The organism is Streptomyces sp. NPDC005866 (assembly GCF_040629895.1).
Taxonomy (GTDB): Bacteria; Actinomycetota; Actinomycetes; order Streptomycetales; family Streptomycetaceae; genus Streptomyces.
This window is the reverse complement of the sequence record NZ_JBEXWP010000001.1, coordinates 451,931-504,703: the sequence shown is the minus strand read 5'-3', so window position 1 is coordinate 504,703 and position 52,773 is coordinate 451,931. Positions and strand designations below refer to the sequence as shown.

At 70.2% G+C, this 52,773-nt stretch carries 54 protein-coding genes; 35 read left to right on the top strand and 19 right to left on the bottom strand.

The features are described 5' to 3' along the window. The 3 genes from ABZ396_RS02390 to rfbD all read left to right on the top strand — a co-directional run. On the top strand, positions 1 to 925 hold a 925-nt coding region (locus ABZ396_RS02390; protein WP_359183631.1), incomplete at its 5' end, for a hypothetical protein. Positions 926 to 1,184: 259 nt separating this feature from the next. Beyond that, positions 1,185 to 2,159 (top strand): dTDP-glucose 4,6-dehydratase, encoded by a 975-nt coding sequence (gene rfbB / locus ABZ396_RS02385; protein WP_358926774.1) that lies wholly within the window; start codon positions 1,185 to 1,187, stop codon positions 2,157 to 2,159. Beyond that, entirely contained in the window at positions 2,156 to 3,073 is a 918-nt protein-coding gene (gene rfbD, locus ABZ396_RS02380; protein ID WP_358926773.1) for a dTDP-4-dehydrorhamnose reductase, read from the top strand. The genes rfbB and rfbD overlap by 4 nt, the downstream gene beginning before the upstream one ends. A 121-nt stretch (positions 3,074 to 3,194) precedes the next feature. Here the strand turns inward: rfbD and ABZ396_RS02375 are convergent, their stop codons facing one another. After that, positions 3,195 to 4,469 carry a glycosyltransferase gene (locus ABZ396_RS02375; protein WP_358926772.1) on the bottom strand — a complete coding sequence of 425 codons (1,275 nt, stop codon included), beginning with the start codon at positions 4,467 to 4,469 and terminating at the stop codon, positions 3,195 to 3,197. Then, positions 4,466 to 5,014 (bottom strand): tetratricopeptide repeat protein, encoded by a 549-nt coding sequence (locus ABZ396_RS02370; RefSeq protein WP_358926771.1) that lies wholly within the window; start codon positions 5,012 to 5,014, stop codon positions 4,466 to 4,468. The genes ABZ396_RS02375 and ABZ396_RS02370 overlap by 4 nt, the downstream gene beginning before the upstream one ends. A gap of 409 nt (positions 5,015 to 5,423) precedes the next feature. Here ABZ396_RS02370 and ABZ396_RS02365 point away from each other — a divergent pair, with 409 nt between their 5' ends. Further along, positions 5,424 to 5,795: a hypothetical protein gene (locus tag ABZ396_RS02365; RefSeq protein ID WP_358926770.1), complete on the top strand. Its 372-nt coding sequence runs from the start codon at positions 5,424 to 5,426 to the stop codon at positions 5,793 to 5,795. Here the strand turns inward: ABZ396_RS02365 and ABZ396_RS02360 are convergent, their stop codons facing one another. The 6 genes from ABZ396_RS02360 to ABZ396_RS02335 all read right to left on the bottom strand — a co-directional run bounded on the left by ABZ396_RS02360 (position 5,796) and on the right by ABZ396_RS02335 (position 12,397). Further along, positions 5,796 to 6,407 carry a hypothetical protein gene (locus ABZ396_RS02360; protein ID WP_358926769.1) on the bottom strand — a complete coding sequence of 204 codons (612 nt, stop codon included), beginning with the start codon at positions 6,405 to 6,407 and terminating at the stop codon, positions 5,796 to 5,798. Continuing rightward, a complete protein-coding gene (locus tag ABZ396_RS02355) occupies positions 6,394 to 7,932 on the bottom strand; it encodes a substrate-binding domain-containing protein (RefSeq protein ID WP_358926768.1) in 1,539 nt (512 codons plus the stop codon). Before ABZ396_RS02355 ends, ABZ396_RS02360 begins: the two co-directional genes overlap by 14 nt. After that, on the bottom strand, positions 7,929 to 9,125 hold the full coding sequence (locus ABZ396_RS02350) for a toxic anion resistance protein (RefSeq protein ID WP_358926782.1): 1,197 nt from the start codon (positions 9,123 to 9,125) through the stop codon (positions 7,929 to 7,931). The genes ABZ396_RS02355 and ABZ396_RS02350 overlap by 4 nt, the downstream gene beginning before the upstream one ends. 33 nt (positions 9,126 to 9,158) lie before the next feature. After that, complete coding sequence (locus tag ABZ396_RS02345; protein WP_358926767.1) at positions 9,159 to 10,235, bottom strand: hypothetical protein; 1,077 nt, start codon at positions 10,233 to 10,235, stop codon at positions 9,159 to 9,161. A gap of 429 nt (positions 10,236 to 10,664) precedes the next feature. Continuing rightward, on the bottom strand, positions 10,665 to 11,072 hold the full coding sequence (locus tag ABZ396_RS02340) for a hypothetical protein (protein ID WP_352219649.1): 408 nt from the start codon (positions 11,070 to 11,072) through the stop codon (positions 10,665 to 10,667). A gap of 113 nt (positions 11,073 to 11,185) precedes the next feature. Continuing rightward, positions 11,186 to 12,397: a pyridoxal phosphate-dependent aminotransferase gene (locus ABZ396_RS02335; protein WP_358919660.1), complete on the bottom strand. Its 1,212-nt coding sequence runs from the start codon at positions 12,395 to 12,397 to the stop codon at positions 11,186 to 11,188. A 208-nt stretch (positions 12,398 to 12,605) separates the two neighbouring features. Between ABZ396_RS02335 and ABZ396_RS02330 the strand changes: the two genes are divergently transcribed. Next, a complete protein-coding gene (locus tag ABZ396_RS02330; protein ID WP_358919656.1) occupies positions 12,606 to 13,433 on the top strand; it encodes a serine protease in 828 nt (275 codons plus the stop codon). Positions 13,434 to 13,457: 24 nt separating this feature from the next. On the opposite strand, the gene ABZ396_RS02325 is transcribed toward ABZ396_RS02330, so the two are convergent. Further along, positions 13,458 to 15,065 (bottom strand): D-aminoacylase, encoded by a 1,608-nt coding sequence (locus ABZ396_RS02325; protein WP_358919654.1) that lies wholly within the window; start codon positions 15,063 to 15,065, stop codon positions 13,458 to 13,460. A 10-nt stretch (positions 15,066 to 15,075) separates the two neighbouring features. After that, entirely contained in the window at positions 15,076 to 16,353 is a 1,278-nt protein-coding gene (locus ABZ396_RS02320) for an amino acid deaminase (RefSeq protein WP_358919652.1), read from the bottom strand. Between the two features lie 136 nt (positions 16,354 to 16,489). Here ABZ396_RS02320 and ABZ396_RS02315 point away from each other — a divergent pair, with 136 nt between their 5' ends. The 6 genes from ABZ396_RS02315 to ABZ396_RS02290 all read left to right on the top strand — a co-directional run bounded on the left by ABZ396_RS02315 (position 16,490) and on the right by ABZ396_RS02290 (position 21,565). Beyond that, a complete protein-coding gene (locus tag ABZ396_RS02315; protein ID WP_358919650.1) occupies positions 16,490 to 17,611 on the top strand; it encodes a sugar kinase in 1,122 nt (373 codons plus the stop codon). Then, the gene (locus tag ABZ396_RS02310; protein ID WP_358919648.1) at positions 17,608 to 18,369 is read left to right on the top strand and encodes an IclR family transcriptional regulator; all 762 of its coding nucleotides are present in this window, start codon (positions 17,608 to 17,610) and stop codon (positions 18,367 to 18,369) included. The genes ABZ396_RS02315 and ABZ396_RS02310 overlap by 4 nt, the downstream gene beginning before the upstream one ends. After that, a complete protein-coding gene (locus tag ABZ396_RS02305) occupies positions 18,369 to 18,782 on the top strand; it encodes a RidA family protein (protein ID WP_358919646.1) in 414 nt (137 codons plus the stop codon). The genes ABZ396_RS02310 and ABZ396_RS02305 overlap by 1 nt, the downstream gene beginning before the upstream one ends. Before the next feature lie 135 nt (positions 18,783 to 18,917). Continuing rightward, on the top strand, positions 18,918 to 20,396 hold the full coding sequence (locus ABZ396_RS02300) for a gluconate:H+ symporter (RefSeq protein WP_358919644.1): 1,479 nt from the start codon (positions 18,918 to 18,920) through the stop codon (positions 20,394 to 20,396). 98 nt (positions 20,397 to 20,494) lie between these two features. Further along, complete coding sequence (locus tag ABZ396_RS02295; protein ID WP_358919642.1) at positions 20,495 to 21,085, top strand: hypothetical protein; 591 nt, start codon at positions 20,495 to 20,497, stop codon at positions 21,083 to 21,085. 210 nt (positions 21,086 to 21,295) lie between these two features. Beyond that, entirely contained in the window at positions 21,296 to 21,565 is a 270-nt protein-coding gene (locus ABZ396_RS02290; RefSeq protein WP_358919640.1) for an ATP-binding protein, read from the top strand. Positions 21,566 to 21,628: 63 nt separating this feature from the next. Here ABZ396_RS02290 and ABZ396_RS02285 read toward each other — a convergent pair whose 3' ends face one another. Then, positions 21,629 to 23,356 carry a glycosyl hydrolase family 18 protein gene (locus ABZ396_RS02285; RefSeq protein WP_358919638.1) on the bottom strand — a complete coding sequence of 576 codons (1,728 nt, stop codon included), beginning with the start codon at positions 23,354 to 23,356 and terminating at the stop codon, positions 21,629 to 21,631. A gap of 202 nt (positions 23,357 to 23,558) precedes the next feature. Between ABZ396_RS02285 and ABZ396_RS02280 the strand changes: the two genes are divergently transcribed. From ABZ396_RS02280 to ABZ396_RS02215, 14 genes are all read left to right on the top strand, one after another. Further along, positions 23,559 to 24,488 carry a hypothetical protein gene (locus tag ABZ396_RS02280; protein ID WP_358919636.1) on the top strand — a complete coding sequence of 310 codons (930 nt, stop codon included), beginning with the start codon at positions 23,559 to 23,561 and terminating at the stop codon, positions 24,486 to 24,488. A gap of 55 nt (positions 24,489 to 24,543) precedes the next feature. Continuing rightward, complete coding sequence (cpaB, locus tag ABZ396_RS02275; protein WP_358919634.1) at positions 24,544 to 25,245, top strand: Flp pilus assembly protein CpaB; 702 nt, start codon at positions 24,544 to 24,546, stop codon at positions 25,243 to 25,245. A gap of 12 nt (positions 25,246 to 25,257) precedes the next feature. Further along, complete coding sequence (locus tag ABZ396_RS02270; RefSeq protein WP_358919632.1) at positions 25,258 to 26,517, top strand: AAA family ATPase; 1,260 nt, start codon at positions 25,258 to 25,260, stop codon at positions 26,515 to 26,517. 113 nt (positions 26,518 to 26,630) lie between these two features. After that, positions 26,631 to 26,960: a pilus assembly protein gene (locus tag ABZ396_RS02265; protein WP_358919630.1), complete on the top strand. Its 330-nt coding sequence runs from the start codon at positions 26,631 to 26,633 to the stop codon at positions 26,958 to 26,960. A gap of 1 nt (position 26,961) precedes the next feature. Continuing rightward, positions 26,962 to 27,309: a TadE/TadG family type IV pilus assembly protein gene (locus ABZ396_RS02260; protein WP_358919628.1), complete on the top strand. Its 348-nt coding sequence runs from the start codon at positions 26,962 to 26,964 to the stop codon at positions 27,307 to 27,309. Positions 27,310 to 27,321: 12 nt separating this feature from the next. Then, positions 27,322 to 28,659 (top strand): CpaF family protein, encoded by a 1,338-nt coding sequence (locus tag ABZ396_RS02255; protein WP_358919626.1) that lies wholly within the window; start codon positions 27,322 to 27,324, stop codon positions 28,657 to 28,659. 3 nt (positions 28,660 to 28,662) lie between these two features. Continuing rightward, the gene (locus ABZ396_RS02250; RefSeq protein ID WP_358919624.1) at positions 28,663 to 29,607 is read left to right on the top strand and encodes a type II secretion system F family protein; all 945 of its coding nucleotides are present in this window, start codon (positions 28,663 to 28,665) and stop codon (positions 29,605 to 29,607) included. Positions 29,608 to 29,618: 11 nt separating this feature from the next. Further along, positions 29,619 to 30,506, top strand: a complete 888-nt coding sequence (locus ABZ396_RS02245) for a DUF5936 domain-containing protein (RefSeq protein WP_358919622.1) — start codon at positions 29,619 to 29,621, stop codon at positions 30,504 to 30,506. 22 nt (positions 30,507 to 30,528) lie between these two features. Then, positions 30,529 to 31,740, top strand: coding sequence for an ATP-binding protein (locus tag ABZ396_RS02240; protein ID WP_358919620.1), 1,212 nt, complete (start codon positions 30,529 to 30,531; stop codon positions 31,738 to 31,740). Positions 31,741 to 31,763: 23 nt separating this feature from the next. Then, a complete protein-coding gene (locus tag ABZ396_RS02235; RefSeq protein ID WP_358919618.1) occupies positions 31,764 to 32,513 on the top strand; it encodes a response regulator transcription factor in 750 nt (249 codons plus the stop codon). A 108-nt stretch (positions 32,514 to 32,621) separates the two neighbouring features. Continuing rightward, a complete protein-coding gene (locus ABZ396_RS02230) occupies positions 32,622 to 32,807 on the top strand; it encodes a hypothetical protein (protein WP_358919616.1) in 186 nt (61 codons plus the stop codon). Continuing rightward, positions 32,807 to 33,388, top strand: a complete 582-nt coding sequence (locus ABZ396_RS02225; RefSeq protein WP_358919614.1) for a pilus assembly protein TadG-related protein — start codon at positions 32,807 to 32,809, stop codon at positions 33,386 to 33,388. Before ABZ396_RS02230 ends, ABZ396_RS02225 begins: the two co-directional genes overlap by 1 nt. Positions 33,389 to 33,424: 36 nt before the next feature. Then, positions 33,425 to 34,009, top strand: a complete 585-nt coding sequence (locus ABZ396_RS02220; RefSeq protein WP_358919612.1) for a hypothetical protein — start codon at positions 33,425 to 33,427, stop codon at positions 34,007 to 34,009. 7 nt (positions 34,010 to 34,016) lie between these two features. Then, positions 34,017 to 34,643: an OmpA family protein gene (locus tag ABZ396_RS02215; protein WP_358919611.1), complete on the top strand. Its 627-nt coding sequence runs from the start codon at positions 34,017 to 34,019 to the stop codon at positions 34,641 to 34,643. A 44-nt stretch (positions 34,644 to 34,687) separates the two neighbouring features. Here ABZ396_RS02215 and ABZ396_RS02210 read toward each other — a convergent pair whose 3' ends face one another. Next, positions 34,688 to 35,116, bottom strand: coding sequence for a VOC family protein (locus ABZ396_RS02210; RefSeq protein ID WP_358919609.1), 429 nt, complete (start codon positions 35,114 to 35,116; stop codon positions 34,688 to 34,690). Between the two features lie 71 nt (positions 35,117 to 35,187). After that, on the bottom strand, positions 35,188 to 35,559 hold the full coding sequence (locus ABZ396_RS02205; RefSeq protein ID WP_358919607.1) for a DUF192 domain-containing protein: 372 nt from the start codon (positions 35,557 to 35,559) through the stop codon (positions 35,188 to 35,190). 109 nt (positions 35,560 to 35,668) lie between these two features. Between ABZ396_RS02205 and ABZ396_RS02200 the strand changes: the two genes are divergently transcribed. Both ABZ396_RS02200 and ABZ396_RS02195 read left to right on the top strand, forming a co-directional pair. After that, the gene (locus ABZ396_RS02200; RefSeq protein ID WP_358919605.1) at positions 35,669 to 36,547 is read left to right on the top strand and encodes an LLM class flavin-dependent oxidoreductase; all 879 of its coding nucleotides are present in this window, start codon (positions 35,669 to 35,671) and stop codon (positions 36,545 to 36,547) included. A 46-nt stretch (positions 36,548 to 36,593) separates the two neighbouring features. Further along, the gene (locus ABZ396_RS02195) at positions 36,594 to 37,085 is read left to right on the top strand and encodes a GNAT family N-acetyltransferase (RefSeq protein ID WP_358919603.1); all 492 of its coding nucleotides are present in this window, start codon (positions 36,594 to 36,596) and stop codon (positions 37,083 to 37,085) included. A 60-nt stretch (positions 37,086 to 37,145) separates the two neighbouring features. Here the strand turns inward: ABZ396_RS02195 and ABZ396_RS02190 are convergent, their stop codons facing one another. Next, a complete protein-coding gene (locus ABZ396_RS02190; RefSeq protein WP_358919601.1) occupies positions 37,146 to 37,664 on the bottom strand; it encodes a DinB family protein in 519 nt (172 codons plus the stop codon). A gap of 52 nt (positions 37,665 to 37,716) precedes the next feature. Between ABZ396_RS02190 and ABZ396_RS02185 the strand changes: the two genes are divergently transcribed. The 5 genes from ABZ396_RS02185 to ABZ396_RS02165 all read left to right on the top strand — a co-directional run bounded on the left by ABZ396_RS02185 (position 37,717) and on the right by ABZ396_RS02165 (position 44,536). Further along, positions 37,717 to 38,544 (top strand): methyltransferase domain-containing protein, encoded by an 828-nt coding sequence (locus ABZ396_RS02185; protein WP_358919599.1) that lies wholly within the window; start codon positions 37,717 to 37,719, stop codon positions 38,542 to 38,544. An 862-nt stretch (positions 38,545 to 39,406) separates the two neighbouring features. After that, complete coding sequence (locus ABZ396_RS02180) at positions 39,407 to 40,180, top strand: isoprenyl transferase (RefSeq protein WP_358919597.1); 774 nt, start codon at positions 39,407 to 39,409, stop codon at positions 40,178 to 40,180. Between the two features lie 409 nt (positions 40,181 to 40,589). Beyond that, on the top strand, positions 40,590 to 41,915 hold the full coding sequence (locus tag ABZ396_RS02175) for a PhoH family protein (RefSeq protein WP_358919595.1): 1,326 nt from the start codon (positions 40,590 to 40,592) through the stop codon (positions 41,913 to 41,915). A gap of 428 nt (positions 41,916 to 42,343) precedes the next feature. Continuing rightward, entirely contained in the window at positions 42,344 to 43,030 is a 687-nt protein-coding gene (locus ABZ396_RS02170) for a transglycosylase SLT domain-containing protein (protein ID WP_358919593.1), read from the top strand. A gap of 138 nt (positions 43,031 to 43,168) precedes the next feature. Continuing rightward, on the top strand, positions 43,169 to 44,536 hold the full coding sequence (locus tag ABZ396_RS02165; RefSeq protein WP_358919591.1) for an AI-2E family transporter: 1,368 nt from the start codon (positions 43,169 to 43,171) through the stop codon (positions 44,534 to 44,536). Between the two features lie 255 nt (positions 44,537 to 44,791). Here ABZ396_RS02165 and ABZ396_RS02160 read toward each other — a convergent pair whose 3' ends face one another. Further along, a complete protein-coding gene (locus ABZ396_RS02160) occupies positions 44,792 to 45,328 on the bottom strand; it encodes an alkyl hydroperoxide reductase (RefSeq protein ID WP_358919666.1) in 537 nt (178 codons plus the stop codon). A gap of 1 nt (position 45,329) precedes the next feature. Further along, complete coding sequence (locus tag ABZ396_RS02155; protein WP_358919589.1) at positions 45,330 to 45,881, bottom strand: peroxiredoxin; 552 nt, start codon at positions 45,879 to 45,881, stop codon at positions 45,330 to 45,332. A 154-nt stretch (positions 45,882 to 46,035) separates the two neighbouring features. On the opposite strand from ABZ396_RS02155, the gene ABZ396_RS02150 reads away from it, so the two are divergent. Next, positions 46,036 to 46,998 (top strand): LysR substrate-binding domain-containing protein, encoded by a 963-nt coding sequence (locus ABZ396_RS02150; protein WP_358919587.1) that lies wholly within the window; start codon positions 46,036 to 46,038, stop codon positions 46,996 to 46,998. A gap of 4 nt (positions 46,999 to 47,002) precedes the next feature. On the opposite strand, the gene ABZ396_RS02145 is transcribed toward ABZ396_RS02150, so the two are convergent. The 3 genes from ABZ396_RS02145 to ABZ396_RS02135 are packed head-to-tail and all read right to left on the bottom strand — an operon-like array spanning position 47,003 to position 50,552. Continuing rightward, the gene (locus tag ABZ396_RS02145; protein WP_358919585.1) at positions 47,003 to 49,345 is read right to left on the bottom strand and encodes an FtsX-like permease family protein; all 2,343 of its coding nucleotides are present in this window, start codon (positions 49,343 to 49,345) and stop codon (positions 47,003 to 47,005) included. Continuing rightward, positions 49,342 to 50,031 (bottom strand): ABC transporter ATP-binding protein, encoded by a 690-nt coding sequence (locus tag ABZ396_RS02140; RefSeq protein ID WP_358919583.1) that lies wholly within the window; start codon positions 50,029 to 50,031, stop codon positions 49,342 to 49,344. Before ABZ396_RS02140 ends, ABZ396_RS02145 begins: the two co-directional genes overlap by 4 nt. After that, positions 50,028 to 50,552, bottom strand: a complete 525-nt coding sequence (locus ABZ396_RS02135; RefSeq protein ID WP_358919581.1) for a PadR family transcriptional regulator — start codon at positions 50,550 to 50,552, stop codon at positions 50,028 to 50,030. Before ABZ396_RS02135 ends, ABZ396_RS02140 begins: the two co-directional genes overlap by 4 nt. 187 nt (positions 50,553 to 50,739) lie before the next feature. On the opposite strand from ABZ396_RS02135, the gene ABZ396_RS02130 reads away from it, so the two are divergent. Together ABZ396_RS02130 and ABZ396_RS02125 are read left to right on the top strand one after the other, a co-directional pair. Beyond that, a complete protein-coding gene (locus ABZ396_RS02130) occupies positions 50,740 to 51,678 on the top strand; it encodes an NAD(P)-dependent oxidoreductase (protein WP_358919579.1) in 939 nt (312 codons plus the stop codon). Beyond that, positions 51,675 to 52,592: an RNA polymerase sigma-70 factor gene (locus tag ABZ396_RS02125; RefSeq protein WP_358919578.1), complete on the top strand. Its 918-nt coding sequence runs from the start codon at positions 51,675 to 51,677 to the stop codon at positions 52,590 to 52,592. The genes ABZ396_RS02130 and ABZ396_RS02125 overlap by 4 nt, the downstream gene beginning before the upstream one ends. Positions 52,593 to 52,773: the final 181 nt, after the last annotated feature.

Here is a 52,773-nt window from a genome sequence, read left to right as displayed (position 1 = left end):
CCAGGGCAACCAGGGCACGCAGGGCTTCCAGGGCTTCCAGGGCGATGTCGGTGTGCAGGGGTCGCAGGGCTTCCAGGGCAATCAGGGCACGCAGGGCTTCCAGGGCACCCAGGGCTTCCAGGGCTTCCAGGGCTTCCAGGGCGATGTCGGTGTGCAGGGGTCGCAGGGCTTCCAGGGCACGCAGGGCACTCAGGGCTTCCAGGGCTTCCAGGGCGATGTCGGTGTGCAGGGGTCGCAGGGCTTCCAGGGCACGCAGGGCACTCAGGGCTTCCAGGGCGATGTCGGTGTGCAGGGGTCGCAGGGCTTCCAGGGCACGCAGGGCTTCCAGGGCTTCCAGGGCGATGTCGGTGTGCAGGGGTCGCAGGGCTTCCAGGGCTTCCAGGGCGATGTCGGTGTGCAGGGCTCCCAGGGCACTCAGGGCTTCCAGGGCACTCAGGGCTTCCAGGGCTTCCAGGGCACCCAGGGCTTCCAAGGCACCCAGGGCTTCCAAGGCACCCAGGGCTTCCAGGGCACCCAGGGCACCCAGGGCTTCCAAGGCACCCAGGGCTTCCAGGGCACCCAGGGCACCCAGGGCTTCCAAGGCACGCAGGGCTTCCAGGGCACCCAGGGAACCCAGGGCACCCAGGGCTTCCAAGGCACTCAGGGCTTCCAGGGCACTCAGGGCTTCCAGGGCACCCAGGGCACCCAGGGCTTCCAAGGCACTCAGGGAGCGGTCGCCACCACCGTCGTGACCGGAACCGCGGGACCGCAGTCGGATGCCGTCTGTCCCGCCGGCCAGTCGGCACTCGGCGGCGGGTACACCGATGCCTCCGCCACCTCCGCCGCGAGCCAGAGTGCCCCGACCGGAGGCTCCCCGGCCACGGGGTGGCAGGCCACTTCCAACGACGGCACTGCGCTCACGGCCTTCGTGATCTGCAGCCCGTAACAAGTAGTGGGTGGGCGCGGCGGTACCGGTGCAGTGCCGGCCGCCGCCCCACCTCGGAACGAGCGACGGTGCCCCGAGGCCTCGGCGGCCTCGGGGCACCGCCCGCGTTCTGCCCGCGTTTGATGCGTCGCGGCACACCCCCACGGAATGCGACGACATCGGCTCGAATCGGTCCAGCCTGCCGAAAACACGCAGCGGCCTTGAGTAGCGTGAGTGACACCCCGGTTCGAACGCCGGGCGGCAAGAAAATCGGAGAGCCATGCGTATCCTTGTGACCGGCGGCGCCGGATTTATCGGTTCGGAATATGTTCGGCGGCAGCTGAAATCCGACCCGACAGCGCGGATCACCGTTCTCGACAAACTCACGTATTCGGGGGTGGAGGCCAATCTGGCGCCGGTGGCGGAACACCCGGGTTACACCTTCGTTCGGGGCGACATCTGTGCCCCGGACGTGGTCGACCAGGTGATGGCGGGCCAGGACACGGTCGTCCATTTCGCCGCCGAGTCGCATGTGGACCGGTCGATCGACGGGGCCGGTCCGTTCGTCCGTACGAACGTGATGGGCACCCAGGTACTCCTGGACGCGGCCCACCGACACCGCGTCGGCCGCTTCGTCCACGTGTCCACCGACGAGGTGTACGGCTCGATCGGCGAAGGCTCGTGGAGCGAGGAGTGGCCGCTCGCGCCTAACTCCCCGTACTCCGCCTCGAAGGCCGGCTCCGACCTGCTGGCGCTCGCCTACCACCGCACCCACGGTCTGGACGTCGTGGTCACCCGGTGCACGAACAACTACGGGCCGTACCAGTTCCCCGAGAAGGTCATCCCCCTCTTCATCACCAACCTGCTCGACGGGAGGACGGTCCCCCTGTACGGCGACGGGCGCAACATGCGCGACTGGCTGCATGTCTCCGACCACTGCCGGGGCATCGACCTGGTCCTGCACGGCGGCAGGGCCGGGGAGGTCTACCACATCGGCGGCGGAACCGAGTTGAGCAACCACAAGCTCACCGGCCTGTTGCTGGACGCGGTCGGCGCCGACTGGGACCGGGTCGAGCACGTGGCCGACCGCAAGGGCCACGACCTGCGCTACTCGCTGGACGACAGCAAGATCCGCGAACAGCTCGGGTATTCCCCGCAGATGGACTTCGCCGAGGGCCTGGCCGCCACGGTCTCGTGGTACCGAGGACACCGCTCCTGGTGGGAGCCGCTCAAGGAGAGGGCCGAGCTGCGATGAGCACCGGATGGCTGGTGACCGGTGCGCGCGGGCTCCTCGGGCAGGACGTGCTGGCCGAACTCGCCGCCGATCCGGACGCCGTGGTGACGGGACTGAGCCGGGAGCAGATGGACCTCACCGACCCGATCGCCGTGCGCGCGGCCGTCCCGGGTCACCGCGTGGTCGTCAACTGCGCCGCCTGGACGGACGTCGATGGCGCCGAGCGGTCCGAGGCGGCGGCCACGGCCGTGAACGGCACAGGCGTCCGCCACCTGGCAGAGGTCTGCGCGGACAGCGGCGTGCTCTTGCTGCACGTCTCCACCGACTACGTGTTCCCGGGCGACAGCCGCCGGCCCTACCCCGAGGACGCGCCGACCGGGCCCGTCAACGCGTACGGGCGCAGCAAACTGGCGGGGGAGCGGGCCGTCGCCGAACTGCTGCCGCGCACCGGCTACATCGTGCGCACCGCCTGGCTCTACGGCGCGCACGGCCGCAACTTCGTGGCCACCATGCTCGAACTCGCCGCCCGGCGCGAGACCCTGGACGTGGTGGCCGACCAGCATGGCCAGCCGACCTGGTCCCGCGCGCTCGCCCGGCAACTGGCCGCCCTCGGCCGTGCGGCCCTGGCCGGGACGGCGCCGGCGGGCATGTACCACGGCACGGCGGCCGGACACACCACGTGGTACGGCCTGGCGCGGGAGACCTTCCGCATCGTCGGCCTCGACCCGGAGCGGATCCGCCCGGTCGGCTCGGAGAAGTTCCCGCGCCCGGCCGCCCGCCCGTCGTTCGGCGTCCTCGGGCACGGCAACTGGGCCCGAGGCGGCCTAGCACCGCTCCCGCGGTGGGACGACCAGCTGACCACGGCCCTCGCCGCGCCCTCCTTCGCCGCTCTGGCCGTCGCAGCGCGCACGAAAAGCACGCGTCTGTCGGCCTGACCGGCGAGAGCACGACGAACCCCGAACACCCGAACAACCGAGAACGCTGCCTCGAACACCAAGGTGCCCTACGGAACCTGACGGTCGTCCGTAGGGCACCTCTCCCGCGCACCGGCTCTGGCTAGACCAGCAGCGGTCCTCCGCACCGCTCGGCGCCCTCCTTCATCGCGATGAGGTTGGCGACGACGTAGGAGATGTTGTTCTGGGAGTGCCACTCGGTCGGGAAGTAGGTGACCAACCGGGACGACTGGAACTTGGCCTGGATCTCGGGCACGAAGGCACGGTACTGGTTGTCCGTGTAGTACCAGAACGAGTTCTCGTTGTAGAACGCGACGTGGGTCGGGTCCTGGTACGCGCCGCGGCCGTCGGAGCTGGGCGTCATGGTGAGGAGCATGCCGCCGGGGGCCAGCAGCCGGTACAGCTCGTTGATCAGCGGCACCTTCGAGGGTACGTGCTCAAGGAAGTCCACCGCCCGCATCAGGCCGACGGAGTCGTCGGGCAGGTCCAGCTTCTCGGGCAGGGTCGCGACGATGTCGACGCCGTCTCCCGCGTACTGGTCCACACCCATATAGCCGGGCGGCTTCCGGTGGGCCGCGCCGAGGTCCAGCGCGAGGAGCCCGCGCCGGTGCGTCCAGGCGAGGGCGTTGGCCTCGATGTACTTGTCGTACAGGGCGACCGTCTCACGCTGGATGTGCGCGTTGATCTGCGGGTCGCGCTGGGTGTTCGCGGGGTGCATCCGCTGGAGGTACAGACAGCGGGGGATGTGGTGGAAATCGCCGAGGTGGAACAGACGGCACATCAGGTCCTGGTCGTCCAGCACCGTGCGCGTAGCGTCGTACCCGCCGGCTTCCTCGTAGCTCTCCTTGCGGAACGCCCGCACGTGGTTCGGCGCGTACCAGATGTAGGAGACGTTGTGCGGCGTCGGATCCATGGAGACGGCCTGGAGCAGCTTGCGGCCGTCGACACGAACATCCTCGTACCTCCAGCCGTGCGCCTCGTTGAAGCGGGTGTCGTCCCGCTTGCCGTCCTCGGTGATCTGCGCGGTGTTGCTGTAGATGAAGACGGCCTCGGGATGCGCGTCGAACGCCTTGGCCAACTCCGCCAGACACGCCTTCGCGAGGAGGTCGTCGTGGTCGAGTTCGACGAGGATCTCGCCGCGTGCCAGTTCGCAAGCTCTGCGCTTCGCCGCCCCGACACCGTGGATGTTGTCCGCGATCTCGACACGGACCCGGTCGTCCTCCCGCTCCGGCCGCCACCGTGCGCCGTTGTTGAGCAGCACGATCCACTCCCAGTCCCCACAGGTCTGTGCCTGCAGGGCCTTGAGGCACTCATCGAGGAAACGGGGCCGGTGGCTGGGGGTGAAGACGGAGAACCTGGGTGTTGCGGTCGAAGTCATCCGGTGGCACCTTCCTTGCTCGATGTCGGTGTGGGGCTTACGTCGTCCCGGAACGGCTCCGGCACCTCGGAGTGCAGCGAGGGATCGATCGCGACGGCACGGCGGAATTCGTCCTCGGCGTCGTCGTCACGGTGCTTCTGCGCGAGAAGCAAGCCCAGTTGGAGATGTGCCGTGGCGGCCTTGGGCGTGGCGGCGATGGCACGCTTCAGGAGTCCGACGGCCCGGTCGGTTTCGCTCGACTTCAGCAGCACCGCCTGGTTGTACAGGGCCGAGGCGTACTTCGGGTCGATCTTCAGCGCCTTGTCGTAGGCCTCACGGGCGTCGGCGGCCCTGCCCTGCTGCTGTGCGACGACCCCGAGGTCGTACCAGGCGACCTTGTTGTGCGGATCAAGTTGCAGCACGCGCCTGTAGGTTACGGTCGCTCCGGCGAAATCGTGGTACTGCGCCTGCATATTGGCGGCTTGCAGGAGCGAGTTCGCCTCTTGGGCCTTGCCGATCGCCGACGCGTTCTTGGATACCGAGGACGCGGCCGAGTGGGGATCCATTGCCCAGACGGTCACCCCGGTGACAAGCGCTGCCGTTCCGGCGATTCCTGCCCACAATGTCCTACGTTTCACTTTGTCACATTTCGCGGATGGTGAGGGACGGTTGGATGGGGCTGATCTCACCCTCATCTCCGCCGACGTTACGAGTCCGCCCTGATGAGCTGCCATGCGGCAGGCGCTTGGGGTTCGCAGACCACCCGAATGCACGTATCAAGAATGCGTTTCGGTGAAACCGATATCGCGAATCTCGTGTTCTAGTAGGGTAATTGGGCGGACGGTTCGGTCCTTCACTTCATCCTCTGATAGGCCACCATCACGGCGCTCGCGTCGATGAGAACGGCTGCTTGGACGGCGCCCGACGAATTCGCGGGACACTCGGGAACATCCTGCAACGAACCCGTGAAATGAGGTGAGCGGGGCACAGACCCAACTGCCCCGGCTCGCCGCGATGTACGTCCCCGGACCCTCCCTCGCCGAGGCGGTCCGCACCGACGGTCATCGACTTCGGGAACTCGGACAAGGAGCGCTCCCGGTGCGGATCTGCGCGCTCCGCCCCCTGCACGCGTACGGCTCCCATTTGACGTCCTGCCCGTGGTGCACGCGGGTGGTGACCACGGGTCACGACGTGTTCAACGGGCCCGCGCCGCTCCCGCTGCCGGACCCGCCGCCGCGCGAGGGGGAGCGGCCGGACGGACGCCTGAGCCCGGCACTGAAGGGCGCCCTGCTGGTCGCGCTGGCGGTGGCCCTTGCGGTCGTCGCGAAGCAACTGGGCAGCGGTTGATCACTGCGAGCGACCGCGGTCCTCCAGATAGCGCGTGTGCGACTCCTGGCGCCGGGCCTCGACCTCCCGCAGGGCCACCGCGAGCCGGTCCGCCTCCTCGTACAGCAGGGTGAGCTGGCGCTCCAGGTGGCGTTCCGGCGGTTCGGTGCCGGGCGTCAGCCGGGTCCACCACCGGGTCCGTACGAAGGTGTCGACGGCCTCGGGGATGTCCTGCCGTACGGCACGGGACAGCGCGTGCACGCCCTCCGGGTCCTGTACGAGCACCTCGGCGACCCAGCCGGGATCGAGCAGCGCGGTCAGGAGCTCGCTCAGTTCGGTGAGCCGGCCCGCGGCCGCCGGGGGCAGTTCCACACCGCCCAGATACTCCCGCAGTCGGCCGAAGTCACCCCGCAGCTCCTCCAGTTGGGCCGAGGGGTCGGGGAAGTCCGGCAGCGGCGGCCGTTCGGGCGGGGCGACCAAGGCGCCCGCTCCGTACAGCCCCGCGACGACGATCGGCCAGTACGGGCCCGCGACCCCCGCGAAGGTGAGGGCCAGACCGACGAGCCCGCAGGCGCTGCCGGTGAGGTTCTTGCGGGACTCCAGATACCTCAGGGGGTTCCTATTGGTAGCCACGGATCTCCTCGAAGGCGCCGTCCAGGGAGCCCTGCTGGGCGTCGAAGAGACGGCCGCCGGTCAGGGCGGCGATGTGCTGGAGTTCGGCGCGGGAGGAGTCCCCGAAGAGGATGGGGAAGACGGGGGTGTTCTGCTCGATGGGGTCGAGGCCGCGGTAGAAGTCGTCGAACTCGCGGGATTTCGCGCCGGTGGTGTTCTCCCCGTCGGTCATCAGCACGATCGAGGTGAAGGTGCCGGTGTCGGTGCCGAGGTGGTCGTACGCCTTCTCCAGGGCGGTGTAGATCGCCGTGTTGCCGTCGGCGTGCAGTGCGTCGGTGTCCTTCCGGATGGCGGCCATGCCGGCTTTGGGGTTCACGGGGTCGACGACGTGGGTGCTGACGCTCTTCACGTCCGAGCCGAAGGGCATCAGGGTGACCTGCTCGCGGTTGCGGAAGTCGCCGGTGAGCTGGGCGAGGGCCGTCTTCAGGCGGGCGAGGCGGTCGCCCGCCATCGAGCCCGAGGTGTCCAGGACGTAGACCGTGCGGGAGGGGCGGCGCAGGTCGTTCTCGTAGGCGCGGATGAGTCCGTCGGCCACGGACTGGCTGCCCGGGAAGGGGAGTTCGCGGCGGCGAGAGGTGTCCAGACCAGCGGCCGGGGCGGCGGAGGCGACGACCGGGCGGCGGTGGGTGGTGTCCGTGATGAGTTTCTGCACGGCCGTCGTGCGCAGGTCCTCGGTCACCCTGCGGACGTCCTCGCGGGTGTCGGCGGAGGTGGCGGAGAGCGAGGAGAGCGGGTAGTCGGCGGTGATGACGCCGTCGCTGGGGCGGATGACGGTCAGGCCGGGGATGCCCTTGAGGACGGACTCGTAGTTGAGCAGGGCGCCGACGTTACCGCGGCGCTTGTAGGCCGAGGCCAGCCAGCCGGAGGAGCCCGACGTCAGGGTCTGGCCCTTGAAGAACTTCTTCAACCGGGGGGTCGCCTTGGTCACGTCGCCGTCCGTGAGCGCCGACTGGGCGCCGGAGAGCGCGGAGGCCACCGAGACCAGGGTGGAGAAACCGGAGTTGGAGCGGGCCGGGTCGGTCATGCCGTACGTCAACTTGCCTGCTTCCACGGCCTGCTCGATCCGGGACCAGGTGACGTCGGCCGGTTTCCAGCCGAGGGCCTGGACGGTGGCCGGCTTGACGCCGATCGCGACCGGGCTGGACATGATCGAGGTCTCGGAGACGACCTTCTTCGCCGCCTCCGGGCGCAGCCGCAGATAGTCGTCGGAGGACAGCCACAGGGCGTCGTACCTCCCGTCCGCCTTGCCCTTTGCGAGCAGGTCGACGGCGTCCAGGGTGCCCATGTAGGTGGGGCGGACGGTGACGCCGGTGTCCTTGCGGACGCGGTCGAGGACGGCGGTCATGTCGCTGAGTTCGGAGGAGGCGAGGACGCGGAGGGTGTCGGGCCTGGGGGCAGTGGAGCCGGCGTCCGTGTTTGCGGAGGAGGTGCAGGCGGTCAGGAGGGCCGCCGTGGCGAGCAGGGTCACCAGCGGGCGTCTGTTCATGCGAGCCCGCCCTCCAGCGCGCCCTTCGAGCGGCTGCGCTCCAGGTAGGCGCTCGCCTGCTGGAGTTCGTCCGTGAGCGACTGCACGGTGTTCGCCATCACCTCGGTCGCCTGCACCTTGTAGGTGTCGATGGCGTCCAGGGTGCGGTAGATCTGCTGGAAGGCGGCACGCAGGGTCTCGGCGCCGACAGCCGGGTCGGCGGCGATGCGCTGGATCTCCCCGCTCTGGCTCGCGAGCATCTCGGCGTTGCCCCGGATGAGGTCCTCGGTCGTCCCGCGCAGGGCGTTGACCTGCTCGATGACCTTCTTCTGGTTGTCGAGCGCGGAGGCCAGCATCACCGAGATTCGCAGGGCCGAGACGGTGGTGGTTGCGGCGCGTTCGACGCCCTTGATCAGCTCGTCGTTGTTGCGTCGTACGACGTCCATCGCGAGGTAGCCCTGCGCGGCCACCGCGAGCTGGGTGAGCAGGTCCTGGTGCTTCTGCCGGACCGGGAAGAGCACGTCCGCACGCAGCGCGTCGGCCTCCTGGGGGTCCGTGCGCCGCCCGATGTGCTGCTCGACGGCGGTGTCCAGGGCCTGGCTGAGGACGACGTACTCCTGGAGCTTGCCCATGGTCTCCCAGAGCCGGACCCGCTCGGTCTGCAAGGCGGCGTTGTCGCGGCGGAGTTCGTCCTGGCCGCCGCGCAGCGAGCCCACGATCTTGTTCAACGTGCCCTGCGCGGAGGCGTACTTGGCGACGTGGTCGCGGAGCTTGTTGCCGCCGGGCAGCCGGGAGAGGAACTTGCGGCCCTTGCTCGCGGGCAGGTCGCGCGGGTCCAGGTCCTCGACCACCCGGCGCAGTTCGACGAGCGAGCCGGCGACCTTGGCCTGGGCGTCACCGCCCTTGTCGGGCAGGCTGCGGACGGCACGTTCCAACATGCGGTTGGACTGTGACGCGGCGGTGCGCATCTCACCGGCGCCGAGGGCGGTGATCTCGCCGACCTTGCTCGCGAACTCGGGGGAACGCGCGTCCAGGGCGGCGAGGTCCCGGACGTACACGGCGGCCTTGTGCGCCATGTCCGTACGGACGCTGTCGTCGACGGGCACGAGTCCGCCCGCCTTCTCCCGCGGCACGGGCGCGACCGCCTCGGGCGGGGTCAGCGTGAAGAGGTCCTCACCGCTGAGCGTGGGCGGGTGCTCGCCGCCGCTCGGCATCATCTTGTCGAAGTTGCTCACAGGATCCCCCCGTCAGCCGCGCGCCCGGCGGGCCATCTCGTGCAGCACCGCGGAGGTGGGCACGGGCGCCTGCCGGACGCCGGTCAGTGTCTGGTTGAGGTACGCGGCCCGGTCGGCGGTGGCCGTGACGAACTCGGCGGAGTCGCCCTGGGGCCGGAAGCCGTGCTTGACGGCGAGCTTGCGCAGCGTCGGATCGGTGCTGAGGAGTTCGCCGAGCCCCCGGCCGGCGTCGTCCATCGGCACGATCGTGTGGTCGCTGTTGACCGTGGTGTCCGGGTAGAGGACCACCAGGTCGTCGACGCCGTGCTGGTCGGCGAGCAGCGAGACGACCTGCGACTCGTACAGGCACACCAGCGGATTGCCGGCACCGCTGATGAAGTCCCGGAAGACCGAGTCGCTGCTGGGCTGTTGAGCGCCCTGGACGCTGACCAGCTTGTGCAGCAGCGGGGCGGTCTTCGCCACGTCGGCGTCGCTCGCCACGACCCGGCCGCCGTTGGCGACGTACGAGGCGGCGGCGAGATAGAGGGCGCCGGAGTTGGAGGTCTCCGGATCGGTGCTGGTGATGTACAGCGTCCCGGTCAACTCCCCGTGCGCCTTCGCCCCCTTGAGCTGCTGCCAGGTCCGGTCGTGCCGGGCGGCGTCCAGATAGGCGGCCGTCTTCAGGGTGCCCTTGCCCTTGCCGTCGAGCACGGCGAGCCCGTTGGCGGCCAGTACCTCGGCCGCGCTGCGGTGGGCCACCACCACGAGGGGCGAGTAGAAGGGCCGGGGGAGAGGCTGGCGGGCGTGGTACTTCCCGGCCAGTTGGTCGGCGGGCGCCGAGCTGGACGGGAAGGCGAAGTCGTAGCCCTTCAGGTCCAGGCCGTCCATGGCCCAGGAGCCCGACGCCTCCGTCTTCACGGTGTAGCCCTTGGCGGCGAGGGCTTTCACCACATCGGGATCGGCGAAGAAGTCCGACTTCTCCGAACCGATCACACCGTGCACGGTCTTCGTTGCCGTGCCTTTGTCGTCCCCTTGCCGGCCTGCGACGACGGCAGCCACCACGCCACCGATCAGCAGCACCGCCAGGACGATTCCCGCGATACGTCTCACGCCGGGGAGCGTGCTCGCGGAACTCCACGTTCCTGGGCGACCGGGGTGAACGGGGCGTGAATCGGACGTCCCGGAATACAACGGGGGCCGAGGGCCGACCAGAGGTACGGCGGCCTTGACACCACCGAACAGCACGGCGGGGGCCGACCGCCGTTGCGCCGGGGTCTCTTGCCGGCGTCGGCCTCAGGTCCTGGCGCCGGCCGCACCCCTGTCTCCGCCGCGACGGCGCTCGGCCTGCGCGGCGCGGTACGGCGGTGCCGGACGGCGGTCGGAGCCGCACCGCCGGCCCGCCGTCGAGGCTGAGCGCCGTCGCGGCGGACCGAGGGGGCCTGCGCTGAGGCGGGGAGGCTTTGACAGCTGGGGAGTTGTGGCAACCCGGTCCGCGCGTCGTTGGATGGGCGCGCGGACCGGGGCCGTTCGGGGGGCGGGTCAGCCGGTCGTCGTGAGTTCCGTTGCCGCCGCGTGGGCGTCCATGCGTTCCGCCGCGAGGATCGCCGCCGCGGTGTCCGCCCGGGATGCCGCGACGACCAGCGCGCGGCCGGCGAGCGCGTGGGCGCGCTCGTGCAGGGTCGCCGGCTCCTGGACCGCGGCCGGCGACGCGCGGACCGGCGTACGTCCGCCCCGCAGCCGGGTCACCTGCTCCGCCAGCCGGGTCGCGGCGGCGTCGAGGTCGGTGGACGGCGTGAGGCCGCGCAGCTCGTCGGTGACGGCGAGCAGGGCCGCGAGATGTCCCGCGAGCTGGATGTCCAGCTCTTCCTCGCGCGTCCGGTGAGGGAAGTCCGAGGGGGCGCCGGCCATCGTGCTGTGGATCGACTTGGTGCGGATCGGTTCGTACATGGGAGATGGCCTCCTGTGCTGTCAGGAAACCATCCTAGCTTAGATCTCGTCTAAAGTTGACCCGGTTCACGGATCGTGGCCCGGCGGCTACGAGGGGGCGCGGGCCACCGTGCCTATGCCTGCCCGTAGCCGTCCAGGAACCGTCCGATCCGCGTGATCGCGTCCCGCAGATCGCCCACCGACGGCAGGGTCACCACCCGGAAGTGATCCGGTTCCGGCCAGTTGAAGCCGGTGCCCTGGACGACCATGATCTTCTCCTGCCGCAGCAGGTCCAGGACCATCTGCCGGTCGTCCTTGATCTTGAAGACCTGGGGGTCGAGGCGCGGGAAGAGATAGAGGGCGCCCCTGGGGCGGACGCAGGTGACGCCCGGGATCTGGGTGAGCAGCTCGTACGCCGTGTCCACCTGCTCCTTCAGGCGCCCGCCCGGCAGTACCAGGTCGTTGATCGACTGGCGTCCGCTGAGCGCGGCCACGACCCCGTGCTGACCGGGCATGTTCGCGCACAGCCGCATGTTCGCGAGGATCGTCAGGCCCTCGATGTAGGAGTCGGCGTGCGCGCGGGGGCCGGAGACGGACATCCAGCCGACCCGGTAGCCGGCCACCCGGTAGGCCTTCGACATGCCGTTGAAGGTGAGGGTGAGCAGGTCCGGGGCGATGGCGGCCGTGGGGGTGTGCGTGGCGTCGTCATAGAGGATCTTGTCGTAGATCTCGTCGGAGCAGACGAGGAGGTTGTGGCGGCGGGCGATGTCGGTCAGCCCGCGCAGCATCGCCTCGTCGTACACCGCGCCCGTCGGGTTGTTCGGGTTGATGACGACGATCGCCTTGGTGCGGTCGGTGACCTTGCGCTCGATGTCGGCGAGGTCGGGCATCCAGTCCGACTGCTCGTCGCACCGGTAGTGCACGGCCGTACCGCCCGACAGCGACACGGCAGCCGTCCACAGCGGGTAGTCCGGGGCCGGTACGAGGACCTCGTCGCCGTCGTCCAGCAGGCCCTGCATCGCCATCACGATCAGCTCGGAGACGCCGTTGCCGATGAAGACGTGCTCGACGTCGGTCTCGATGCCGATGGTCTGGTTGTGCATGACGACCGCGCGCCGGGCGGCCAGCAGACCCTTCGCGTCGCCGTAGCCGTGCGCCGTGGAGACATTCCGGAGGATGTCCTCCAGGATCTCCGGCGGGCAGTCGAAGCCGAAGGCGGCCGGGTTGCCGGTGTTGAGCTTGAGGATGCGGTGCCCCGCCGCCTCGAGCCGCATCGCCTCCTCGAGAACCGGGCCCCGGATCTCGTAACAGACGTTGGCGAGCTTGGTCGACTGGATCACCTGCATGTCGGTGAGCTTACGGCGCGGTAACGCACGCCGGGCGGTGTTTTCCGCCACGTGAGACGGCGCGTTCCGGTCGGTGTCCCCGCTGTCGTACACAACCCGCACACGAGTTCTTGCCGTGGGTAGCCCTTGTCGTGAAGATGTCCATGACAAAGACGCATGAGCGGCCGGAAGATCTCCGGTCGCTCTCGTCTGCAGAGGGGACCCCCACATGAACAAGCCTCTCCTTGCCGCGCTCGCCTCCCTGGCCATCACCGGGATCGGCACGGCACCGGCGGTCGCGGCACCCCAGCAGGCCGCGGCGGTGACCGTCAACTTCGCCGGCACCGTCTCGCTCAGCAACTGCTCCGGTTCCGTCATCCGCTTCCCGAACTCCGCGGACAGCGACCCGGCGCTGGTCCTCACCAACGGCCACTGCCTGGAGACCGGCTTCCCGGCGCCCGGCCAGGTCATCACCGGCCAGTCCTCCAGCCGCACCTTCGGCCTGCTGAACTCCGCCGGCACCAAGGTCGCCACGCTCCGCGCCAACCAGGTCGTCTACTCGACGATGACCGACACGGACGTCACCATCTACCGCACCACCACGACGTACGCGGCGATCAGGAACTCCTACGGCATCAGCCCACTGACCGTCAGCAACACGCACCCCGTCGCCGGCACCGCCATCAAGGTCGTCTCCGGCTACTGGAAGACGATCTACAGCTGCAACGTCGACGGGTTCGTGTACCGGCTGAAGGAGGGCGACTGGACCTGGAAGGACTCGGTCCGCTACACCTCCGCGTGCAACACGATCGGAGGGACCTCGGGCTCGCCGGTGGTCGACACCACCACCGGGCAGGTCGTCGCCGTCAACAACACGGGTAACGAGGACGGGGCCCGGTGCACCGTCAACAACCCGTGCGAGGTGGACGCGAGCGGGAACGTCACGGTTCGGCAGGGCATCAACTACGCGGAGGAGACGTACATCATTCCGGCCTGCTTCACGACGGGGAACGTGCTGAATCTGAGCGCCAGCGGGTGCACCCTGCCCAAGCCGTAGCGACGGGCGCTTCCGAGGGGGCGCCTAAAACGTGCGGCGGACGGCACGCCCGGCCAACACGTCCGTCCTTCGGCCGTCCTCGATCACGAACCGGCCGTTGACCAGGACGTGGGGGATGCCCGTCGGTGGTGTGCGGGGCTCCGCGAACGTGGAGCCCGCCGCCACCGTCTCCGGGTCGAAGAGGACGAGGTCGGCCCGGTAGCCCTCGCGGATCAGACCGCGGTCGGGCAGGCGCAGCCGGGCCGCGGGGCGGCTGGTGAGGTGCGCGACGCACTCCTCCAGGGAGAGGACCCCCAACTCCCGTACGTAGTGGCCGAGATAGTGGGGGAACGTGCCGTACGCCCGCGGATGCGGCTTCGTGCCCTGCAGGATGCCGTCCGAGCCGCCGGTGTGGACGCGGTGGCGCATGATCGCCCGGACGTTCTCCTCGTGGCCGACGTGCTGCAGGATCGAGGGGGCGAGCCGGTCCGCCAGCAGCAGCCGGCGGGCCGTCGTCCACGGGGTCTCGCCGCGCAGCCGCGCCGATTCCTCGACCGTACGGCCGACGAAGTCCGCCAGCGCCGCGTCGGCCACGCCGGAGATCTCGATCGTCTCCCACTCGATGGGGACGCCATGGCAGCCGTCGGAGCCGAGGGACTCCAGGTGGTGGCGGATGCGTTCGGCCGTCTCGTCGTCCGCCAGCCGGGCCAGGAGCGCGTCCGGGCCGCCCTCGTTCGCCCAGCTCGGCAGCATCGCCGCGAGAGTCGTGCTGCCGGGGGTGTAGGGGTAGGTGTCGAGCGTGATGTCGGCGCCGGCCGCGAGGGCCTCGTCGAGAAGGGCGAGGAGCTCCGGGGCGCGGCCCTTGTTCACGCCGAAGTTCATGGTGGCGTGGGCCAGGTGCAGAGGGCAGTCCGCCTCGCGGGCCAGGGCCACCATCTCCTCGTACGCCTCCAGGGCGCCGGCCCCGTACGAGCGGTGGTGCGGGCAGTAGTAGCCGCCGTACGACGCCACCACCCGGCACAGCTCGGTCAGTTCGGCGTCCTCGGCGTACATGCCGGGGGTGTAGGTCAGGCCGGACGACATGCCCATCGCACCCTGTTCCATGCCCTCCGCCACCAGCCGGCGCATCCGGTCCAGCTCGGCCGGGGTGGCCTCGCGGTCCTCCCAGCCGACGGCCAGCGCGCGCACCGTGCCCTGGGGGATCAGGTAGGCCGCGTTGACCGCGATGCCGCGGTCCAGGCGGTCCAGGTACTCGCCCACCGAGCGCCAGTCGAAGTCGATGTCGTCGCCGTGCCCGTTCCAGCCGGCGACGGCCCGGCGGACCTCGGCGAGGGTGCGGTCGTCGACGGGGGCGTACGACAGCCCGTCCTGGCCCAGGACTTCCAGGGTGACGCCCTGCGCGGCCTTGGCACTGTGGTCCGGGTCGCGGAGCAGGGCCAGGTCACTGTGGGCGTGCATGTCGATGAAGCCGGGGGAGAGGACCAGGCCCTCGGCGTCCAGTTCCCGTGCCGCGCGCGGGCGCTGGCAGCCCGCCGCCGCGGCCTCCTTGACGACGGCGACGATCCTGCCGTCGTCGATGACCACGTCCGCGCGGTAGGAGGGCGCGCCGCCGCCGTCGACGACGTCCGCGTCCCGGATGACCAGATCCTCCACAGGGTGCTCCCTAGAAGTAGGTGCGGACGTAATCGACGACCGTGCCGTCCGCCTCGGCGACGGGGATCAGCTGCCACTTGTCGAAGGACGTGCACGGGTGGGAGAGGCCCAGGCCCACCCAGTCCCCGACCCGGACGTCCGCCTCGGGCGCGGTGGCGAGCCAGGTGTGCTGGTCGGACAGGCCGGTGACCGACACCCCGGTCGCCGGACGTTCCGTGCCCTCCCGGCGGATCACCTGGGCGAACGGGAGGTGCAGGTCGTAGGCCGCGTCCCGCTTGCCCGCGTTGGCGAAGGCCTGCCCGGGGGAGGGGCGGGAGACGATCTGTGCCCAGAGACGGAAGGCCGGCTCCAGGCCGCCCTCCTCGGGGACGCGGTTGAAGGGGGTGATCTCCCGGTAGTGGCCGTCGTCGTGCGAGACGTAGGCGCCGGACCGCAGCAACTTCAGTACCGGCACGGACAGTTCGGGGATCCCGGCGAAGACGTCCGCCACCGCGTCGAACCAGGCGCTGCCGCCCGCGCTGACGACGACCTCGTCCGTGCCGGCGAACCGTCCCGCCTTGTCGAAGTCGGCGGCGAGCGCGACGAGCCGGCGCAGATAGGCGTGCACCCGGCCGGGGTCCGCCTGCGGGACCTCGCCCTCGTACCCGGCGACCCCGACCAGCCGCAGGGTCCCCGCCCCGGCCACCGCGTCCGCGACCGCCGCGCACTCCGCCTCGGTGCGGACACCGGTACGGGCGCCCTCCCCGGCGGCCAGCTCCACGACGACGTCGACAGGACGCGAGGTCCCCTTCAGCGCCGCGTCCATCAGCTCGACGCCGCGCACGGAGTCGACGTAACAGATGAACCGGAACTCCGCGTCGCGCGCCAGTTCGGCGGCGATCCAGCGCAGCGCCGGGGCGTCCACGAGCTCGTTCGCGAGGAAGATCCGCCGGGTGCCGAAGGCCCGTGCCACCCGCACCTGGTGCGGCACGGCCAGCGTGATGCCCCACGCCCCGTGTTCGATCTGGCGGCGGAAGAGCTGCGGGGCCATGGAGGTCTTGCCGTGCGGGGCGAAGGCGAGGCCGTGCCGTTCGGTGTACGTCTCCATCAGCGCGAGATTGTGCTCCAGACGCTCGGCGGAGAGGGCCAGCACCGGGGTGGCGAAGCCGTCCGAGAAGAGGTTGCGGCGCTGGGCGGCCAGCTCGCCGACGGTGAGGCCCTCGGCGTCGGGCGGGAGGCCCTTGAAACGGTGGTCGACGCGCTCCTGGGCGAGACGGGCGAGCGCGTCGGTGCCGGTGTCGAAGGACACGGAGCCTCCCTGATCAGGTTGGTTGCATTCTTTGCAACGTCCATTGCGTATATCGCTTACCGCTGTCTAACATCCACGCCAACGCCGGGTCAATGGAGCCCGCAGCGACCCGAGACGACGAGGAGCCACGACCATCGTGAAGGCCACGGACGCCGTTGACGCCGTGGACGTCGTCGCGCTCGGCGAGTCCATGGTCACGTTCCTGCCCACCCGGCCGGGGCGCCTCGCGGACGTACCGTCCTTCGACCGCGCGATCGGCGGCGCGGAGTCCAACGTGGCATGCGCACTGGCGGCTGCGGGACATTCGGTGCGCTGGGTGAGCCGGGTCGGCGCGGATGGCTTCGGCGACCATCTGGTGGAGACGATCGGGGAGCACGGCGTCGACGTCGCGTCCGTCGGGCGCGATCCGTCGCGTCCGACGGGGGTGTACTTCCGTACGGCGGGGGACCGGGCGACCGATGCCCACGAGGTCGCGTACTACCGGGCGGGGTCGGCGGCTTCCGCCATGTCGGTGGCGAACGTCGACCTGGGGGCGGTGCGCGCGGCCCGGATCCTGCACCTGTCCGGGATCACGGCGGCCTTGTCCGAGGACTGCCTGGACCTGATGAGAGAGCTGACGGCTCCCGGCGGGGAACGGCCGCTGGTGTCGTTCGACGTCAACTACCGGCCGGGTCTGTGGACCGGGCCCACGGACGCGGGGGTCCTGCTCGACCTCGCCCGGCGCGCGGACCTGGTGTTCGTGGGTGAGGACGAGGCGGAGGAGGCGTGGCGGGTGACGGGCGGGCCGGAGGCGATCCGTGCGTTGCTGCCGGAGCCGGGCGTGCTGGTGGTGAAGCAGGGCGCGGCGGGGGCCACGGTGTTCGTGCCGGGTGCGGGCGCGTCGTGGCCGGTCCCGCCCCGCGGCGCAGCCGCAGATCAGTACAGCCCCGCGCCCCTCACTGGGCTCCCCGCCCCCACCCCGCCCACCTTCGAACCCGCCCCCACCGTCGGCGTCGTGGCGACCGTCGGCGCCGGTGACGCCTTCGCCGCCGGATTCCTCTCCGGAACCCTGCGCGGACTGCCCGTCCGCAGCCGGCTGAGGCTCGGCCACCTCTACGCGGCCGCCGCCCTCACCACCCCCGCCGACCTCGCCCCGCCGCCCGCCCGCGACACCACCGACCGCCTGACCGCCCTCGACGCCACCGCGTGGGAGAGACTTCGACTCGGCCCCGGCTGGACGCAAGCCGACGCGGCCGAAGAGGAGGTACCCACCCCATGAGCCAGACCGTCGACCGAGCGCTCAGCATCCTGCCCCTGCTCGCGGAGGGCCCCGCCGACCTCGGCCAGGTCGCCGACCGCCTCGGCGTGCACAAGTCCACCGCGCTGCGCCTCCTCCGCACACTCCACGAACACGGCCTGGTCTACCGCCAGTCCGACCAGCGCTACCGCCTCGGCGCCCGGCTCTTCGCCCTCGCCCAGGAAGCGATGGAGAACCTCGACATCCGCGAGATCGCCCATCCCCACCTGGCCCGGCTCAACGAGGCCTGCGGGCACACCGTGCACCTCGCCGTGTTGGAGGAGGGCGAGGTCCTCTACATCGACAAGGTCGAGAGCCGCTACCCGGTGCGCATGTACTCACGGATCGGCAAGCCGGTCGCCATCACCGTCGCCGCCGTCGCCAAGCTGCTCCTCGCCGACCTGCCCGAGCCCGAGCGGCGCGCCCTCACCGACAAGCTCGACTACCCCATGTACACGGCCCGTTCGACACCGAACGCGGAGGCCTTCCGCAGGGAACTGGCCAAGGTGCGCGAACAGGGCTGGGCCACCGACCTCGGCGGCCACGAGGAGTCCATCAACTGCGTCGCGGCCCCCATCCGCGGCGCCGACGGCCGGGTCGTCGCCGCGATGTCGGTCTCCGCGCCCAACGTCGTCGTCACCGCCGACGAACTCCTCACCCTGCTCCCGCGGGTGCGCCGTACGGCGGACGCGATCAGCGGCGAGTACTCCGGCAGAACACCGATCAAGGAAACCAGCTGATGACCGAGAAGACCGCCCTCACCCCCAAGACCCACACCACCCCGCCCGCCAAGTTCTCCCACGGCGTGAGGAAGGGCAACATCCTCCAGGTCGCCGGCCAGGTCGGCTTCCTGCCCGCCGAGGAGGGCAAGCCCCCGACCCCGGCCGGCCCCACACTGCGCGAGCAGACCATCCAGACCCTGGACAACGTCAAGGCGATCCTGGAGGAGGGCGGCGCCTCCTGGGACGACGTGATGATGATCCGCGTCTACCTCACGGACGTGGACCACTTCGCCGAGATGAACGGCATCTACAACACCTACTTCGAGGAGCAGGGGCTGACCGCCCCGCCCGCCGCCCGCACGACCGTCTACGTCGGTCTGCCCGCCGGCCTCCTCATCGAGATCGACGCCCTCGCCGTCCTCGACGACTGACGGCCCCTCAACTCCCGCACACCGCACACCGCACACAGCACAGCGCACACCGGTCACGGCATGGCACCCCATCGGGCGCCATGCCGCGATCCCCCCTGCCCGAAAGCACGATGTACTCACGAAGAGGCCCGCCCCATGTCCCTACCGCTCGCCGCCTCCACCACCCCAGCCACCCCACCCCACACCGGAGGCCTGCTCCTCCTCCTCGACGGCACCGCCGGACTTCTCACCGTCGCCGCCATCGGCATCGCCCTGCTGCTGTTCCTCATCATCAAGGCGAGACTCCAGCCCTTCGTCGCGCTGCTCGCCGTCTCCATAGCCGTCGGCCTGCTGGCCGGTCTCTCCGTCACCGAGCTCTTCGGCACCGTCCAGCGCTCGGACGCCGTCTCCACCGTCGAGTCCGGCATGGGCGGCATCCTCGGCCATGTCGCGATCATCATCGGCCTCGGCACCATGCTCGGCGCGATCCTCGAAGTCAGCGGCGGGGCGGAAGTACTCGCCTCCCGGCTCCTCAACCTCTTCGGAGAGAAGCGGGCCCCGCTCGCCATGGGCCTCACCGGCCTGATCTTCGGCATCCCGGTCTTCTTCGACGTCGGCATCTTCGTCCTGGCCCCGCTCGTCTACGCGGCGGCCAAGCGCGGCGGCAAGTCGATCCTCCTCTACTGCCTCCCGCTGCTCGCCGGCCTCTCCATGACCCACGCGTTCCTGCCGCCGCACCCCGGTCCGGTGGCCGCCGCCGCCCTGCTCCACGTCCAGCTCGGCTGGGTCATCCTCATGGGCATCGTCTGCGGCATCCCGGCGGTGCTGGCCGCGTGGGCGTTCTCGGCGTGGATCGGCAAGCGGATCTTCGTCGCCGTGCCGCAGGACATGGTCGAGGCGGCCGAGGAGGCCAGGCAGGCCGTGGTGGCCGAGCAACGGGCGGCCGGGGTGGAGCCCCAGGAGAAGCCCGTCCCGCTCGGCACGGTCCTCGCCATCATCGGTACGCCGCTGATCCTGATCCTCGCCGCGACCTTCTCCTCCATCGCCCTGGACCCCTCCACCGGCCGCTCGGTCCTGGAGTTCTTCGGCACACCGATGGTCGCCCTCACCATCGCCCTGGTCCTCGCCTACTATCTGCTCGGCATCCGGCGCGGCTGGTCCCGCAAGTCCCTGGAGACCGTGTCCACCGCGTCCCTCAAGCCGGTCGGCAACATCCTGCTGGTGGTCGGCGCGGGCGGGATCTTCGGTGCCGTCCTGAAGGCGAGCGGGGTCGCCCAGGCCCTGTCCGACACCTTCAACGGCGTCGGCCTCCCGGTGATCGTCCTCGCCTATCTCATCTCCGTCGTCCTGCGGGTCGCGCAGGGCTCGGCGACGGTGGCGATCGTGACCACGGCCGGCATCGTCGCCCCGCTGCTGAGCGAGGGCCACCACTCCCAGGCCTTCGTCGCCCTGGTGATCATGGCCATCTCGGCGGGCTCCATCTTCGCCTCGCACGTCAACGACGGCGGCTTCTGGATGGTCGCCAAGTACTTCGGCATCAGTGAACGGGACACCCTGAAGACCTGGACCGTACTGGAGACGGTGCTGTCGGTGGCCGGGTTCGCGGTGGCGGCCGTGCTCAGCGTCTTCGTCTAGGCGGCCTTCTTGCCTGTAGGCGGTCTTCTTGTAGGCGTCTCATAACGAAGTTGGGGCTGGCTGTGTCCGGCACAGGTTCTTCGACCATACTGCCCGCTGTGGAGCAGCGCATAGGAGCCAACAGCCAGCCCCTGGAAGGCGCCGGATTCGACCCGGCCTTCATCCCCGGGCTCACCGCACCCGCGTCCGCCGAGGCGAAGGACGCGGGGCCGGAGGACACCCGGCCCGAGGAGGCCGAGGGTGCCGAGGCGGCGGTGGAACCGGTGGCCCTGACCAAGGCCGCGTCGGACACCGGGACCGACGCCGGGACCACGGCGGGGTCGGACGATGCCGAAGAGACCGAGGAGGCCGCCGACGGTCCCGTCTTCGAGGCCGCCGACCGGCGCGCCCGGATAGTGGCCGACCACCAGGGCGTGCGCCTCGGCCTCGACGAGGAGAAGTGCGAGTTCCGCTGGGACGAGATCGGCGCGATCGAGACCGAGGCACCGCGCTTCGGGAAGCGCTTCACGATCACCGTCCACACCCCGGACCGCCGCTGGTACCCCATCGAGATCGAGGCGCCGTCCCGTTCCCGCTTCAAGGAGTGGGAGGACGAGCTGGACGCGGTCCTGGACGCCTACTTCGAGGACGGCGACGCAATAGCCGAAGGCGAAGCCACAGACGAAGCCGAGACCGGCGCCGACGACTGAGGGACGCGGGAAACCGCGCACCTATAGCCCCGCCCAGCCTTCCAAGTCCGGCCCTCCTCACATTCCACTCGCCCGCGTGACGCCGGTGTGCGCCGCACCGGCCCCCTCGGGGACCGTGGACGAACGGCGAAGAGGAGGGCTGGCTGATCATGGGCGGATCGGCCCCGCGCGGGGGCTGCCATCTGCCGGTCGAGACGCGACCTGGCGTACGTGGCCGAACTGCTCGTCGGCGAACTGGCGGCGAACGCCCTGTGCCATGCGGCGAGCCGGTTCCGGCTCACCCTGTCCGCCTCGCACGGCGTGCCGCGCTGCGAGGTCGCCGACGAGGACCACCGCCCCCCGCGACTGATCGACGCGGGCCTCGCGGCGGGCGACAGAGGGATGTACCTGGTGGACGCCCTCTCCCGGCACTGGGGCTGTCACCAGGACGGGCCGGGCAAGACCGTCTGGTTCGACCTCGGCACCTGCGGGTGCGAGTAGCTCCGCCGTGCGGGCCGCGGCGATGCGGGCGGGTCGTCGCGGCCCCTTCGGAGTTAGTGACCGCTACGGCAGGCCATGCACGTGCGCTCCCACCGAGTTGGACCACGCGTTGCCCGACGCCGCGTCCCAGTTCGTCGACCAGGTCATCGCGCCGCGCAGGTCGGGGTAGGTCGTCGACGGCTTGAAGGAGCCGCAGTTGGTGGCCTTGGTCAGGCAGTCCAGGGCGTTGTTGACCACCGTCGGCGAGACGTAGCCGCTGCCCGCCGCGCTGGTCGACGCCGGCAGGCCGAGGCCCACCTGGGACGGGGACAGCCCGCCCTGTAGCTGGATGCAGGCCAGCGCGGTGAGGAAGTCCACCGAGCCCTGGCTGTACACCTTGCCGTCGCAGCCGAGCATCGAACCGCTGTTGTAGTACTGCATGTTGACGACCGTGAGGATGTCCTTGATGTTCAGGGCCGTCTGGAAGTAGGAGCCGGACGTCGACTGCATGTCGATGGTCTGCGGCGCCATGGTGATGATGAGCGACGAGCCCGCCTTCGCCGAGAGCGAGCGCAGCGCCTGGCTCATGTAGGTCGCGTTGAGGCCGTTCTCCAGGTCGATGTCGACGCCGTCGAAGCCGTACGTCTGCATCAGCGAATAGACGGAGTTGGCGAAGTTCGTCGCGGACGTCGAGTCGCTGATCGAGACCGTGCCGTTCTGGCCGCCGACCGAGACGATGACCTTCTTGCCGGCCGCCTGCTTGGCCTTGATGTCGGCCTTGAACTGGTCGACCGTGTATCCGCCGAGCCCGGCGGAGTCGAGGGTGAAACTGACCGCGCCCGGTGTGGTGGTCGCGTCCGCGAAGGCGACGGCGATGATGTCGTACGAGGACGGCACGTCCGAGATCTTCTGGACGGTCGCGCCGTTGTTGAAGTTCTGCCAGTAGCCCGTCACCGCGTGCTTGGGGAGCGAGCCGCCGCCGCTGCCGCCGGAGGCCGTCGTCGTCGCGGTCACCGCCGTCGACTTGGCGGACTCGCCCGCCGAGTTGGTCGCGGTGACCTGGAAGGAGTACGACGTCGAGGCGGCGAGGCCGGTGACGGTGGCCGAGGCGCCGGTGACCGCCGTGACCTTGGTGCCGTTCCGGTAGACGTTGTAGCCGGTCGCGCCCGACACCGCGCTCCAGGACAGGGACGCGGAGGACGACGTCGTACCGGAGACCGCGAGTCCGGTGGGGGTCGCGGGGATGGTCGGGCCCGGGACGGAGCCGCCTCCGCCGTCGGGGCCGTAGACCGAGACGTCGTCGGCGTAGTAGGCGGCCTGGGCGTACCAGCCGTGGGTCCAGACGGTGACCGAGGTGGTCGAGGAACCGGTGGTGAAGGTCGTCGACAGCTGCTTCCAGGACGAGGAGTCCGGGGTCCAGGTCGACACGTCGGTGGTGCCGGTGCCGGTGACGCCGAGGTAGGTGTAGCCGCCCTGCACCCAGGCGCTCAGCGTGTAGGTCGAGTTGGCCTTCACCGCCACCGTCTGGCTGCACTGGGCGTAGTCCTGCCCGGCCGGGGTCGCCTTCAGGGCGGCGGCGCCGGAGTGGACGGGGGAGGAGACGGCCGTGCCGCTGTTCGCGGAGCAGGTCCAGTTGGTCAGGGCCGACTCGAAGCCGGGGTTCTTGACGTTGTTGACGTCGGCGGCGGAGGCCGGGGAGGAGGCCAGGCCCGCCATCGCGAGTGCCGTGGCGAGGGTGGCCACGGCCGACCAGGTGCGGATGCGTCGCTGTCCGGCATGTCGGGACAGGAGTCCGGGGATGAGTCTGGGCATGACAATCAAGGTGGTCCAGACCAATTCACGTGTCAATAGGTCCAGACCAAATTCAAAGCCGCCGCTGGGCGGATCAGGCCCCGGTCATATGCTCAACCTGTCCCGATTTGGCGCTACTTGTGCGGTCACGGATCCCAGACAGCTGTACAAACGCTGTTCTCCGGTCACAGAGGCGTGGTTACAGTGCTGAGGTAGTCACGCAATGAAGTCGTCCCGGCTCATTGGAGTAACGCCGGTGGGCCGCCGGGGTGTGAAGAGCGGGGAGCTGCGCGTGCCAACTGCCATTGCCGTGACCAGTGCCGACATGGCGCTGCCGGCGCAGGACGAGCGGACGATGCCCGCGGTCGTGCTCCGGGACCTGGACCAGCGGCCCCTGGACCAGAGCCTCGCCGAGTTCGTGGCGCTCATCGAGCAGCACGGGCATGTGATCGTCGTCTGCTCCGCGGCCGTACCCGAAGCAGTGACCCGGCGCCTGCACACCCTCCGCTCCCTGCTGGAGAGCGACCGGATCGCCCTGTTCCGCCCCGATCTGCCGCCCCTCGGCATCGCCGTCCTGGCCCGGCAGCTGCGGCAGCTGGCCTCCTGCGACCTCAGCCCCGGCGTGCTCGCGTCGGCCGGCCGGCTGCTCACCCACTACATCCACTGCGGCGCGGTCCTCGGCTCGGTCGCCAGGCTGGACCGGGTCCCGGTCACCCTCAAGGCGCACGCCAAGTCCTGGATGCCCGCCACCCAGTTCGGGGTCGTCGCGCACCCCCAGCCGCAGCTGGTCAGGGTCGCCCCGGAAGCGACCCTGACCGGACCCGAGTTCAGCACCTGGATGCTGGTCGCCAGGGGACAGCTGCAGTCCGAGTGGATCGGCGGCCTCGTAACGTCCTGGGGCGCCCACGGGCTGCGTGAGACCCCGCTGCCGGCCGAGTCCGCCCGGTGGTGGGGGACCGCCCGGATGATCGAGTTCACCAGCTATCTCGCCGACCTGTCGGTCCTCTACCAGCTGGTCACCTCCGTGCGGCAGACCAGCTGTCACTGGTGCGGCATCGACGTCATCGGCGACCGCTGTGTCTTCTGCTCCGCCACCCCGCCCCTCTACGACCCCCCGGCGACCCGCGCGCTGGAACACCGGACGCACGCCTGACCCGTACCACCCACCGCTCGGTTCCCCCACTTCCCCCGATGAGGTCGCACGGTCCATGAACTCCCGTCAGCGCCGCGGCGTGATACTCCTGATCCTGTCGGTGATCTGCGCGCTCGCCGCGTTCGCCGGCGTGCTCTCGGTCATCGACAACGCGAAGTCCGAAGTCGGCCCCAAGGCCACCGCGTACGAACTCCGGTCCGACGTCGCGCCGTACACGACGCTGAGCGCGAGCCAGTTCCAGAAGGTCTCGATGCCCAGGCGGTGGCTGTCCACCAACGCGGTCACCAGCCTCAGCGAGATCCAGGGCAAGATCGCGGTCACCACGCTGAAGAAGGGCTCGCTGCTCCAGAGCGACATGATCGTCGACCAGCCCGAGCTGAAGGCGGGACAGCAGGAGGTCGCGATCATGATCGACGCGGCCACCGGCGTCGCCGGCAAGATCACCCCGGGCTCGCTGGTCAACGTCTACGCCACCTTCCAGGGCAAGCAGCAGAGCGCCCCCGACCAGTCGAAGATCATCGTGACCAACGCCCGGGTCCTGGACGTCGGCAAACTCACCTCGCTGGAACCCGACAACAAGAACCAGCAGCCCACCGACGCCGTCCCCATCACCTTCGCGCTGTCCACGCTCGACGCCCAGCGCCTCACCTACGCGGAGTCCTTCGCCCAGCGGGTCCGGCTCGCCCTGGTCGCGCCCGGCACGACGACCACCGTGCCGGACAAGGACCGCACCTACGAACTCGCGACGGACAAGTGAGAGGCGCCTCGCATGCCCATCAGGATCCTCCCCGCCGTCGGTGACGCGGACGCCGTCCGCTCCCTGATCTCCCTGCTCAGCCAGCTCCCGGACAGCGAACCCCTGCCGCCCGTCGTCGACTCCACCCAACTCGTCGACACCCTGTCCCGGTTCGCCGCCGAGTCCGTCGACGAACTCCCCGAGGTCGTCGTCGTCCACGAACGCATCGGCCCGGTCCCGGCCCTGGAGCTGATCCGCGAGGTCGCCCTGCGCTTCCCGGCGGTCGGCGTCGTCCTCGTCACCACCGACACCAGCCCCGGCCTGTTCGCCGCCGCGATGGACTCCGGCGCCCGCGGCCTGGTCGGGCTCCCCCTGGGCTACGAGGAACTGGCGGGCCGCGTCCAGGCCGTCGCCCAGTGGTCCACGGGCGTACGACGCCACCTCGGCCACGGCGCGGACGCGTTCGCCGGCGTCGGCGGGACCGTCGTCACCGTCAGCGGCGCGAAGGGCGGGACCGGCGCGACCCTGGTGGCGATCCAGATCGCCCTCGCCGCGCACGCCTCCGGCCACTCCACCGCCCTGGTCGACCTCGACCTCCAGACCGGGGACGTCGCCTCCTATCTGGACGTCCAGTTCCGCCGCTCGGTCGCCGACCTGGCCGCGGTCAACGACATCTCCCCACGCGTCATTGCCGAGGCCGTCTTCCGCCACGACTCCGGGCTCGCCCTGCTCCTCGCACCGGCCGAGGGCGAACGCGGCGAGGAGGTCACCGACCGGGCCGCCCGCCAGATCCTCAGCGCCCTGCGCTCCCGCTACGAGATCGTGATCGTCGACTGCGGCGCCCAGCTCGGCGGGGCGGGGGCGGCGGCGGTGGAGACGGCCGACATGGCACTCCTGGTGACCACGCCCGACGTGGTCGCCGTACGCGCCGCCAAGCGCACGGTGCGCATGTGGGACCGGCTGCAGATCCGCAAGGCCGAGGAGACCACGGTGGTCGTCAACCGGCATACGAGGGCTACGGAGATCCAGCCGGCGCTGATCCAGCGCATTACCGGGACCGCACTGGCGCGGACGCCGATTCCCGCCAACTTCAAGGAACTCCAGGGTGCGGTGGACGCGGGGCGGATGCACGAGCTGGACGCGCGCAGCACGGTGAAGCAGGCGCTGTGGGCACTGGCCGGGGAGCTGGGACTGGTGCGGACGGGGGAGGGGACGGTGCCGCGGCGGGCCGGCAGGGCGCGGGGGGCGGAGCGGCCGGCGGTGGGGTTCCGGCGGCGGAGGGAACTCCGATGAGGAGCGGTGGGGCAGCGCCCCACAGGGGCGCGGGGAACTGCGCGCTCAGCCCCCACATACCCGTACCCGACCGTCGGCGAGACCGAGGCCAAGTCACCATAGAGCTCCTCGGCATGACCCCGGTCATCATCCTCACCCTCGTCCTCATGTGGCAGGCCGTCCTCGTCGGATACGCCTTCACCCTCGCCGGAAACGCCGCCGACGAAGGCGTACGTGCGGGCACGGCCGTCCCCCGGGGGGAACGGTTCGGCGCCTGTCAGCGTGCCGCGCTGGAGAACCTCTCCGGGGCCTGGCGGCAGGGGGCCACCGTGGACCAGTGCGGCGGCACGGGCATGGTGACCGCGGACGTCTCGCTGCGCGTCCCCGTGCTGTTCCCGGGCACCATCGACTTCCCCGTCACCGTGCACGGCCACGCCGGCACGGTGGAGGAGGTGAAGCACTGAGATGCACCCCAGCCGGCAGACCCGCGACCGTGGCCAGGTCGCCGTCGAGTACCTCGGGTTCATCCCGATCCTGCTCATCGTCGCACTGGCCGGCATCCAGCTCGGCGCCGTCGCCTACGCCGCCGAGCAGGCCGGGACGGCGGCGCGCGCGGGGGCACGGGCCGCCTCGCTGCGGCAGGACGCCGGCGCGGCCTGCGCGAGCGCGGTCAGCGCGGGGATCGATGTGAGCTGCGCTTCCTCGGGGGCGGGCGGCGACTCGGTCACCGTCACCGCCACGGTCCACATCCCGACGATCGTCTGGAACCTGGGCAACGCCACGAAGACCGCCACGATGCCGCTCGACCACTGAACGAGGAGCGCCATGAGTTTGCGGGCACGCATCAACTCCCCCGAGGAGCACGGCAGCCGGGGCGAGGACGGCCATCTGGTCTCCTCCTACCGGGCCAAGCTCCTGGAGGAGATCGACCTCGCGGAGATGAGCGCGCTGGCCGCCGCCGAGCGCCGGGCGCGCCTCGAACGCGTCCTCGGGCACATCATCAGCCGTGAGGGCCCGGTCCTGTCGACGGTGGAACGCTCCCAGCTGATCCGCCGGGTGGTCGACGAGGCGCTGGGCCTCGGCATCCTGGAACCGCTCCTCGAAGACGCGTCGATCACCGAGATCATGGTGAACGGCCCCGACGCGATCTTCGTCGAACGAGGTGGCCGCGTCGAGCAGTTGCCGTTGCGGTTCGTGTCCGCGGACCAGCTGATGCAGACCATCGAGCGGATCGTCTCCACGGTCAACCGCCGCGTGGACGAGTCCAACCCGATGGTCGACGCCCGCCTCCCCTCCGGCGAACGTGTCAACGTCATCATCCCGCCGCTCTCCCTGACCGGCCCCACCCTCACCATCCGCCGCTTCCCGCGCTCCTTCACCCTCCAGGAGCTGATCGGCTTCGGCTCGCTCGACGAGCACATGGTGTTCCTGCTGGCGGGCCTGGTGCAGGCGAAGTTCAACATCATCGTCTCCGGCGCCACCGGCACCGGCAAGACCACCCTGCTGAACGCCCTCTCCGGGCTGATCCCGGCCCACGAACGCATCATCACCATCGAGGACTCCGCCGAACTCCAGCTCCAGCAGTCGCACGTGGTCCGCCTGGAGTCCCGCCCGGCGAACGTCGAGGGCAAGGGCCAGATCACCATCCGCGACCTGGTCCGCAACTCCCTGCGGATGCGCCCCGACCGGATCGTGGTCGGTGAGGTCCGCGGCGGCGAGTCCCTGGACATGCTGCAAGCCATGTCCACCGGCCACGACGGCTCGCTCGCCACCGTCCACGCCAACAGCGCGGAGGACGCCCTGACCCGGCTCCAGACCCTGGCCTCCATGTCGGACGTCGAAGTCCCCTTCGTCGCCCTGCACGACCAGATCAACAGCGCGGTCGACGTCCTCGTCCAGCTGACCCGGTTCGCGGACGGCGCCCGCCGGATCACCGAGATCGCGATGCTGGACAGCCACGGCAGCGAGCCGTACCGGCTGGCGACGGTGGCCCGCTTCGACGCCCGGCCCATGACCCACGACGGCCGTGTCCACGGCGCCTTCCAGTACTTCCCGCTCCCGCGCCGCACCGCCGACCGCCTCTACATGGCGAGCCAGCCGATCCCGCAGGCCTTCGGCGTGGCCCAGCACTTCGACCAGCTCACCACCCGAGAAGCGAGGTAGGCCATGCCCCTCCACGACCTCGTCACCCTCACCACCGGCGTCACGCTGCTGGCCTGTCTGCTGGCCGTGGTGGGCCTGCACACCTACGCCTCCGGCCGGGCCCAGCGCGCCGCCCTGGTGGACCGCCTCTCCCACACCGGCCAGGCCCCGCTCACCGGCCGCCGGCGCCGCTTCCGCAACCTCGACCGCCGCCTGCGCGGCACCGCGATCGGCCGGCGCCTGGAACTTCGCCTGGCGGCGACGGGCCTGGACGTCACCCCCGGCGAGTTCTTCGCCTACATGCTCGCCGCCGCCGTGGCCCTCTGGCTCATCGGCCAGGCCGCCCTGGCCCCCTTCTTCGGTCCGATCGCCGGCCTCCTCGGGGTCTTCGCCGCCGTGCAGTTCCTCAACTGGCAGCGCCAGAAACGCATCGAACGGTTCATCGGCCAACTCCCCGAACTGGCCCGCATCCTGGCCAACGCCACCCACGCCGGCCTCGCCCTGCGTACCGCGATCGGCATGGCGGCGGAGGAGCTGGAGGCCCCCGCCGGTGAGGAACTCGCCAAGGTAGCCGACCAGTTGGCGATCGGCCACTCCATGGACGACGCGCTGGGCGAACTGGCCGCCCGGCTCCCGTCCCGCGAACTGGTCGTCCTGGTCACGACCTTGATTCTGTCCAACAGGGCGGGTGGTCAAGTGGTGAGTGCGCTGCGCAACCTCACCGAGACCCTGGAGGAGCGCAAGGAGACCCGCCGCGAGATCCGCACCCAGCTCTCCCAGGTGACGATGACTTCCTATGCCGTCCCGGTCCTCGGCATCGGTGCCCTGTTCCTGATGAACGGGGTCAAGGACGGCACGCTGGACCGCATGACGGGCACCACCCTGGGCCAGGCGGCCGTGCTCATCGCCTTCGGCCTCTACGTCATCGGCTTCGTCCTCATCCGCCGCCTGAGCCGCATCGACGTATAGGGGCTGTCAAGATGGCACTACTCCTGGCCCTCCTGATGGCCCTCGGCGTCTGGGGTGTCTTCGCGGGCGTCCGCATGTACCGCGCGGAAGCGAAACTCCCGTCCGACCTGGCGATCGCCCTGGAGGTGGGCGCGACCCGCACCGGCGCCGCCAACTCCCTCATCGACCGCATGGGCATGCGGTACGCGCCCGCGGTGCTGCGCCTGATGGGCCCGCGCCAGGTGGCCAGGTACCGCCGCAAGATCGACCTGGCGGGCAACCCCGGCGGCCTGACGATCGACCGCTACGCGGCCCGCAGGGCGGTGTACGGCGCGCTGGGCGGCGTCGGCTTCCTGGTCTTCCTCCTGCGCGGCCAGTGGCTGGTGGCCGTTCTCCTCCTGCTCTTCGGCGCGTTCTGGACGGAGGTCGGCATCTGGTCGGCGATCCGCATCCGCAAGGATGTCATCGAACGCACCCTGCCGGACTTCCTGGACGTCCTGGCGGTGGTGGTGAGCGCCGGCCTCGGTTTCCGTCAGGCCCTCGACCGGGTCGCCTCCCACTACGAGGGCCCCTGGGCGGACGAACTCCGCATCACCCTGCGCCAGCTGGACCTGGGCATGAGCCGCCGCCAGGCCTTCGCGGAACTCCGCCGGCGCAACGACTCCGAACAGGTGGCGATGTTCGTGACGGCGCTCCAGCAGGGCGAGGAGCTGGGCGCGCCGATCGTGGACACCCTGGTCGCCCTGGCCAAGGACATGCGCCGCACGGACGCCCAGAACGCCCGCCGCAAGGCGGCCCGGGCGGTACCGAAGGCCACGCTGATGATCACCACGTTCATGGTCCCGGCGACGATGCTCCTGCTGGCGGCGGGTCTGCTGCTGGGCTCGGGGGTCGACTTCGGCTCGGTCACGGGGCAGTAGCCGGGGGAGGGAGGTGATGGCGATGGCGACACGGGAGGACGGCGGGAAGGTCGAGATAAGGGCCCTGCAGGCCATGTGCCGCCAGGTGTTCGGCTTCCGCCTGGCGATGATCGCCGTGGCCTCCCCGGCCGCGCTCCTCAACGCCAGTCCCGGCCTCGGCGTCCGGCTGGTCGGCTCGGCCGTCGTGGTCACCTTCATGATCTCGTACGTCCTTTTCCGGGACTGGCAGCGCTTCGGCCCCCTCCTCCTGCGCCACCCCACCCTCCTGGCCGCCGACACCCTGTTCGGCTTCTTCCTCCTGATCTCGGCCGGCCCCGACACGACCCTGGCCTACGTCAGTGTCTGCACCCCGCTGCTCGCCGGCCTCCTCTACAGCTGGCGCGGAGCGGCGGTCTTCGCGTCCCTCCAGTCGCTGATCCTGCTCCTGGTACAGGCGGCCCTGAAGCACCACACGAGCATCGCCGAGTCGCTTCTCCTGCCCGGCCTGTGTGTCATCACGGGCGCGATGGGCTCGACCCTGCGCACCCTCATGCTCCGCTTCGGCACCGCCACGGAGGCCCTCACCGCGACCCGGGCCCAGCTCGCCGCGACGGAGGCGGTGAGCGCGGAACGCGCCCGGTTGGCCCGCGAGATGCACGACTCGGTGACCAAGACGCTGTACGGCGTTGCGCTGATCGCCGACGGCCTGGCGGAGTCGGCGGCCGCGACCCCGGACTGCCTGGACCCGGCGCTGATCAGACAGCAGGCGGAACTGGTGGCGAGCGCGGCGCGGAGGGCGGCGGCGGAATCCCGGGACCTCCTGAAGGATCTGCGCGCCCGAACGGACGGCGAGGCATCGGACGTACGCTCCGAACTGGAGTCGCTGACACGTGACTTCACGGCCCGTACGGCGATGACTGCGACCTACGAGGGCCCCGACACCCCGGTTCCGCTGTCCCCCGCCAAGGCCCGCCAGCTGCTCGGTATCGCGGCGGAGGCCCTGGAGAACGCCCACCGCCACGCGGGGGCGACGAGAGTCGACGTAAGGGCGGAGACCACCTCTGACCACCGACTGATCGTCACGATCCACGACGACGGCCGCGGCCTGCCCCCGGACACGACCGTCGAAGACCTGCACCGCACCGGCCACTTCGGCCTGCTCGGCATGACGGAACGGGCCGCGTCGATGGGCGCGCGTCTCCGGCTGACCGCCGACAAGGGCACCGAGGTCCGGGTGGAGCTGACCCTGACATGACCGAGCCGAGAGGAGGCCCTCCGATGCCGCGGCACCCCTTCACGGAGTGCGAAGAGCCACCGCCCCTACCCCTGCGCGTCCTGGTGGCCGACGACAACCCGGTGATCCGCGCGGGCCTGACGGCCGTCCTCTCCGCCGCGGACGGCCTCACGGTCGTCGCCGAGGCCGACGACGGCCGTGAGGCCTACGAGGCTGCCCTGCGCCACCGCCCCGACGTCATCCTTCTCGACGTCCGCATGCCCGGGGTTGACGGCATGGCGGCGCTGCCGCATCTGGTGCGGCTGGCCCCGGTCATGATGCTGACCTACAGCGACGAGACGGAGATCGTGCAGGAGGCCGTCCGCCTGGGCGCCGGGGGCTATCTGGTCCACGGCGAGTTCACGACCCGGGAGCTGACCCGGGCCGTTCGGGATGTCGGCGGCGGGTTGCCGCACTTCACGCCGACCGCGACGAACGCGTTGCTGGCGCATGTACGCAGACACGCATCTGCACACGTAAATGCCGAACTTCGCACTCCACCAAGGCATTTTCCGATCCAACACCTTTCGCGACTGCAATCTGATGTGAGACAGTCAGCCAAGTCCCGGTTTCAACTGAGCAGCAGGGAGGCGGAGATCATGGACCTCATCGCATCCGGCATGAACAACCAGCAGATCGCTGCCACTTGCTTCATCAGCGAGAAGACGGTCAAGAACCACATCAACCGCATCTTCGCCAAGCTCCACACCGCCACCCGCGCGCAGGCGACGGCCAAGTGGCTGGGGGTGGCCTGAGGATGAGCTGGGTGAACTGGGTCCGGATTTGGGCCCTGGGACCCTCCGCCGTTGGGTATGTTCCGCCGTACGTTGCGAGGATCGGAACCGAACCCGGAGGGGAGCACCATGAGCGACCGGATGCTGAGGATGCTAGTTGCCATGCAGCGCCGCGCCGACGACCGGGGGCAGACCGCGGTCGAATATTTGGGGATCATCGCGGTGGTGGTGGCGATCGTGCTGGCCGTCACGGGTACCAGCATCGGCCAGACGATCCTCACCAAGATCACTGCACAAATAAACAAGATCGTGTGATGCGTCTCCGCCGTTATGGCGACTCAGGGCAGGCCTTTCCCATCTACATCACCGTAGTGGGAGGCCTGCTCTTTCTCGCGTTCGCCTATCTTGCGGTCGGCCAGGCCGCGGTGAACCGGAACGGCGCCCAGACGGCCGCCGACGCGGCGGCGCTTGCCGCGGCCATGAACACCCGTGACGAGCTCACGCACCAGTGGGTGCGGGACATACTCGATCCGACCAAGTGGCAGGACATCTTGGACGGCGATGTGACAGTCGCGGACTCCTGCTGGCGGGCGGCCCAACTGGCGTCCCAGAACGACGCGACGGCCCAGTGCACACCGAAACCGCCGCTGGGTTACACGGTCGACGCCGAGACGAACAAGACCGTCGGCGACTCGGTGGTCCCCGGCACCGAGAAACTGAAATCAACGGCACGCGCCACTGCCGTGATCGAGCCGCTCTGCACTTTCACGCTTTCCGGTGAGGCCGGTGTACTGCCTGAACTGACCTGCAGGGACCGGAACTGGACCCTGAGCCCGGACGATCTCACGGATCTCCCGGGTCCCGAGGACCTCTTCGACGTCCACCTGGCCGATTGACAAGCGAATCGACGAGTGAAGAAGGGAGCGGGAACGATGAGCATTCGGTTCACTGCGAAGGCTCGCAGGGGGGCGGTCGCGTTGATGGTCGCGACGGGCCTGGCGGTGGGAGTGGCCGGCTGCGCCGGCGGAGGCGACGACAAGGCGGGCAAGCCACAGTCGTCGGCCTCCGCCTCCAAGGAAGGCGGATCGGACCCGAGTGCCCAAGAGGGGCAGTCGGAGACGCCGTTGGCGGAGCTCAAGGGAACGGACGGGCTGCTCCTTCAGGTCACCTCCGCTCAGCGGGACTCAGGTGGTTTCGTCACCGTCAACGGCGCCATCAAGAACGACGGCGCCAATTCGGCCGTCATTCCCGCTCAGGTGAGCGGTGACGAAACAGAGATCATCAAGCACGGCTTCTCCCTCGGCGGGGCCACCTTGGTGGACTCCAAGGGCAAGAAGCGCTACTACGTCCTGCGCGATACGGACGGCCGGCCGCTCACCAGCATCGGCATCACGAACGTAGACGCCGGCCAGACCATCCCCGTCTTCATGCAGTTCCCCGCCCCGCCCGCCGGCACCGTCGAAGTCACCCTCCAACTCCCCACCTTCTCCAGCGGCACCATCCAGATCTCCGGGTGAGGCCGAAGTGACCACATCACGCCTCCCCCTGTCCCTGGGCGCCGCCACGCTCCTCCTCGTCACGAACCTGTACGGTGCGACGGCCGCCAGGGCCGACGGCGGTGGCCCGAGCGTCCCTCCGGGCACCGAGCCCTCCGCCACCGCGCCCGTGAAGGTCGACCCGACGGACCCCGACCTCAAGCTCCCCGAAGGCGCCACCCTCGCCGAACCCAAGGTCCTGGACATCAAGTCGGTCGTGGAGGACCAGAGCGGTGACGAGCGCAGGGAGGACACCAACGCGGACGTGACGTTCGCCCTCCAGGCCGAGGTGCTGTTCGGCAAGGACAGCGCCAAGCTCAGCGAGGCGGCGAAGGCGCGGATCGGTGCGATCGCGGAGGAGATCAGGAAGCAGAACGGGACCCAGGTCCGCGTCTTCGGATTCACGGACAACCTGGGCTCCTCCGGCCACGGGGACGTCCTCTCCCGCCGGCGCGCCAACGCCGTACAGGGCGTCCTCGACCAGGACCTGAACGATCCGAACATCACCTTCGACGTGCGCGGCTACGGCGAGCAGTACCCGATCGCGGACAACTCCACGGAAGAGGGCCGCAAGAAGAACCGCCGGGTGGAGGTGACGTTCCCGAGGACGGGGTGACTCGTCAGGTTGAGCTGCACGGCCGAGGGCACGTTCGCGGCCCCTCAGTCGATACAGAACTCGTTGCCCTCGATGTCCTGCATCGGAATGCACGAGTCGTTGCCGTCGTACAGCGTTCGCACGTGTACCGCGCCGAGCGGGACCAGTCGCGCGCATTCGGCCTCGAGTGCGGCGAGGCGCTCTTCCCCCACGAGTCCGGTGCCGACCCGCACGTCAAGGTGCAGCCGGTTCTTGGCGGCCTTCCCTTCGGGGACGCGCTGGAAGTACAGGCGCGGGCCCACACCTGAGGGATCAATGCAGGCAAACCACGCGTCCTGCTGCTCGGGCGGGAGTGAGCGCTTGAAATCGTCCCAAGTGGCAAACCCCTCCGGTGGCGGCGGCACGACGTACCCCAGCACCTCGCACCAGAAACGAGCGAGTCGCTCGGATTCCGCGCAGTCGAAGGTGACTTGGAACTTCTTGATCGACGTCACCGGGCCACCATATTGGCGTGTCCTGCTCAGCGAAACCCCGCGGGTTGACCCGGAGGAGCCCCGAGCACGGCTCAGTTCGCCACCACGGTCACCCGCGCGCCCGCCTTCACTCCCCACTCGGCCATCGCGCCCGCCTCCGCTTCCAGCACATGCCGGGACCGGAGGCGGGGCAGGCCAAGGCGGCCGGGGCGCATGGTGCGCACGGCGATCACCGTGAGGTGGCGGTCGAGGTAGGCGACGTCGATCGGCATCCGCATCCGGAACGTGTGGATCCCACCGGCGGGGGACAGCAGGATCGCGCCCTCAAGACCGTCACGCCCCAGCAGCCCTCTGGTACGGGCCCGGTAGGACGTGGCGATCTCCAGCGGAACCGCCGTCGCCTCAGCTCCACTCCCACCGGCGTGCACGACCAACGTCCCCCGCCCGTCCCGCCAACGTGCCATCCGGCGCCACCTCCGCAGCGACCGTACCGTCGGCACGAGCGTTCGTTCACCGGCTACGGCGGCGCACCATTCGGTTGTGACAGCCATGGCTCCGGGTAGGACGTTCCCCATGACCGCACTCGGCGCCGTGTTCCGTCCCCAACTGCCCCCCGAGCGAATCCGTGCCGTGACCCGGCTCGCGGACGAGGTCGGCCTGGAAGAGCTGTGGCTCTGGGAGGACTGTTTCCGGGAGGGCGGGATCTCCACCGCCGCCGCTGCCCTCGCCTGGTCGGAACGGGTGCGGGTGGGCGTCGGGCTGTTGCCCGTGCCGTTGCGGAACGTGGCCGTCACCGCCATGGAGGCCGCCGCGCTGCACCGGATGTTCCCGGGGCGCGCGATCCTCGGCGTCGGGCACGGTGTGCAGGACTGGATGGGCCAGGTCGGCGCCCGCGCCGAGTCCCCGCTGACCCTGCTGCGGGAGCATCTCGACGCCCTGCGCGCGCTGTTGCGCGGGGAGCGGCTCACCGTCGACGGGCGGTACGTCCGGCTCCACGATGTCGCGCTCGACTGGCCGCCCAGCGACCCCGTCCCGATCCTCGCCGGTGGCGAGGGTCCCCGCACCCTCCGCCTCACAGGTGAGGCCGCCGACGGGACGATCCTCACCGCCGCCACCCCGCCCGACGGCGTCCGCCGGGCCCGGCGGCTCATCGAGGAGGGGCGGGCGGCCGCCGGACGGGGCGCGGACGAGCCGCACGAGGTCGTCGTCTATCTCCTCACCGCCACCGGGGCCGACGCCGCTGACCGGCTGCGGGCCGAACTCGTCGCCGATGGACTGGAGTCCGTCCCCGATCTCGGCGTCGCCGGAGACGCGGGCGCCGTCGCCAAGGCCGTACGGCGGCTCACCGAGGCAGGCGCCGACACCGTCATCCTCCAGCCGACGGGGGACGAACCCGACCCCGAGGGCTTCGTACGGTTCACGGCGGAGGAGGTCCGGCCGCTGGTGCCGTAGAAACGGCCGCGCGTCGTTGTCAGTGGTGCCTGCCACACTCGCCTGCATGACGACCGACGACGTACGTCTACGGCCCGTGCGGGACGACGACCTCGAAATCTTCCTCGCCTACGAGCACGACCCGGAAGCCGTCCGGCGGTCGAGGTTCACGCCCCGGCCGCGGGAGGCATTTCTCCGGCACTGGAAGTTCAACGTGCTCGCGGATGCGGGCTGCCTGGTGCGGACCGTCCTCGTGGACGGGGAGGTCGGGGGGAACATCTGCTCCTGGTGGGACGGCGAGCGGCGGTTCACCGGGTACTGGCTCGGGCGGGCCTACTGGGGGAGAGGCGTCGGCAGCCGCGTCCTCGCTCTCTACCTCCAGGAGGACGCCGTACGGCCCCTGTACGCCGACCCCTTCGCCGGGAACACCGCCTCCGTACGGCTGCTGGAGAAGAGCGGGTTCGTCCCGGCGGGCCCGGAGCATGAGGTCGACGAGGGGTACGTGCTGCTCGTTCTGCACGACGACGCTCCCGCCGACCCCACGGAGGCGGCCCCTTGACCGCCGACCGCCGGGGACGCTCACGACGGCCTCGTCCCGCCGTACCTGTGACCGGCCTGGTCAGCCGGTACCCGTGGCCGTGGGCCGCCGGTGATCGCCCGTCGCCCCGTCGATCAGCTCCCGCAGGATGTCGAGGTGCCCCGCGTGCCGGGCGGTCTCCTCGATCATGTGCACCAGCACCCAGCGCAGGGAGACCGGGTGGTCCCGCCAGTCCGGCCGGCCCACCGCGTCCAGTGGCCGGCCGCTGATCACCGCGTCGGACGCGGCACGCGCTCGGCCGTAGAAGTCGATGATCTGCTGGGTCGTCTCGCCCGGGCCCACCGACAGGTCCTCGTCCGTGTACGGGTCGAACCACAGGGGCTCGACCTCGCCGCCGAAGCTCGACACGAACCAGCCGTACTCCACCGACCCCAGATGCTTCACCAGCCCCAGCAGGTTGGTCCCGGACGGAGCCATCGGGCGGCGCAGCTGTTCGTCGTCGAGGCCCTGCAGCTTCCACAGCACGGCGTCCCGGTGCCGGTCCAGGCTCGCGTGCAGGATTTCCTTCTCACCAGCGGTGTACGTGCCATCGGTCGTCATGGTGGGAGAAATTAGCAGCGGGCACTGACAACCCGATGGGATCATGCGGGCCATGGCAGAGCAGACCCACCGCACCTTCGAGGACCTCGTCGCCGAGGGCGCCGCCGTGCCGACCGAGGGCTGGGACTTCTCCTGGTTCGAGGGCCGCGCCGGCGAGGCCCGGCCCTCCTGGGGCTATGCCGGCGCCGCCGGCGGACGGCTGGCCCGCGCCACCGCCGCCCTCGACATCCAGACCGGCGGCGGCGAGGTCCTCGACTTCGCCCTCGGTACCGCGGCCCAGGAGCGTCACGCCCTCGGTACCGTGGCCCAGGACCGGCCGCGGCTGGTCGCCGCCACCGAGGGCTGGCCGCCGAACGTTCGCAAGGCGACCGCCCTGCTGAGCGCGCGCGGTGTCGTGGTCGTCGCCTCGCCCGAGGACGCTCGGCTGCCGTTCGCCGACGAGACCTTCGACCTGGTCCTCAGCAGGCACCCGGTGCGGGCGCACTGGCCCGAGATCGCGCGCGTGCTGCGCCCCGGCGGCAGCTACTTCGCCCAGCATGTCGGGCCCGCCAGCGTCTTCGAGCTCGTGGAGCACTTCCTCGGGCCGCAGCCGGAGGCGGCCCGCGGCGGGCGGCACCCCGACCGGGAGCGCGCCGGGGCGGAGGCTGCCGGGCTGGAGATCGTCGGCCTGCGGGCCGAGCGGCTGCGGATGGAGTTCTACGACATCGCCGCCGTCGTGCACTTCCTGCGGAAGGTCGTATGGATGGTCCCCGGTTTCACGGTCGCGGAGTACGAGCCGCAACTCCGCGCCCTGTACCGGCGGATCGAGGCGGAGGGCCCCTTCGTCGCGCACAGCACCCGGCACCTTTTCGACGCCCGCAAGCCGGCGCGCCGGGGGTGATCCACCGGCCTTGGAATCCCAGGCGCGGAAGAATGGCCAAGAACTGCCCTTCGGGCCTTCTGACGCGCATCGCACCCGGGTGAACCCAAAGGATCACCGTGACGCATGTCGTGACAGTGCGACCCAATCGGGTCAAGTCGTCCCCTAGTTCATTAACTTGCACATAAGTGAATATTTGGCGCTCAGGTTCACCTTCCATTTTCACAGTGTTTTCACATCGTTAACTCTGGTGCCCCATATGGACCTGCCGGCTCACGTAAGTTCGGACCAAGGTAATTCGCGTGAGCAAAGCTGCGCGGGCGGCATCGCGCAGTGGAGGGGGCTGCGCGGTGCCGTAACGCCCCAGTGGCGCCCGTCAAGCCGCCGTTCGCGGCCCGGGTAGCCCATCGGGGGGATGGGTGCACAACACGCCGAGACATCCCCAAGACGGCTCAAACCCTCTTGATCTCCCCGAATGCGACCACCTTCCCTGTGATTCCGCTGCGAATCGGCCATGTGTGGCACCTGAATCCAGCGTTTCGGGCCCGCCATGGCGTCGCCGGACGACTCCGGAGAGTAGTTGTGGCACGCCGATGCACGCAGCATCACTTACAAAGGGTTATGGTGAAGACCCCCCCTCGGGCCGGTCCGTCTCCCCCCCACGGACCGGCCCGTTTTTTCACCCACTTTCCAAGCGCTCTCGGCACGGTGACCCCTGGGGGCCGCGGGGCATCACGCGACCTGCCCCGACGCACCCGCGGTCGCCTCACCGCCCAAGCGCCCCACCCATTTGGGTGCCCTCCCCACCGCGCTCCCCTCAACTTCCGGAGGGGTAGGCTTCAGCCCGCGGAACCCCGCAGCGAGACACGAGGGGTGGACTCAAGTGAACCTGCGCGACAAGCTGCGCGGCCTGCTCGTCCGGCTCTACGCACGCCGGGTGGAAGGCCACCTGGACCACGCTCAGGTGCCCAAGCACATCGGCGTCATCATGGACGGCAACCGCCGCTGGGCGAAGGCCGCCGGATCCAGCACGGTGCACGGCCACCGGGCCGGCGCCGAGAAGATCGAGGAGTTCCTCGGCTGGTGCTCCGAGACCGACGTCGAGGTCGTCACCCTCTGGCTGCTGTCCACGGACAACTTCGACCGCGCCAAGGAGGAGCTGGTCCCCCTCCTCGGCATCATCGAGGACGTCGTGCGCACCCTCTCCGCCGACGGCCGCTGGCGCGTCCACCACGTCGGCACCCCCGACCTCCTCCCCTCCCCGATGCAGACCGCGCTCAAGGAGGCCGAGGAGGCCACCGCGAACGTCGACGGAATACTGGTGAACGTCGCCATCGGCTACGGCGGCCGCCAGGAGATCGCCGACGCCGTCCGCTCGATGATCCTCGACGCCCACGACAAGGGTGTCCCGATGGAGGACCTCGCCGACTCCGTCGACGTCGACATGATCGGCCGCCACCTCTACACCGGCGCCCAGCCCGACCCGGACCTGGTGATCCGCACCAGCGGGGAGCAGCGGCTGTCCGGATTCATGCTCTGGCAGACCGCCCACTCCGAGTACTACTTCTGCGAGGTCTTCTGGCCCGCGTTCCGCAAGGTCGACTTCCTGCGCGCCCTGCGGGACTACGCGGCCCGCCACCGCCGCTACGGCGGGTGACGTGATCGTGACGGTGGACACCGGCACGGCATGCGACCCCTGCCACCGCCGCCACGCTGGATAACCCCTTCGCTACGGTGGATGACCCCATCGCACCCATGAGGCGTAAATCACCCATTTCGGGGCGTCAGTCACACGGAGTTCACCTGAGCGTCGTTGCAGACCGTGGCATGGCGGCGCATGTTCGAGGGCATAAGGCAAGCAGGTCGATGCCCGAACCACGGGCATCGGATCTCAGCGGGCGGCTCGGGGTCGCCCGCCCGGGAGGCCCTTTGCACCAGCCCGACCGTGCGGTCACGGCACGGAAGAAGCAGCGGGGGGCCGGTTTTCGGCCCGTGCAGGGCGGCCGGCAACCGGTCCAGCTCTTCCTCGTCGCTCCCCGACCTCATCCGAGGGGGTACGTCCTTCCGTGGTGACCAGCACAAAGCGCCACAAGTCCGACCGGCGCACCTATGTTCTCGACACCAGCGTCCTGCTGGCCGACCCGAACGCCATGGCCCGCTTCGACGAGCACGAGGTCGTGCTCCCGATCGTCGTGGTCACGGAACTGGAGGCCAAACGGCACCATCCCGAACTCGGTTACTTCGCCCGGCAGGCTCTGCGACTGCTCGACGACTACCGGGTCCGGCACGGCCGTCTGGACGCCCCCATCCCGATCGGGGACCTCGGCGGCACGATCCGTGTCGAGCTCAATCACTCGGACCCCAGCGTGCTGCCCAGCGGCTACCGCCTGGGGGACAACGACTCCCGCATCCTCGCGGTCGCCCGCAACCTGCAGGCCGAGGGGTACGACGTCACGGTCGTCTCGAAGGACCTGCCGCTCAGGATCAAGGCGTCGTCGGTCGGCCTCCTCGCCGAGGAGTACCGCGCCGAACTCGCCATCACGGGCACCTCGGGCTGGACCGGAATGTCCGAACTGACGCTGCCGGGCGAACAGGTGGACATCCTCTTCGAGGAGGGCCATGTGTACGTCCCGGAGGCATCCGACCTCCCGGTGCACACTGGCCTGACCATCCAGTCGGAGCGCGGCAAGGCGCTCGGCCGGGTGACGGCCGAGGGTAACGTCCGTGTGGTACGGGGCGATCGTGAGGCGTTCGGCATCAAGGGCCGCAGCGCCGAGCAGCGGATCGCGCTCGACCTGCTGCTCGACCCGGACGTCGGGATCGTGTCGATGGGTGGCCGGGCCGGCACTGGCAAGTCGGCGCTGGCGCTGTGCGCGGGCCTGGAGGCGGTCCTGGAGCGCCGCCAGCACCAGAAGGTGATGGTCTTCCGTCCGCTGTACGCGGTCGGCGGGCAGGAACTGGGCTATCTGCCCGGCTCCGAGTCGGAGAAGATGAGCCCCTGGGCGCAGGCGGTCTTCGACACCCTCTCGGCGGTCACCAGCCGCGAGGTCATCGAGGAGGTCACCGCCCGCGGGATGCTGGAGGTGCTGCCGCTCACCCACATCCGCGGCCGCTCCCTGCACGACGCGTTCGTGATCGTCGACGAGGCCCAGTCGCTGGAACGGAACGTGCTGTTGACCGTTCTGTCCCGGATCGGCGCGAACTCAAGGGTGGTTCTGACGCACGACGTGGCCCAGCGGGACAACCTCCGGGTCGGTCGTTACGACGGTGTGGTCGCCGTGGTGGAGAAGCTGAAGGGTCACCCGCTCTTCGCGCATGTCACCCTGACCCGTTCCGAGAGGTCCCAGATTGCCGCGCTTGTGACCGAAATGCTGGAGGACGGACACATCTGATCCATCTGACCCCCGTGTCCAACTTGGGTTGATTGCACGTCCGTTGGCGCCGTCCGGCAAAGACCCTGAGCCTAGCCGGGCGGCCCCTTCGTGCGTGCGGCTTTCCTGAAACCCCCTGGGGGAAACGGGATGTGAGCTTTCACACGCAACTCGGAATTGCCACCCGGCGTCGGGTTACGGCAGAGTCTCACTCCTGTCAGGCCCCGCATACGACACACCTGTACCCCCAGCGGTACGGAACCACAGAAGCATCACAGCTAACTCCACAGCGACGTCGTATGCCGCCCGAGCACCACGCGGCACTCCCCATCGGGGAGTAGCCCACCGGGCCCGCGCCTCCCGTGACCCCGCAGTTGGGAGGCCAGCGTCAGGGGCACGATTGCGTCCGCCAGGGTCACCGAAGCGGGCGATGCTGGAAGGAAAACCGTGTGAGCCGGATTTCGGTCCGGGGATTCGCAGTGGCCTCGGCCACCGCGGTCACCGCTGTCGGAAGCGTTGTCGGTGTTGCCTCGGGCAGCGTCGCGCAGCCGAACAATGCTGAGGCGACGGCAGCCGACACCACGCTCCTCGCGGACATCCCCGCGGGTCAGCAGGCAACGGTGCAGACCGCGTCCCTGACGCAGCAGGCCGACGCCGTGGCCATCCAGGCCGACGCGAGCGCCAAGAAGGACGCCGAGCAGGTAGCCCGGGTGGCGGCCGCGAAGACCGCGGAGGCCAAGAAGGCCGCGGCCGAGCAGGCGGCGAAGGAGGCCAAGGCGCGCGCCGAGGCGAAGGCGGCGGCCAGCCGTTCCTCCTCCACGAGCTTCCCGGTCCGGAGCTCGTACAGCGTGTCGCAGATCCAGGCGATGGCGCAGCAGATGGTGGCGAGCGGCCAGTTCCAGTGCTTCAGCAACATCGTGAGCCACGAGTCCGGCTGGAACTACCAGGCGGTCAACGCCTCCTCCGGCGCCTACGGCCTCTTCCAGGCCCTGCCCGGCTCCAAGATGTCCTCTGTCGGCTCCGACTGGCAGACCAACCCGGCCACCCAGATCAAGTGGGGCCTCAACTACATGAACTCCCGGTACGGCAGCCCCTGCGGGGCCTGGTCGTTCTGGCAGGCGAACAGCTGGTACTAGAGGCCGCCCGGCTCTCTCAACCTCCGACAGCCCCTCCCCGTCCTAGGGGGAGGGGCTGTCGCCCTGTACGGTCTGAACCGAACGACTCCAGGGGGAGTGGTGAGGAGCACCCGGAGACGCGGGGGAGGAGAGCGGATCATGTCGCGAGTGCCGGAGTGGCTCGGCAGGCTCGGTGCCGGACTGAGCGAGATGGGCGAGCGGTTGGACGAGCGCCGGGCCGAGGTGGAGCGGGAGCACACCGACCGGGAGCCGCCCGAGGCGCCCGCGAAGGCTCCTGTTCCCGCACCGGCGGCCCCCGCCCCCGCTCCCACGCCCGCCCGGAAGCCCACACCGCGTCAGGACCCCGTCACGGCCATCCCGTGGGGCGTACGGGTCGCCGCGGAGGCCGGCTGGCGGCTGCTGGTGCTGGCCGGCACGGTCTGGATCCTGATGCGGGTCATCAGCGCCGTACAACTCGTCGTGTTCGCCTTCGTCATAGCGCTGCTGATCACCGCCCTGCTCCAGCCCACGGTCGCCCGGCTGTGCCGCTACGGCATGCCACGCGGCCCGGCCACCGCGCTCACCGCCATCTCCGGCTTCGTGGTGATCGGCCTGATGGGCTGGTTCGTGACCTGGCAGGTCATGGAGAACATCGACACCCTCTCCACCCAGATCCAGAGCGGCATCGACGACCTGCGCAACTGGCTGCTGAAGAGCCCCTTCCACGTCACCGACAAGCAGATCAACCAGATCGCCAAGAACCTCCGCGAGGCGATCGGCGCCAACACCGACCAGATCACGTCGTTCGGCCTGGAAGGCGTCCAGGTGGTCGTGGAGGCCCTGACCGGCATCCTGCTGGTCTTCTTCTCGACGCTCTTCCTGCTGTACGACGGTGCGCGCATCTGGCAGTGGTTCCTGAAGCTCGTGCCCGCCGCGGCCCGCGAGGGCGTGTCGGGCGCCGGCCCGCGCGCCTGGGGCACGCTCACGGCCTACGTCCGCGGCACGGTCCTGGTGGCCCTCATCGACGCCATCTTCATCGGCCTGGGCATCTACTTCCTGGACGTCCCGATGGCCGTCCCGCTCGCCGTCTTCATCTTCCTGTTCTCGTTCATCCCGCTGGTCGGCGCGGTCGCCTCGGGCGCCCTGGCGGTGGTGGTCGCACTCGTCACCCAGGGAGTCTTCACGGCGGTGATGACCCTGATCGTCGTCCTCGCCGTCCAGCAGATCGAGGGCCACATCCTGCAGCCGTTCATCCTCGGCCGTGCGGTCCGCGTCCACCCGCTCGCGGTGGTCCTCACGGTCGCGGCCGGTGGGCTGGTCGCTGGCATCGGCGGCGCGGTGGTGGCCGTACCGCTGGTGGCGGTGACCAACACGGTGGTCAGCTATCTGCACCAGTACTCGAACGAGCGGTATACGGAGGAAGAGCCGCCTGAACCAGCCCGTCCGGCGGTCGAGGACGAGGCCGTTCCGGCCGAAGGGGGGTCCGGGGGCGCGGCCCTCAGGGAAGCGGCAGACCCCGCCCGTTGAGCAGTGAGCGGGGTCCACGGAGCGAGGGTGGCTACTAGGGCCTGTTGCGAAAGTCCCGCCTGCCCGCGACGCCCGGCACGCGCCCCCACCCTCGAACCGGCTTCGCCCGGCTCGGGCGGGGGGACCCCCTTCGCCGCGCCGGGCACAAACCCAAGTACGTCCAGTACGAGGGCTTGCACCCGGCACCCCGAGAGCACGCACCGGACGCCGCGGGGCCCACCCTCCGGGCGGACGCCGGGACTTTCGCAACAGGCCCTACAACTCGGCCAGCACGGCTTCCGTGTCCAGTGTCACGCCGACCGCCTGGATGACCGAGGCGATCTTGAACGCCTCCTGGATCACCTCACGGTCGACGCCCGCCTTGCGCAGCACCTGCTCGTGCGAGTCCAGGCACATTCCGCAGCCGTTGATCGCGGACACCGCGAACGACCACAGCTCGAAGTCGACCTTGTCGACACCGGGGTTGCCGATGACGTTCATCCGCAGACCCGCGCGCAGGGTGCCGTACTCGTGGTCGGAGAGCAGATGGCGGGTACGGTAGAAGACGTTGTTCATCGCCATGACCGCGGCGGCGGACTTGGCCGCCCGGTACGCCTCCGGCGACAGGTTCGCCTTCGCCTCGGGCGCCAGCTCGCGCAGCACGATCGGGGAGCGGGAGGCGATGGCGGTCGCCAGCACCGTGCCCCACAGCTGCTGCGCCGGCAGTTCGGAGTTGCCGATGACCGAACCCAGGTTGAGCTTCAGGTCCTTGGCGTAGTCCGGGACCGCGGACTTCAGGGCGTCGAGCGACACCTCACTCACCAGCCAGCAGCGCGACCGGGTCCAGCGTCTCGTCGCCCTTGGTCCAGTTGCACGGGCAGAGCTCGTCCGTCTGGAGCGCGTCGAGGACCCGCAGGACCTCCTTGGGGTTACGGCCCACCGAGCCCGCGGTCACCATGGAGAACTGGATCTCGTTGTTCTGGTCGACGATGAAGACCGCGCGCTTGGCGAAGCCGTCCTCGCCCTCGATGCCCAGCTCGCGCATCAGCTCGTGCTTGGAGTCGGCCATCATCGGGAACGGCAGCTCGCGCAGGTCGTCGTGGTCCTTGCGCCAGGCGTGGTGGACGAACTCGGAGTCACCGGAGAAGCCGAGGATCTGCGCGTCGCGGTCGGCGAACTCCTCGTTCAGCTTGCCGAACGCGGCGATCTCGGTCGGGCACACGAAGGTGAAGTCCTTGGGCCACGCGAAGACCACTTTCCAACCTTCGTAGGTCTTGTGAGTGATCGTCTCGAACTCCTCGCCCTTCTCCAGCGAGACGCAGGCGGTCAGTTCGAACTCGGGGAACTTGTCACCGACAGTGAGCACACGCTCTCCTTGCAGCGCGGAAACACCCCGGATCGCGGGGTCGCTTCCGATGGGTTGGACGCCGACGATCGTGGCACAGGCTGCATTGATTCTTGAAATAGCTACACTCGGTCGGGTTGATCGGAGGTGGCTATCAGTGGCTGCGGGTAACCCCATGGGGAGTGGTGTCGGCGTCGGAGGCAAGCGCCGCCAACCCAGTCTCGCCCAGCTGCGCGCCTTCTCCGCCGTCGCCGAGCACCTCCACTTCCGGGATGCCGCCGCCGCGATAGGGATGAGCCAGCCCGCGCTGTCCGGGGCCGTCTCGGCACTGGAGGAGACGCTCGGCGTCATGCTCCTGGAGCGCACCACCCGCAAGGTGCTGCTCTCGCCCGCCGGTGAGCGGCTGGCCGTACGCGCGAAGGCCGTACTGGAGGAGATGCGGTCGCTGCTCGCGGAGGCCGAGGCGGTGCGCGCGCCGTTCACCGGCGTGCTGCGGCTCGGTGTCATCCCGACCGTCGCACCGTATCTGCTGCCCACCGTGCTGCGGCTGGTCCACGACCGTTACCCGCACCTGGACCTCCAGGTCCACGAGGAGCAGACCGCCACTCTCCTGGACGGACTCACCGCGGGCCGCCTCGACCTGCTGCTGCTCGCGGTGCCCCTGGGCGTCCCCGGGGTCCTTGAACTCCCGCTGTTCGACGAGGACTTCGTGCTTGTCACCCCGCTCGGCCACCCGCTGGGCGGCCGTGCGGGCATCGTGCGCGAGGCCCTCAAGGAGCTCAACCTGCTGCTCCTGGACGAGGGGCACTGTCTGCGCGACCAGGCCCTGGACATCTGCCGGGAGGCCGGGCGGGAGGAAGCGCCGGTCACCACCACGGCCGCCGGGCTGGCCACCCTCGTCCAGCTGGTCGCCGGCGGGCTCGGCTGCACCCTGCTGCCGCACACCGCCGTCAAGGTCGAGACGAGCCGCAGCGACCGGCTGCTCACCGGGGCGTTCGCCGAGCCCGCCCCGAGCCGCCGGATCGCCCTCGCGATGCGCGCCGGGGCAGCGCGCGGCGCCGAGTACCGGGAGCTGGCGGACGCGTTGCGCGAGGCGCTGCGGCCGCTGCCCGTCCGGGTACTCGGCGCCGATTCCTGACTCGTTACTCGGTACGCAGCCCGTCCGGGCGCATCAGGCGCAGCAGCGGCGGCAGGCTCAGCAGCGTCACCGCCAGGACGATCGCCGCGCCGAAGCCGGTCATCGCCAGCACACCCGGCCAGTCCACGCGCACCGTGGAGCCGACCATCTTCAGCAGCACCGTGCCCAGTGTCAGCCCCACCGCGCCGGCCAGCAGCAGACCGAGCCCGACCGGGATCGCCGTCTGCCACAGCACCGACAGGCTCAGCGTGCGCCGCCGGGTGCCGAAGGCGACCAGCGCCGACAGCAGTCTCCTGCGCTCGCGCAGCTGCTCCAGCTGGCCGACCAGCAGGCTCGCACCGATCAGCGCCAGGACGGCGGCGGCGCCGACGAACAGCCCGGTGCGGATCGACTGGAACTGGCCGCTCCGCTGGGTCGAGTTGAGCGTCTGCGCTTCCATCAGCGGGTCGATCCGGGCGGCCGTGTTGATCACGTACTCGTGGACGTCCGGAACCCCGGAGTCGACGGACAGATAGACCACGCCCTGCATCGGCGTGCTGGCGCCGGCCGGCAGCGCGCCCGGGGTGAGCAGGAGGCCGCCGCGCTGGTAGCCGGTCGGGTCCTGGCGGGTCCGGGCCTGCTTCAGCCCCGCCGGCACCGTCCAGCGGCTCACCGGCTGCTGGACGGTGCCGGAGCCGGAGTAGGAGGGGTTGAGGTAGAGGGTGGTGCCCGCGTCCTTCAGGAGCTTCGTCGTCTGGCTGTCCAACTCGGAGCCCCGCATCACGAAGGCGTCCCCGTCATGACATGACGGCAGCGTCGCCACCTCCCGCAGCGAGGCGCAGTCACCCACGCTGACCTGGGCGCTCTGCTTCGGGTCCGTGCCGCTGTCGCCGGCTTGGCCGTTGGCGATCGAGACCACCTTCTGCACGCCCTTGGTGTCGGTCATGGCCCGGGTGACCTCGGGCACGGAGACGCCCGTCGGTACCTGGACCGACATCTGGGCGCGGGTCAGGTCGTTGCCGGTCTGCTTGGTGTAGTCCGCCTCGACGCCCGCGAAGAGCATCTGGAGCGCGATCGCGCCGGCCACCGCCACCGCGATGCCGTTGACCATACGGGCCGCCGTACCGCTGCTCAACTGGAGCCGTCGGACGGCCAGTTGCCAGGCCACCGCGCCCTGGCCGAGCCGCGCGACGACCGACTCGACGACCCATGGCAACAGTGCCGTGACGCCGACCAGAAGCAGCAGGACACCGCCGGTGACCAGGTACTGGTTGAAGGTGCCGGCGCGGCGGCCCTGCCCGATCATCGGGTAGAGCGCCGCCAGACCGGCCACCGGGAGCAGCAGCCGCCACCACAGCCGGCGCCGCCTGGGCTTGGCCGTCCGCACCACGCCGAGCGGCTCGATGACCACTCCTCGCAGCGTGAACATCGTCACCAGCACGGCCGCCGCCGGGACGGTGATCGCCACCAGCGCGGCCAGGGCGGGGGAGGGATTGAGGTAGCTCGGGAGCACGCTGACGCCGAAGACCTCGGCGGTGCCCGCGATCTGCCGGCCGATCAGGAAGAAGCCGGTGCCGAGGACAAGCCCGAGCAGCGCGCCCGCCATCGCCTCGCCGGCCGCGATCCGCCGCACCATCCCGCCGTCGGAGCCGACCAGCCGGAGCGCGGCGAGGCGCCGGTCGCGGCGCTCGCCGCCGAAGCGGACGGCGGCGGCGACGAACACCGCGACCGGCATCAGCAGCACCACGAACACCACGAGGACGAGCAGGGTGAGGACCGGGTCGGTCGTCGCGTCCGGCGACCTGGGGCTGCCGAAATGGTCGATCCGCGCCACGGCCGGCGGGTTGATCCGGCTCGCGAGGTCGTCGGCGCCCGCGTAGTAGGCGAGTTCCTGCGAGCCGATCAGCCCGCGCTCCGTGACGGTGCCGGTGATCCGGTAGGGCAGCCGGGCGCGCAGCATCGCGCCGTCGGGGGAGTCGAGCAGCCGCTTCAGCGCGGGTGAGACGGCCATCTCACCGGCCGCGGGATACTTGGCCAGCCCCGGCGGCACCGGCGCCTTCGCCCCCTCCGGCTGGACCAGCCGGCCGCGCACGTCGGCGCCGCGGTACGCGGTGTCGATGTCCGCGATGACGAGCGTGTCGTCACCGGCCTTCCTGCCGTCGAACTCGTACGTGTAGTCCGCCCGCGCCACCTCGCGCTGGTGGCGCACGGCCAGCGCGCTCGGCATGGCCGTGGTGAGCAGCAGCAGCGCCACCCCAAGGCCCACGCCGACGGCCGTCAGCGTGGCCCGGACCCAGCCCTCGCGCCCGCCCCCGAAGGCGAACCGGACCCCCATGGCCAGATCCCTGAACCACTGCCGCACGCTCATACGACGCGCTCCATGTCCCTGGACTTCCCGTCCCGTACGACGATCTCGCGGTCGGAGTAGGCGGCCACCCGCGCCTCGTGCGTGACAAGGACGACGGCCGCGTTGGTGGACCGGGCGGCATCCGTGAGCAGTTCCATCACGCGCTCGCCGTTGAGGGAGTCCAGCGCGCCGGTCGGCTCGTCCGCGAACAGCACCCGCGGTCCGGTCACCAGCGCCCGCGCCACCGCGACCCGCTGGCCCTGACCGCCGGACACCTCACCGGGCCGCTTGCGGCGCAGGTCGTCGACCTCCAGCTTCTCCATCCAGCCCAGCGCGTCCTTCTCGGCGTCCTTGCGGGAGGTGCCGTTGAGCCGCAGCGGCAGCGCCACGTTCTCCACACAGGTCAACTCGGGCACCAGCTGCCCGAACTGGAAGACGAACCCGAACTCGCTGCGGCGCAGGGCGCTGCGTTCGGTGTCGTTCATGGTGGCCATCTCGCGCCCGGCGTAGATGATCGAGCCCGAGTCGGGCGGCACGATCCCGGCGAGACAGTGCAGCAGGGTGGACTTGCCGGAGCCGGAGGGACCCATCACGGCGACGACCTCGCCCGGGTGTATGGAGAACTCGGCCCCGTCGAGCGCGACGGTGGGACCGTAGGCCTTGCGCAGCTCCTCGGCCGCGAGCAGCGAACCAGCGGGGGCACTCACTCGGCCACCTCCGCCCGGAGCTTGTCGAGACGGGCCGCGGTCAGCTCCAGCCAGCGCAGATCCGCCTCCAGATGGAACAGCGCGTGATCGCAGACGAGCTGGTCCGCGAGATCGCCCCGGCGCTTGCGGTCGGTGAGGATCCGCATGCTGCGCAGATGCTCGGAGCGCTGGCTGTCGAGGATGTCGCCGGCGTTGCGGTGCGTGAGCAGCGCGAGCACGACCTTGGTGTACAGGGCCGACTGGAGGTACTCCTCCGGCTTCTCCGGAGTCGCCAGCCACTTCTCGACGTCGGTGACACCGGCGTCGGTGATGGCGTACCGCTTCCGCTCGGGCCCGCCGCCCGCCTCGATGCCGTCGACTTCCACGAGGCCGTTCTTCAGCAGCCGGGACATCGTCGAATAGACCTGGCCGTAGTGCAGCGGCCGGTCGTGACCGAACTTCTCGTCGAAGGCCCGCTTCAGGTCGTAGCCGTGGCGCGGGCCGGACTCCAGGAGCCCCAAGAGGGTGTGACCGATGGACATGGCAGCACTCTACACACGGTGTATACGCCGCATGTATACGCACGGTGTGTAGATCATGGCGGGGTGTGTGAACGCGCACGTGGGAGCCGATTGTCACGGTTGTGCGACAGCGCGGTGTCACAGAGCGGCGGCCTGTCTCGTCACTGCTCCGGGGAGTCGTTTCCGTGTTTCTCGCATCAGGAAGGTGATGGCCGTGCGGGTCTTCGTGGCAGGCGGCAGCGGGGTGCTGGGACGGCGGCTGGTGCCGCAACTGGTGGCGCGGGGGCATCAGGTGACGGCCACCACGACCAGCCCGGCCAGGCTGGATCTGCTGAAGCGGCTGGGGGCCGAGGGCGTGGTGATGGACGCCCTCGACGCGCTGCCGGTCGGGGCGGCGGTGGCCCATGCCCGCCCGGACGTGATCGTGCATCAACTGACCGCGATCTCCACGGCGCACGCGGGCAAGCCCGACATCAGGCACCCGGACCGGTGGTTCGCCCTCGCCAACCGGCTGCCCACCGAGGGCACGGACCATCTGCTGGCCGCCGCCGAGGCGACCGGCGTCCCCCATGTCGTCGCGCAGAGCCATGCCAGCTGGAACGGCATCCGCGAGGGCGGCTGGGTGAAGACGGAGGAGGACCCGCTGGACCTGATGGCCGGGACGGCCGCGCACCAGGGGATGCGGGCACTGCGCCACCTGGAGAAAGCGGTCCTCGACGCGGGCGGCGCGGCCCTGCGGTACGGCGCGTTCTACGACCCCGGCGCCATCGACGACCAGGTGACACTGGTCCGCAAGCGCCCGTACCCCCTGGTCGGCCGCGCCACCGGCCACAGCAGCTGGATCCACCTCGACGACGCGGCGAGCGCCACCGTGCTCGCCGTGGAGCGGAAGGCGCGGGGCGTGTTCAACATGGTCGACGACGAACCGGCGCCGGCCGCCGACTGGCTGCCGCACCTCGCCGAGTGCGCCGGGGCGAAGCGGCCGCTGCGGGCGCCGGTCTGGCCGGCCCGCCTGCTGGCAGGCGAACAGGCGGTGGTGATCATGACGCAGGGCCGCGGCTTCTCCAACGCCAAGGCCAGACGGGAGCTCGGCTGGGAGCTGCGCTACCCGTCCTGGCGGCAGGGCTTCAAGGCGGAGCCGGCATGAGCCCGGCCGAGGAGTTCGAGGAGCTGCGCCCGCTGCTGTTCGCGATCTCGTACCGCATCCTGGGCAGCGTGAGCGAGGCCGAGGACGCCGTCCAGGACACCTGGCTGCGCTGGACGGCCGCACCCACCCGGCCCGACTCCACCCGCGCCTACCTCTCGGCCGTGGTCACCCGGGTCTCGATCGACGTGCTGCGCTCGGCGCGGGTACGGCGCGAGCAGTACGTCGGCGCCTGGTTCCCGGAGCCGCTGCTGACCGACCCGTACGAGGACCCGGAGCGCTCCGCCCAACTGGCCGACTCGGTGTCCATGGCGGCCCTGCTCCTCCTGGAACGCCTGACCCCGCTTGAGCGCGCCGTCTTCGTCCTCCGCGAGGTCTTCGGCTTCACCTTCACCGAGGTCGCCTCGGCGGTGGACCGCACGGAGGCGGCCTGCCGCCAACTCGCCGTCCGCGCCCGCCGGCACATGGAGGCCGGTCGCCCCCGCTTCGAGGCCGACCGCAAGGAACGCGAGGAACTCGCCGGGCGCTTCTTCGACGCGTTCCGGGAAGGGGACGTGGACGCTCTGCGGGCGCTGCTGGCGGCCGACGTCCGGATGACCGGCGACGCGGGCGGCAAGGCGCCGCAGTGGAGCGAGGGCGGCCTGGTCGGCGTGACGAAGGTGACCGAGGTGATCGGCGTGCTGAGCCGCAGGCTGCGCGGGACCGGCGTCGCCCTGGAGCCGCACGAGGTGAACGGCCAGCCGGGCGCGGTCCTCCACGACCGTGAGGGCAGGGTCCTCAGCACCATGGCCCTCGATATCGTCGACGGCCACATCCAGACGATCCGCTCAGTACTCAACCCGGACAAACTCGGCCATGTGGGACCGGTGGCGGACGCGTGGGCACTGTCGAGGGAGGCAGGCGAGCCGTCGAGCTGAGAAAAAAACGGGCACGAGGTCCCCAGTTCGTCTCCCCGAGGCAACCCTCCGCCTTCCCCGCTCGTCGGTTCCGTTGGGCGAGGTGCTGATTGTCACGTCCGTAAAAGGACGGATCCTGCGTCCTTTGTCATAGAGAGCGGTGTTAGTTTTCTGGACTGACCTGAGGCACGTACCTGTGTGA

Bases quoted from the DNA above. Each gene is read 5' to 3' on its own strand.
- ABZ396_RS02195 (WP_358919603.1), top strand. From the start codon at position 36,594: ATGACGACCGACGACGTACGTCTACGGCCCGTGCGGGACGACGACCTC.
- ABZ396_RS02245 (WP_358919622.1), top strand. From the start codon at position 29,619: ATGGCACTACTCCTGGCCCTCCTGATGGCCCTCGGCGTCTGGGGTGTC.
- ABZ396_RS02255 (WP_358919626.1), top strand. From the start codon at position 27,322: ATGAGTTTGCGGGCACGCATCAACTCCCCCGAGGAGCACGGCAGCCGG.
- rfbD (WP_358926773.1), top strand. From the start codon at position 2,156: ATGAGCACCGGATGGCTGGTGACCGGTGCGCGCGGGCTCCTCGGGCAG.
- ABZ396_RS02375 (WP_358926772.1), bottom strand. From the start codon at position 4,469: ATGACTTCGACCGCAACACCCAGGTTCTCCGTCTTCACCCCCAGCCAC.
- ABZ396_RS02205 (WP_358919607.1), bottom strand. From the start codon at position 35,559: ATGGCACGTTGGCGGGACGGGCGGGGGACGTTGGTCGTGCACGCCGGT.
- ABZ396_RS02130 (WP_358919579.1), top strand. From the start codon at position 50,740: ATGGCCGTGCGGGTCTTCGTGGCAGGCGGCAGCGGGGTGCTGGGACGG.
- ABZ396_RS02335 (WP_358919660.1), bottom strand. From the start codon at position 12,397: ATGCAGGTGATCCAGTCGACCAAGCTCGCCAACGTCTGTTACGAGATC.
- ABZ396_RS02305 (WP_358919646.1), top strand. From the start codon at position 18,369: ATGACCGAGAAGACCGCCCTCACCCCCAAGACCCACACCACCCCGCCC.
- ABZ396_RS02280 (WP_358919636.1), top strand. From the start codon at position 23,559: ATGAAGTCGTCCCGGCTCATTGGAGTAACGCCGGTGGGCCGCCGGGGT.
- ABZ396_RS02220 (WP_358919612.1), top strand. From the start codon at position 33,425: ATGAGCATTCGGTTCACTGCGAAGGCTCGCAGGGGGGCGGTCGCGTTG.
- ABZ396_RS02310 (WP_358919648.1), top strand. From the start codon at position 17,608: ATGAGCCAGACCGTCGACCGAGCGCTCAGCATCCTGCCCCTGCTCGCG.
- ABZ396_RS02225 (WP_358919614.1), top strand. From the start codon at position 32,807: ATGCGTCTCCGCCGTTATGGCGACTCAGGGCAGGCCTTTCCCATCTAC.
- ABZ396_RS02265 (WP_358919630.1), top strand. From the start codon at position 26,631: ATGACCCCGGTCATCATCCTCACCCTCGTCCTCATGTGGCAGGCCGTC.
- ABZ396_RS02300 (WP_358919644.1), top strand. From the start codon at position 18,918: ATGTCCCTACCGCTCGCCGCCTCCACCACCCCAGCCACCCCACCCCAC.
- ABZ396_RS02350 (WP_358926782.1), bottom strand. From the start codon at position 9,125: ATGCCGAGCGGCGGCGAGCACCCGCCCACGCTCAGCGGTGAGGACCTC.
- ABZ396_RS02250 (WP_358919624.1), top strand. From the start codon at position 28,663: ATGCCCCTCCACGACCTCGTCACCCTCACCACCGGCGTCACGCTGCTG.
- rfbB (WP_358926774.1), top strand. From the start codon at position 1,185: ATGCGTATCCTTGTGACCGGCGGCGCCGGATTTATCGGTTCGGAATAT.
- ABZ396_RS02185 (WP_358919599.1), top strand. From the start codon at position 37,717: ATGGCAGAGCAGACCCACCGCACCTTCGAGGACCTCGTCGCCGAGGGC.
- ABZ396_RS02285 (WP_358919638.1), bottom strand. From the start codon at position 23,356: ATGCCCAGACTCATCCCCGGACTCCTGTCCCGACATGCCGGACAGCGA.
- ABZ396_RS02260 (WP_358919628.1), top strand. From the start codon at position 26,962: ATGCACCCCAGCCGGCAGACCCGCGACCGTGGCCAGGTCGCCGTCGAG.
- ABZ396_RS02135 (WP_358919581.1), bottom strand. From the start codon at position 50,552: ATGTCCATCGGTCACACCCTCTTGGGGCTCCTGGAGTCCGGCCCGCGC.
- ABZ396_RS02145 (WP_358919585.1), bottom strand. From the start codon at position 49,345: ATGAGCGTGCGGCAGTGGTTCAGGGATCTGGCCATGGGGGTCCGGTTC.
- ABZ396_RS02240 (WP_358919620.1), top strand. From the start codon at position 30,529: ATGGCGACACGGGAGGACGGCGGGAAGGTCGAGATAAGGGCCCTGCAG.
- ABZ396_RS02230 (WP_358919616.1), top strand. From the start codon at position 32,622: ATGAGCGACCGGATGCTGAGGATGCTAGTTGCCATGCAGCGCCGCGCC.
- ABZ396_RS02190 (WP_358919601.1), bottom strand. From the start codon at position 37,664: ATGACGACCGATGGCACGTACACCGCTGGTGAGAAGGAAATCCTGCAC.
- ABZ396_RS02270 (WP_358919632.1), top strand. From the start codon at position 25,258: ATGCCCATCAGGATCCTCCCCGCCGTCGGTGACGCGGACGCCGTCCGC.
- cpaB (WP_358919634.1), top strand. From the start codon at position 24,544: ATGAACTCCCGTCAGCGCCGCGGCGTGATACTCCTGATCCTGTCGGTG.
- ABZ396_RS02235 (WP_358919618.1), top strand. From the start codon at position 31,764: ATGCCGCGGCACCCCTTCACGGAGTGCGAAGAGCCACCGCCCCTACCC.
- ABZ396_RS02370 (WP_358926771.1), bottom strand. From the start codon at position 5,014: ATGGATCCCCACTCGGCCGCGTCCTCGGTATCCAAGAACGCGTCGGCG.
- ABZ396_RS02355 (WP_358926768.1), bottom strand. From the start codon at position 7,932: ATGAACAGACGCCCGCTGGTGACCCTGCTCGCCACGGCGGCCCTCCTG.
- ABZ396_RS02200 (WP_358919605.1), top strand. From the start codon at position 35,669: ATGACCGCACTCGGCGCCGTGTTCCGTCCCCAACTGCCCCCCGAGCGA.
- ABZ396_RS02165 (WP_358919591.1), top strand. From the start codon at position 43,169: ATGTCGCGAGTGCCGGAGTGGCTCGGCAGGCTCGGTGCCGGACTGAGC.
- ABZ396_RS02340 (WP_352219649.1), bottom strand. From the start codon at position 11,072: ATGTACGAACCGATCCGCACCAAGTCGATCCACAGCACGATGGCCGGC.
- ABZ396_RS02150 (WP_358919587.1), top strand. From the start codon at position 46,036: ATGGGGAGTGGTGTCGGCGTCGGAGGCAAGCGCCGCCAACCCAGTCTC.
- ABZ396_RS02330 (WP_358919656.1), top strand. From the start codon at position 12,606: ATGAACAAGCCTCTCCTTGCCGCGCTCGCCTCCCTGGCCATCACCGGG.
- ABZ396_RS02125 (WP_358919578.1), top strand. From the start codon at position 51,675: ATGAGCCCGGCCGAGGAGTTCGAGGAGCTGCGCCCGCTGCTGTTCGCG.